At 72.4% G+C, this 57,324-nt stretch carries 49 protein-coding genes (1 of these 49 only partly in view); 18 read left to right on the top strand and 31 right to left on the bottom strand.

All coding sequences use genetic code 11. From position 1 onward, the window contains the following. From V9U70_RS15025 to V9U70_RS14975, 11 genes are all read right to left on the bottom strand, one after another. Positions 1–1,514: the 5' portion of a HelD family protein gene (locus V9U70_RS15025; RefSeq protein ID WP_336675823.1), read on the bottom strand. It extends 700 nt beyond the left edge of the window; 1,514 of the gene's 2,214 nt are visible here — the first part of the coding sequence; the start codon lies at positions 1,512–1,514; its stop codon lies beyond the left edge, outside the window. Between the two features lie 272 nt (positions 1,515–1,786). Next, positions 1,787–1,999 (bottom strand): hypothetical protein, encoded by a 213-nt coding sequence (locus tag V9U70_RS15020; protein WP_336675558.1) that lies wholly within the window; start codon positions 1,997–1,999, stop codon positions 1,787–1,789. Positions 2,000–2,218: 219 nt separating this feature from the next. Next, complete coding sequence (locus tag V9U70_RS15015) at positions 2,219–3,733, bottom strand: AMP-binding protein (protein ID WP_336675557.1); 1,515 nt, start codon at positions 3,731–3,733, stop codon at positions 2,219–2,221. After that, the gene (locus tag V9U70_RS15010) at positions 3,730–4,155 is read right to left on the bottom strand and encodes an acyl-CoA thioesterase (RefSeq protein WP_336675556.1); all 426 of its coding nucleotides are present in this window, start codon (positions 4,153–4,155) and stop codon (positions 3,730–3,732) included. Before V9U70_RS15010 ends, V9U70_RS15015 begins: the two co-directional genes overlap by 4 nt. Continuing rightward, positions 4,152–4,490, bottom strand: a complete 339-nt coding sequence (locus V9U70_RS15005) for a holo-ACP synthase (RefSeq protein WP_336675554.1) — start codon at positions 4,488–4,490, stop codon at positions 4,152–4,154. Before V9U70_RS15005 ends, V9U70_RS15010 begins: the two co-directional genes overlap by 4 nt. After that, positions 4,480–5,445, bottom strand: coding sequence for a ferritin family protein (locus tag V9U70_RS15000; protein WP_336675553.1), 966 nt, complete (start codon positions 5,443–5,445; stop codon positions 4,480–4,482). Before V9U70_RS15000 ends, V9U70_RS15005 begins: the two co-directional genes overlap by 11 nt. A gap of 25 nt (positions 5,446–5,470) precedes the next feature. After that, on the bottom strand, positions 5,471–5,731 hold the full coding sequence (locus V9U70_RS14995; protein WP_336675551.1) for a hypothetical protein: 261 nt from the start codon (positions 5,729–5,731) through the stop codon (positions 5,471–5,473). 117 nt (positions 5,732–5,848) lie between these two features. After that, positions 5,849–6,451, bottom strand: a complete 603-nt coding sequence (locus tag V9U70_RS14990) for a TIGR03086 family metal-binding protein (protein WP_336675549.1) — start codon at positions 6,449–6,451, stop codon at positions 5,849–5,851. A 154-nt stretch (positions 6,452–6,605) separates the two neighbouring features. Then, positions 6,606–7,940, bottom strand: a complete 1,335-nt coding sequence (locus tag V9U70_RS14985) for an aminotransferase-like domain-containing protein (protein ID WP_336675547.1) — start codon at positions 7,938–7,940, stop codon at positions 6,606–6,608. A 4-nt stretch (positions 7,941–7,944) separates the two neighbouring features. Further along, on the bottom strand, positions 7,945–8,895 hold the full coding sequence (locus tag V9U70_RS14980) for an alpha/beta hydrolase (protein WP_336675546.1): 951 nt from the start codon (positions 8,893–8,895) through the stop codon (positions 7,945–7,947). A gap of 51 nt (positions 8,896–8,946) precedes the next feature. Then, complete coding sequence (locus tag V9U70_RS14975) at positions 8,947–9,591, bottom strand: TetR/AcrR family transcriptional regulator (RefSeq protein ID WP_336675543.1); 645 nt, start codon at positions 9,589–9,591, stop codon at positions 8,947–8,949. Between the two features lie 149 nt (positions 9,592–9,740). Between V9U70_RS14975 and V9U70_RS14970 the strand changes: the two genes are divergently transcribed. Together V9U70_RS14970 and V9U70_RS14965 are read left to right on the top strand one after the other, a co-directional pair. After that, a complete protein-coding gene (locus V9U70_RS14970; protein WP_336675541.1) occupies positions 9,741–10,820 on the top strand; it encodes an alpha-hydroxy acid oxidase in 1,080 nt (359 codons plus the stop codon). A gap of 296 nt (positions 10,821–11,116) precedes the next feature. Continuing rightward, entirely contained in the window at positions 11,117–12,553 is a 1,437-nt protein-coding gene (locus V9U70_RS14965) for a class I adenylate-forming enzyme family protein (protein ID WP_336675539.1), read from the top strand. On the opposite strand, the gene V9U70_RS14960 is transcribed toward V9U70_RS14965, so the two are convergent. Beyond that, positions 12,523–13,188, bottom strand: coding sequence for a 4'-phosphopantetheinyl transferase family protein (locus V9U70_RS14960; RefSeq protein WP_336675537.1), 666 nt, complete (start codon positions 13,186–13,188; stop codon positions 12,523–12,525). The genes V9U70_RS14965 and V9U70_RS14960 overlap by 31 nt on opposite strands. 17 nt (positions 13,189–13,205) lie before the next feature. Between V9U70_RS14960 and V9U70_RS14955 the strand changes: the two genes are divergently transcribed. The 7 genes from V9U70_RS14955 (at position 13,206) to V9U70_RS14925 (ending at position 21,355) form a co-directional block, all read left to right on the top strand. Continuing rightward, positions 13,206–13,469 carry an acyl carrier protein gene (locus V9U70_RS14955; protein ID WP_336675535.1) on the top strand — a complete coding sequence of 88 codons (264 nt, stop codon included), beginning with the start codon at positions 13,206–13,208 and terminating at the stop codon, positions 13,467–13,469. 177 nt (positions 13,470–13,646) lie between these two features. Then, positions 13,647–15,293, top strand: a complete 1,647-nt coding sequence (locus tag V9U70_RS14950) for a class I adenylate-forming enzyme family protein (protein ID WP_336675533.1) — start codon at positions 13,647–13,649, stop codon at positions 15,291–15,293. Then, entirely contained in the window at positions 15,290–16,555 is a 1,266-nt protein-coding gene (locus V9U70_RS14945; RefSeq protein ID WP_336675531.1) for a beta-ketoacyl-[acyl-carrier-protein] synthase family protein, read from the top strand. The genes V9U70_RS14950 and V9U70_RS14945 overlap by 4 nt, the downstream gene beginning before the upstream one ends. 17 nt (positions 16,556–16,572) lie before the next feature. Further along, positions 16,573–17,637, top strand: coding sequence for a 4-hydroxyphenylpyruvate dioxygenase (gene hppD / locus V9U70_RS14940; RefSeq protein WP_336675529.1), 1,065 nt, complete (start codon positions 16,573–16,575; stop codon positions 17,635–17,637). Between the two features lie 48 nt (positions 17,638–17,685). Next, entirely contained in the window at positions 17,686–18,603 is a 918-nt protein-coding gene (locus V9U70_RS14935) for a phytanoyl-CoA dioxygenase family protein (protein ID WP_336675528.1), read from the top strand. Continuing rightward, entirely contained in the window at positions 18,603–19,520 is a 918-nt protein-coding gene (locus V9U70_RS14930; protein ID WP_336675526.1) for a prephenate dehydrogenase, read from the top strand. Before V9U70_RS14935 ends, V9U70_RS14930 begins: the two co-directional genes overlap by 1 nt. Positions 19,521–19,903: 383 nt before the next feature. Next, positions 19,904–21,355, top strand: coding sequence for a nitrosuccinate lyase (locus tag V9U70_RS14925; protein ID WP_336675524.1), 1,452 nt, complete (start codon positions 19,904–19,906; stop codon positions 21,353–21,355). A 561-nt stretch (positions 21,356–21,916) separates the two neighbouring features. Here V9U70_RS14925 and V9U70_RS14920 read toward each other — a convergent pair. From V9U70_RS14920 to V9U70_RS14910, 3 genes are read right to left on the bottom strand one after another with little or no spacing between them, the layout of a single operon-like run. Then, positions 21,917–22,267 (bottom strand): ferredoxin family protein, encoded by a 351-nt coding sequence (locus V9U70_RS14920; RefSeq protein WP_336675522.1) that lies wholly within the window; start codon positions 22,265–22,267, stop codon positions 21,917–21,919. Beyond that, positions 22,264–23,214, bottom strand: coding sequence for a hypothetical protein (locus V9U70_RS14915; RefSeq protein WP_336675520.1), 951 nt, complete (start codon positions 23,212–23,214; stop codon positions 22,264–22,266). The genes V9U70_RS14920 and V9U70_RS14915 overlap by 4 nt, the downstream gene beginning before the upstream one ends. Continuing rightward, entirely contained in the window at positions 23,211–23,384 is a 174-nt protein-coding gene (locus V9U70_RS14910; RefSeq protein WP_336675518.1) for a hypothetical protein, read from the bottom strand. Before V9U70_RS14910 ends, V9U70_RS14915 begins: the two co-directional genes overlap by 4 nt. 145 nt (positions 23,385–23,529) lie before the next feature. Between V9U70_RS14910 and V9U70_RS14905 the strand changes: the two genes are divergently transcribed. Together V9U70_RS14905 and fabI are read left to right on the top strand one after the other, a co-directional pair. Next, positions 23,530–24,393 (top strand): alpha/beta hydrolase, encoded by an 864-nt coding sequence (locus tag V9U70_RS14905; RefSeq protein WP_336675517.1) that lies wholly within the window; start codon positions 23,530–23,532, stop codon positions 24,391–24,393. After that, a complete protein-coding gene (fabI, locus tag V9U70_RS14900) occupies positions 24,390–25,169 on the top strand; it encodes an enoyl-ACP reductase FabI (protein ID WP_336675515.1) in 780 nt (259 codons plus the stop codon). The genes V9U70_RS14905 and fabI overlap by 4 nt, the downstream gene beginning before the upstream one ends. Before the next feature lie 71 nt (positions 25,170–25,240). Here fabI and V9U70_RS14895 read toward each other — a convergent pair whose 3' ends face one another. Continuing rightward, on the bottom strand, positions 25,241–25,885 hold the full coding sequence (locus tag V9U70_RS14895; protein ID WP_336675514.1) for a TetR/AcrR family transcriptional regulator: 645 nt from the start codon (positions 25,883–25,885) through the stop codon (positions 25,241–25,243). Between the two features lie 179 nt (positions 25,886–26,064). Here V9U70_RS14895 and V9U70_RS14890 point away from each other — a divergent pair, with 179 nt between their 5' ends. The 4 genes from V9U70_RS14890 to V9U70_RS14875 all read left to right on the top strand — a co-directional run bounded on the left by V9U70_RS14890 (position 26,065) and on the right by V9U70_RS14875 (position 40,139). Further along, positions 26,065–27,798, top strand: coding sequence for a fatty acyl-AMP ligase (locus V9U70_RS14890; protein ID WP_336675512.1), 1,734 nt, complete (start codon positions 26,065–26,067; stop codon positions 27,796–27,798). A gap of 172 nt (positions 27,799–27,970) precedes the next feature. Then, positions 27,971–36,688, top strand: a complete 8,718-nt coding sequence (locus V9U70_RS14885; protein WP_336675510.1) for an HAD-IIIC family phosphatase — start codon at positions 27,971–27,973, stop codon at positions 36,686–36,688. Beyond that, positions 36,688–39,063: a thioester reductase domain-containing protein gene (locus tag V9U70_RS14880; protein ID WP_336675508.1), complete on the top strand. Its 2,376-nt coding sequence runs from the start codon at positions 36,688–36,690 to the stop codon at positions 39,061–39,063. Before V9U70_RS14885 ends, V9U70_RS14880 begins: the two co-directional genes overlap by 1 nt. Continuing rightward, positions 39,060–40,139 carry an alpha/beta hydrolase gene (locus tag V9U70_RS14875; RefSeq protein ID WP_336675506.1) on the top strand — a complete coding sequence of 360 codons (1,080 nt, stop codon included), beginning with the start codon at positions 39,060–39,062 and terminating at the stop codon, positions 40,137–40,139. Before V9U70_RS14880 ends, V9U70_RS14875 begins: the two co-directional genes overlap by 4 nt. 78 nt (positions 40,140–40,217) lie before the next feature. On the opposite strand, the gene V9U70_RS14870 is transcribed toward V9U70_RS14875, so the two are convergent. Next, on the bottom strand, positions 40,218–41,111 hold the full coding sequence (locus tag V9U70_RS14870; protein ID WP_336675503.1) for an alpha/beta fold hydrolase: 894 nt from the start codon (positions 41,109–41,111) through the stop codon (positions 40,218–40,220). A 107-nt stretch (positions 41,112–41,218) separates the two neighbouring features. On the opposite strand from V9U70_RS14870, the gene V9U70_RS14865 reads away from it, so the two are divergent. Further along, entirely contained in the window at positions 41,219–41,653 is a 435-nt protein-coding gene (locus V9U70_RS14865) for a hypothetical protein (RefSeq protein WP_336675501.1), read from the top strand. Between the two features lie 84 nt (positions 41,654–41,737). Here V9U70_RS14865 and V9U70_RS14860 read toward each other — a convergent pair whose 3' ends face one another. After that, the gene (locus tag V9U70_RS14860; protein WP_336675500.1) at positions 41,738–42,148 is read right to left on the bottom strand and encodes an Ohr family peroxiredoxin; all 411 of its coding nucleotides are present in this window, start codon (positions 42,146–42,148) and stop codon (positions 41,738–41,740) included. A gap of 111 nt (positions 42,149–42,259) precedes the next feature. On the opposite strand from V9U70_RS14860, the gene V9U70_RS14855 reads away from it, so the two are divergent. Beyond that, positions 42,260–42,748 carry a MarR family winged helix-turn-helix transcriptional regulator gene (locus tag V9U70_RS14855; protein ID WP_336675498.1) on the top strand — a complete coding sequence of 163 codons (489 nt, stop codon included), beginning with the start codon at positions 42,260–42,262 and terminating at the stop codon, positions 42,746–42,748. A gap of 73 nt (positions 42,749–42,821) precedes the next feature. Here the strand turns inward: V9U70_RS14855 and thpR are convergent, their stop codons facing one another. The 13 genes from thpR to V9U70_RS14790 form a co-directional block, all read right to left on the bottom strand. After that, positions 42,822–43,442 (bottom strand): RNA 2',3'-cyclic phosphodiesterase, encoded by a 621-nt coding sequence (thpR, locus tag V9U70_RS14850; RefSeq protein ID WP_336675496.1) that lies wholly within the window; start codon positions 43,440–43,442, stop codon positions 42,822–42,824. A gap of 346 nt (positions 43,443–43,788) precedes the next feature. Further along, a complete protein-coding gene (locus tag V9U70_RS14845) occupies positions 43,789–44,148 on the bottom strand; it encodes an STAS domain-containing protein (RefSeq protein ID WP_336675494.1) in 360 nt (119 codons plus the stop codon). Continuing rightward, positions 44,145–45,413 carry a PP2C family protein-serine/threonine phosphatase gene (locus tag V9U70_RS14840; protein WP_336675822.1) on the bottom strand — a complete coding sequence of 423 codons (1,269 nt, stop codon included), beginning with the start codon at positions 45,411–45,413 and terminating at the stop codon, positions 44,145–44,147. Before V9U70_RS14840 ends, V9U70_RS14845 begins: the two co-directional genes overlap by 4 nt. Next, the gene (locus V9U70_RS14835) at positions 45,413–46,222 is read right to left on the bottom strand and encodes an alpha/beta fold hydrolase (protein WP_336675492.1); all 810 of its coding nucleotides are present in this window, start codon (positions 46,220–46,222) and stop codon (positions 45,413–45,415) included. Before V9U70_RS14835 ends, V9U70_RS14840 begins: the two co-directional genes overlap by 1 nt. 801 nt (positions 46,223–47,023) lie before the next feature. Then, positions 47,024–47,842 carry an urease accessory protein UreD gene (locus V9U70_RS14830; protein WP_336675490.1) on the bottom strand — a complete coding sequence of 273 codons (819 nt, stop codon included), beginning with the start codon at positions 47,840–47,842 and terminating at the stop codon, positions 47,024–47,026. Then, complete coding sequence (gene ureG / locus V9U70_RS14825) at positions 47,839–48,540, bottom strand: urease accessory protein UreG (protein ID WP_336675488.1); 702 nt, start codon at positions 48,538–48,540, stop codon at positions 47,839–47,841. Before ureG ends, V9U70_RS14830 begins: the two co-directional genes overlap by 4 nt. A 34-nt stretch (positions 48,541–48,574) precedes the next feature. Beyond that, positions 48,575–49,249, bottom strand: coding sequence for an urease accessory protein UreF (locus tag V9U70_RS14820; RefSeq protein ID WP_336675487.1), 675 nt, complete (start codon positions 49,247–49,249; stop codon positions 48,575–48,577). A gap of 73 nt (positions 49,250–49,322) precedes the next feature. Continuing rightward, complete coding sequence (locus V9U70_RS14815) at positions 49,323–51,248, bottom strand: urease subunit alpha (RefSeq protein ID WP_336675485.1); 1,926 nt, start codon at positions 51,246–51,248, stop codon at positions 49,323–49,325. Further along, positions 51,241–52,002, bottom strand: coding sequence for an urease subunit gamma (locus V9U70_RS14810; RefSeq protein WP_336675484.1), 762 nt, complete (start codon positions 52,000–52,002; stop codon positions 51,241–51,243). The genes V9U70_RS14815 and V9U70_RS14810 overlap by 8 nt, the downstream gene beginning before the upstream one ends. A gap of 387 nt (positions 52,003–52,389) precedes the next feature. Beyond that, complete coding sequence (locus V9U70_RS14805) at positions 52,390–53,553, bottom strand: oxygenase MpaB family protein (RefSeq protein ID WP_336675483.1); 1,164 nt, start codon at positions 53,551–53,553, stop codon at positions 52,390–52,392. A gap of 37 nt (positions 53,554–53,590) precedes the next feature. Next, positions 53,591–54,646, bottom strand: a complete 1,056-nt coding sequence (locus tag V9U70_RS14800; RefSeq protein WP_336675482.1) for a polyprenyl synthetase family protein — start codon at positions 54,644–54,646, stop codon at positions 53,591–53,593. Next, positions 54,636–54,917, bottom strand: coding sequence for a polyprenyl synthetase (locus V9U70_RS14795; protein WP_336675481.1), 282 nt, complete (start codon positions 54,915–54,917; stop codon positions 54,636–54,638). The genes V9U70_RS14800 and V9U70_RS14795 overlap by 11 nt, the downstream gene beginning before the upstream one ends. 670 nt (positions 54,918–55,587) lie before the next feature. After that, positions 55,588–55,734: a hypothetical protein gene (locus V9U70_RS14790; protein ID WP_336675479.1), complete on the bottom strand. Its 147-nt coding sequence runs from the start codon at positions 55,732–55,734 to the stop codon at positions 55,588–55,590. A gap of 978 nt (positions 55,735–56,712) precedes the next feature. On the opposite strand from V9U70_RS14790, the gene V9U70_RS14785 reads away from it, so the two are divergent. Then, the gene (locus V9U70_RS14785; protein WP_336675478.1) at positions 56,713–57,228 is read left to right on the top strand and encodes a lytic polysaccharide monooxygenase auxiliary activity family 9 protein; all 516 of its coding nucleotides are present in this window, start codon (positions 56,713–56,715) and stop codon (positions 57,226–57,228) included. Positions 57,229–57,324 lie beyond the last annotated feature (96 nt).

Raw genomic sequence — 57,324 nt, 5'->3', positions numbered from 1 at the left:
TGGCGCTCCGCCATCCGTTCGGCGTCGATGATGTCGTGGGCGGCGAGGACCTCCGACTCCTCGTCCTCGAACTCGTAGCTCTCCGAGCCGCGCGAGAGCTCCAGAACGCCCTGCGCGTAGCCGACCCGCTCCTGGCGGGCGGCCTCGGCGGCGGCCTGCTCCGCACTGTCGTCGAGACCGATCAGCTCGGCCGCCTCGTCGAGCAGCGGGACGTCGGCGGGCGTCCACCCGCCGTCGGTCGGCGCCCGCCGGAGGGCGTCGGCGTCCTCGTCCGGCAGGTACACGGGCGCGGCCAGGTAGTCGGCGAGGAAGCCCTCCGGAGTGAGCGGCGGCCACAGCTCGTCGACGGCGGCGTGCACCTCCTTGCTCCGGGCGACGTCCCGGCCGAGCTGGGCGACGTCGTCCGGGCCGAGGAGATTCGGGCCGCCGTAGGGGTCGGCGCCGATGCGCTCGGTGAGCTGGGCGGTGAGGGCGTCGATGACCCGGAAGACGAAGTGCGGCCGTGCGAGATTGTGCGGCAGCCGGGTGTCGCGCGCCGCCTGCCGTGCCTCGTAGGCGATCTCCCAGTCCAGGACGAGGTCACCGCCGTCCTCGTGCGGGATGATCACCGGGGCGCCGGGCTCGGGCAGCCGCTGCCGGTCGCGCACGGCGAGGGCGAGCGCCTCGGCCATGTGCGCCCCGCCCTTGACGGCGGCGGCGCGGGCCGTGTCCGTGCCGGTGGCGTGGACGCCGGGGAACAGTTCCGCCTGCGTGGCGAGGAGCACCCCGGTCTCGCCCAGCGAGGGCAGTACCTCCGCGATGTAGCGCAGGAACGCCGGATTGGGGCCCACGATGAGCACGGCGCGCCTGGCGAGCAGCTCCCGGTGCTCGTAGAGCAGGAAGGCGGCCCGGTGCAGCGCGACCGCCGTCTTACCGGTCCCGGGGCCGCCCTCGACGACGAGTACCCCGCGGTGCGGGGCGCGGATGATGCCGTCCTGCTCGGCCTGGATGGTCCGCACGATGTCGCCCATGCGGCCGGTACGGGCCGAGTTCAGCGCCGCGAGCAGCACGGCGTCACCGTTCGGGTCCTCGAAACCCGTGCGCTCGTGGTCCGTGAGGTCGAGGATCTCGTCATGCAGCTCGGTGACCGTACGGCCCTCGGTGGCGATGTGCCGGCGGCGGCGCAGCCCCATCGGGGTGTGACCGGTGGCGAGATAGAAGGGGCGGGCCACCGGTGCGCGCCAGTCGATGAGGACCGGCGTGTGATCGGCATCGTCCTCGCGGATTCCGATACGGCCGATGTGGTGTGCGAGGCCGTCGGAGCGATCGACGCGGCCGAAGCACAGCGAGCCGTCCACCGCGTTCAGCGCGGCGAGCAGACCGGAGCGCTCCGCGACCAGGATGTCGCGCTCGAGACGGGCCTGCTGGCCGGTCCCGATCGGCGTCAGCGCGTGCTCGACACCCTGGGCCGCGACACCGCGCAGGGCGTCGACACGGGCATGGACCCGGTCGATGAATTCCTGCTCTTCCCGCAATTCGTCGATTTCCCGGTTTGACAAAATGGCTCCCCGCCAGATATGTTCACTCTCACAAGGCCTCCCTGTGGGGGCCTTTCTGCGTGAGCGCAGAAGAATCCAATATACGTGGGACGATGCCCGGCACGCCATTGCGTGCCGGGCATCGTCCGTGACGCGCTGAGAGAAGATGGAGCCGGGAGCGCCCTCTCCGCCTTTGCCGAGGCGTGGCAGGGAACGCGTATCAACGGAACGTGCGCGCGTCCGGGCCGCCGTGTCGGGAGCGTTGCGGCTCAGTCGACCTGCGGAAGGCGGATGACCGGGTCGAAAGGGCGCTTGTTGAACCCGCTGCGCACGTTGCGGCACGTCGGCGCCGTGCACAGGAAGAACTCCTCGACGCTTCGGCGGCCGGTCCTCTTCCTGAGCCAGTTCTTCTCGTCGGCGGTGAGGCGGCGGTGCTGTTCGTCGGAGTCGCAGGGGCGGCAGTAGAGGGCGCGGGCCGACATGGAACCTCCTGAAGGCGGTGAACAGGCAGGAGGCGCAGCATAGAGGGTTAAAACGGACAATGGCACGTAAGGGCCACCGGGTCGCGGATGCCGGTCGCGACGGCCCCTTCCTCCCGCGCGGATCGCGGCGCGAACCGTGAGCGATGCCGGGGAGACTGCCCCGAGCTGTGGCCCGCGCTGGGCTCCGCGCCCCGGACCGCGCACGGTCCGGGGCGCGGATCACCCGAGCGTTCCCTGTTCCAGCTGCCCCGCCATGTGGCCGCGGGCGGGCTTTCCGCTCGCCGTGCGGGCGACGGCGCTGTGCGCCACCTGCATCACCCGCTCCGGAGCCGCCCCGAAGTCGGCGGCCACCAGGCCGGCGAGCTGAGCCGTGTCGACGGCCTGCCCCCGTTCCGGCACGACGACGACGGCGAAGGACTCGCCGTACGGCAGGACCACACACTCGGCGACGCCGGGAAACGCCGCCGCCACCTGCTCGATGTCCGTGGCGAAGACGTTGACCCCGTTGACGGAGAGGCGGTCTCCCCTGCGGCCGCTGAGATAGAGGCGGTCCGCGCGCAGGCATCCCAGGTCGCCCGTGTCGAACCAGGTAGCGCGGTGGTCGGTGGCCCCGTCGTAGCCGTCGAACAGCGTCGGCCCGCGCAGTTGCACCGCCCCGACCTCTCCGTCCGCGCAGTCGCGGCCCGACTCGTCCACGACGCGCAGATCGAGGCCGGGCATCGTGCCGCCGAGGCACGCGGTGGTGACGGGCCCGTCCGTGCGGAAGCCGGTGCCCGCGTCCACGTACCGGTGGGAGGTGGCCATGAGCGCCGCCTCGGCCAGCCCGTAACAGAACACCAGAGCCGTCGGATCGAACCCCCAGGGCCCGACGGCGTCGAGGAAGGTGCGCACCGACTGCGGGCGGATCGGCTCGGCCCCGCAGAACACGGTGCGCCAGGCGCCCAGCAGCCGGGCGTCGGGCGTTTCCCGGTCCGCCGCCTCCGTCATCCGTGCCGCGAGATAGCGCAGCATGAAGTCGGGGAAGGCGCTGTGCACGCTCTCCGCGTCACGCAGCAGCCGCAGGGCGGCCATCGGCCTGCGCAGGAAGGCGCCCGGCTCCTCCACCACCAGGTCGATGCCCTGGACGAGCGAGGTCAGCACCCCGATGAGCCCCATGTCGTGGTGGAGCGGGAGCGCGATCAGCCCGGCATGGCCCGGCTTCATGCCCGCCACGACGCGGATCGCCTCGATGTTGCCGAGCACGGCCCGGTGGCTGAGGGGGATGGGGCGCGGCATACCGGTGGAGCCGCTCGTGTACTGGACGAACGCGATGCCGTCCCGGTGGCCCGGCGCCGGCTCGGGCGGGGGGCCCGGCCGCAGCACCAGCCGCAGTTCGTCGAGGCCGTGGCCGGAGATGCGGAACGCGTGGCGCACGTCCTGCTGCCGCGTCACCATCGAGAAGTACTGCCCCAGGATCGCCCCGGGGACGCGGGGCTTCACGGAGACGGGGACCGCGCCCAGGTGGATCAGGCCCAGGAGCGCGAGCACCCCCTCGCGGGAGCTGCTGATCCGCAGCATCACCCGGTCCCCGGGACGGACTCCCTGCTGCGCGAAACCGCCGGCCGCCGCCCCGATCTGCTCGGCGAACGCGGGATAGGTCAGGCGCTCCCGCCTGGCGGAGGTTCCGAAGACGACGGCCGCGTCCTGCCGGTGGGCCTGCCCGGCGATGGCCTCCTGCAACGTGCTCACGGTCATCCGGCTCTCCCCGGGGCGCCCACCATCGCCTGGAGATCGGCCCGGTGGATTCGCTTGGTGTCACGGTCGACGAGCCCCAGCCGGACCCGGCCGCGGGCGACCACGGCGCCGTCCGGAAGCTCGATGTCCTGAGTCAGCGTGAAGCTGTACGTGGACTGCTCAGCGAACGCCGTACGGACGACGACACGGCCCACCGGGTCCCAGTCGACCGCTTTGAGGTAGTCCAGCTGGAGCTGGAGGACCACCGCGACCAGGGGGCTGTCCCGCAGGTCGACCCCCAGCGCGAGCCCCCACTGCCAGCGGCCCGACTCCAGGATCTGGACGTGCACGCTGTTGTTCAGATGTCCGGCCCAGTCGAAGTCGTTGGGCCGCAGAGCGACTTCGCACGCATGGGCGAAGTCGTGCGGTGTGCGGACGCTCACGGGGCCTGCCCTCCACTCCTCGTCGGCTCGGCCAGGAGCACGACCACCGCACCGGCCAGATCGCCGGTGTGGCTGATCGACACGTCCATGGCGAGGCATCGCTCCTGCTGCCAGCGGGCGATCGGTCCGTGCAGCCGTATCCGCGGCTGCCCGGCGGGACCGTGGACCACCTCGATGTCGGGGAAGGTGTGGTCCGGTGCGCCGCCCAGGGAGCTGAGCGCCTTGACGAACGCCTCCTTGGCCGAGAAGAGCCCGGTCAAGGAGGCGAACGGGTCCGGCCGGGAACGGCAGTGCGCCCGCTCCCCGGCGGTGAACAGCGCCCCGCTATCGAGCAAGTGCGGCTTCGCGCGCAGCTCCGTCACGGACTGCAGATCGAATCCGGTCGACATCGTTCGTCCGGAGGCTGGCGAAGTAGGCACGCTTGAGATCCTCATAAGACTTCACCTGGACACCGGTCACCTCGCGGACCAGGGCGAACACGCTGGTGAGCTTCTTGGCGTGCACCGAACCCTGGTGCAGCGCTTCGTCGGCGAGGGCGAACTCCTCGTCGCCGGAGCGGGTCCGCTCCCACCAGTTGACGTGCCCCTGGCGCTCGGTCTGGGCCTCGCGGGCCGCGCCGAAGGTCTCGCCCCCGTCGGGCCGGACCCAGGTGTACGCCATCGACAGGGCGTCCTTGATGGGATAGACGCCGGACTCGATCAGGGCCTTGGCGAAGGAGGCGAAGTACTGCCGGTGCTGCACCTCGTCCTTCATGACCGTGTGGAAGACGTCCCGCACGAGGGGGTCCTGCGTGGTGCGGGACTGCCATCCGTACGACACACAGGCCTCGATCTCCACGCAGGCCTGGAGCATGCACACCCGCACGTAGTTGTCGACCGGGAGGGGGCCCCGGCACTCGACGACCTCCTCCTCCTCGATCGGGTCGATGCCCGCCATCTCCATGAGCCGGCCGAAGGCGATCTCGTGGTGCGCCTCCTCCTCCAGCCAGTAGCGGGCGGACCAGGCGGCGGCTATGTGCAGGACGTTGGAGCCCAGGGGGTTGGAGTCGCGGAGTTCGTTGGCGAGCTTCACGCCGTCGACGGCCAGCCTCAGGCCGGCCGGCTGCGTGGTCAGCTCGGCACGGGAGGCGTGCCACAGGGCGGCCTTGTCGCCGGCCTTCGGACGGTCCAGGCGGCGGCCGTCGAAGATGCGGTCCGTGCCCCAGCGGCGCTGCTCGTGGTAGCTGTGCTGGACGCGCAGCACGTCGGTGAGGGTGGCTCCGGCGCGGAGCTCCTTGACGATGTCGGTCATGATCAGCACGGTTCGCGCCTTCCGGTCAGGAGGAGGTGGTGGCGAGCTGCTTGCCGAGAGCCGAGACGACGTCCTCCGCGGTGTGGTCGAGGGTCATCGTCGGCAGTTCGACGTCGTCGTCGAGGCCCCCGTCGGCGAGTGCCCCCGCGAACGCGTCGAGCAGGTCGATGGAGTTGATCGCCGTCGGGGAGGCGACCAGCACGGCCGACAGAGGCTGGCCGGCGAACACCTCTTCCTCGGTCAGGCCGAGACGGCGTGCGACGTTCTTTCTGAGGTCGGCGAGCATGCGTGTCTCCCTGGTGAAGTCGGTACGGGTACGGCCGCGGGCCCACTCCGGTGTGCGGGGCCACGCGGATCGATGAGAGGAGCGGGCGCGGGTCGGACGGACTCGCGCCCGCCACTTCTAAGGGCGAGCCGGGGCGCTCCAGCCGGGCGACCTGCCGAGCGTGGTCAGCACCAGCTCCAGCGTGTCGGCGCGCGGCGGGGCGAGCAGAGCGGGTCGGAACGGCGCCGCCGGGCCGAGCCTGCGCTCGTCGTCCGGCACGCGAAGGGCGAACACCAGAGCGGCTTCGGTGATCTCGTCGTCCAGGTCGGGACTGGTTCCGAGGGCCCGCGCCAGGTCCCAGCCGTGGACCACGTAGTCCAGGAAGTGGAACCCGATCGCGACCGAGGCGGGGAACGTGATGGTGTCGCTGATCTCCGGGAGGGCGAACTCCCGGGTGAGCACGCTCTGCGGGGCGAAGGCGTCGAGGACCGCCTCTGCCGCCGCGCGATAGGACTTCAACGGTTCGTCGCCGAGTGCGCCGGGCTGCCAGACGGAGGCGTCGGCGCCGTTCCCCGCCGCGGCCGCGGCGAAGCCGTGGTGCTGACCCGCCATATGGGACACCAGCTGGCGCAGCGTCCAGTCGGCACACGGAGTGGGGAGGTCCCAGTCCCGGGGGTCCGACTCCTCCAGGAGGCGTACGGTCTCCAGCACGGCGGCTCGGTCCAGCTTCCGGATGTCCATGCGGAACCTTTCGGCGGGTGTGGTCCCACGCAGACGTCTCCTGACGGAGTGCGCGAGCAGAAAAACAATAGCACGATCGTACGTTCAGTTATGGCCATGGCAGGATGCCCGGCCGATCGGGCCGGGCATCCTCGTCGCTCGGGCCGACCGGACGCTACCGGTGCGACCGCGCCGCCCGCTCGTGGACGAACGCGGCCAGCCTGCCCACGCCCTCACTGATCTGCTCTGGCGTCAGGGCGCTGCATGACAGGCGGAGTTGGCGCTCGCCACCGCCCTCCAGGTAGAAGTCGCTCATCGGAGTCCAGAGCACGCCGAAGTTCCGCGCCGAATCCTCGAGGGCCTTCGCGTCGGCGATGAAGGGCACGTTCACCACGAGGAAGAAGCCGCCGTCCGGCTGATTCCAGTCGACCCCGAGCGCCCGCCGCCGTTCGGCGGGGAAGTGCCGGTCCAACTCGCCGAGCAGGGTGTTGAGATTGGCCCGGTAGAAAGCGATGGCCTCGGCGTTGGCCTCGCGGAGCCGGCAGCCGGACTCGATGAGCAGCCCGCCGATGACGGCCTGACTGATGGCCGAGGTGTTGACCGTGGTCATGCTCTTGATCTTGGACAACTGGTCGGCCAGCAGGGTCCGTTCGCCCCTCGCTCCGACCACCTCCTGATCGGCGACCACGTAGCCCACGCGTGCGCCCGGCAGAGCGGTCTTCGCGAACGAACCGAGGTGCAGCACCCGTCGCTCACGGTCCAGGGCCTTGAGGGTGGGCCTGGCGGAGCCTACCCGTACGAAGAACCCGTACGGATCGTCCTCCAGGATCAGCAGGTCCTCCTGGGCGGCGATCTCCAGCAGCCGCTCCCGGGCGGCGAGGGTCATGCTCGCGCCGGACGGATTGGCGAAGTCGGGCACGACGTACAACGCGCGCGGCCGCCCCCCGGCGGCCCGCGTCCGGCGCACGGCCTCCAGGACCGCCTCGGGGTCCGGCCCGTCCCCGCCCTCCCGGACGGGGCGCACCGCGATGTCGAGCAGCCGCGCCGCCCCGGTGACCCCGATGTAGCAGGGCGAGCTGACGAGCAGCGTGTCGTCCGGTCGCGCGAACAGGGCCCGCAGGGTCAAAAGCATCGCCTCCTGGCACCCGGTCGTCACGACCACCGACTCCGCGCTGACGTGGATGTCCTCGTCATGGGCGAGGGTGCGGGCGATGAGGTCGTGGATGATGCCGTTGGTGCGCCCGTACTGGAAGAGCTGGGTGCGCACGCGCTCCTGGGACCAGCCGAGACCGTGCTCCAGGTGATCGGTGTAGGTGCGCAGATGGCGTGCCAGGTCGTCCGTGGCGAAGCCGCCCTCCGACGGCCTGCCGGGGGCGAACGAGAGGGCTTCGGGGAAGCGTGAGACGACCTCGTTGAGGAAGTTCATCGCGTCGAGCACCGGATCGGTGAGGGACGCGTGCAGATCGGCGAGGGCCAGTGTCCGCCCCGCCACGGTGGTGATGTCGCCCATCGGATCAGCCTCTCGTCGCGGCGTCGGCGAAGGCGGCGCGCAGGTACCCCGCGGCCTGGTCGACGGCCCGGCGGCCCGCGTCCAAGGAACCCGCCATGGCGAAGAAGCCGTGGGCCACGCCCTGGTAGCGGGTCGACTCGACCGGGACGCCGGCGGCGCGCAGGAGCTCGGCGTACTGTTCGCCCTCGTCCCGCAGCGGGTCGTACTCCGCGGTGATCACCAGGGCGGGAGGCAGCCCCGAGTGGTCGTGGGCGCGCAGGGGGGAGACGAGGGGGTTGCCGCCGTCCTCGGGCGACGCCAGGTAGTTGTCCCAGTACCACTGCACGGACTTGGCGTTGAAGAGCAGGGGATCGGTGTTGTCGCGGAGCGACGGGGTGTCCGCGAGGTGATCGGTGTTGGGGTAGACGAGCACCTGGGCCAGCAGATCCGGGCCGCCCGACTCCCTGGCCATGAGCGTCACGGCGGCGGCGAGATTGCCTCCCGCGCTGTCGCCTCCGACAGCCACGCTGGTGCTGTCGCCGCCGAACCGTCCGGCGTGCTCGACCGCCCAGCGCACGCCGGCGAAGCAGTCGTCGGGCGCGGCCGGGAACTTGTTCTCCGGCGCGAGCCGGTAGCCCACCGCGACGGTGACGCAGCCGACCGCGTTGGTCAGGCTCCGGCAGATCGCGTCACCGGTCTCGAGGGAGCCCAGCGTCCAGCCACCGCCGAAGAAGTAGACCAGCACGGGCAGCGGGCCCTTGACGTCCGGCCGGTAGATCCGGACCGGGAGGGGCCCGCCGGGCCCGGGCATCGACTCGTCGACGACGCTCCCGACCGGCTCAGGGGTCCCCGAGTCGGCCTGGATCGCGGCGAGGTCGGCGGCCCGCGCCTCGTCGAGCGTCATGGTGTAGAGCGGGCGGACGCCCTGCGCTGCACGCCGGTCGTACAGCTCCTGGAGCTGTGGATCAAAGGGCATGGTGCCTCCGGGCCAGGGGTGCGCGGCAGTCATGACCGCGCACGGACGGTGTCAGGGGGTGAGGGGCAGCAGCGAGGGGTCGGTCGCGACGCCTCGGAGACGGTGCAGAATGCCGTCGGCTGCCTTGCTGTAGCAGGTGAAGTTGTCGTGCAGAACGGATTCGGCGTTGGCCATCTCCAGGAGGGCGACGATCTCGAAGGCGAGTTGGGGAATGTCCGTGTCCTCCCCGACCTCACCCGCGCGCCGGGCCTCGTCGATGGTTCGCTCCAGGAGGGTGAACCAGTTGCCGTGCGCCCCGGCGACCGTATCGTGCACCTTGCCCTCGCGGGCGTCGTATTCGGCCGAGACCGAGTAGAAGAAGCAGCCTCCGGGGAAGACCCGCTGCTCGGAGTAGGTGAGCCAGTTGCGGCAGAGCAGCCACACCTGCCCGAGGCCCGGGGGGAGTTCACGGGCCGGCTGCACGACATACGCGGTGTAGACCTTGATGGCGGCGCGTACGGTGGCGAGCTGCAACTCCACCTTGGAGCCGAAGAGCGCGAACACGCCGCTCTTGCTGAGCCCCAGTTCATTCGCCAGTCGCCCTAAGGACAGGCCTTCGAGACCCTCGACCGATGCGATGCGCACAGCGCGCTGAAGGATCAACCGCCGTGTCTGGTTGCCGCGTTCGACTCGCCCATCGGCGCGCGTCACACTCACGCGACCTCCTCAATCTTCCCTGGGGCCCGTGAGGGCCCGGTCACTGTACTAAGTGGACGACCGTGCTGTCATTGTGCGAGAGTACGGTAAGCGTACGGTCGTGCGGTTATCTGAAGCGCGCGGGTTCGACGGTCGGCGGGGGATGCGGGATGGCGGCGTTGACGCTGGATGAGTACAGGTCGGTGGCGAAGGCGCGGCTGCCCCGCCCGGTGTGGGACTTCCTGGAGGGCGGGAGCGGTACCGAGTCGATGCTGACGGCGGGCCGTGAGGCGCTCGACAGGATCAGGCTGCGCCCGCGCTGCCTGGTCGACGTCTCGGCGTGTGAGCCCGCCGCGTCGCTGCTGGGGGCGGCGCTGGCGGCCCCCCTGGGGGTCGCGCCCATGGCCTACCATCAACTCGCTCACCCGGACGGCGAGGTGGCGACCGCACGTGCGGCGGGCGCCGCGGGCGCGCTGCTGACCGTGAGCATGTTCGCCAGCCGCAGCCTGGAGGACATCGCCGCGGCCGCGACCGGCCCGCTCTGGCTGCAGCTCTACTGGCTCAGACGCCGGGAGCCGATGCTCGAACTGATCCGCCGGGCGGAGGGCGCCGGATACCGGGCGCTGGTTCTGACGGTCGACGCGCCCCGGGTGGCGTACCGGCCGCGGGACGCGCGAAATGGCTTCTCCCTCCCCGAGGGCATCCGGGCCGTCAACGTCGACCCTTCCGTGATGTCCGCCTCTCACGACGGAAAGGCGGGGGAGTCCGCTATCGCGCGGCATTCGAAGGAACAATTTGACCCGTCTATTACCTGGGCGGACCTCGAGTGGCTGCGTGAGCGTACGCCGCTGCCGCTGGTATTGAAGGGCGTGCTCACCGGTGAGGACGCCGAACTTGCCGCCGAACACGGAGTCGAGGGGCTTGTCGTCTCGAATCACGGTGGCCGGCAGCTGGACTTCGCGAGACCTGCGGCGGACGCCCTTCCGGAGGTCGTGAAAGCCGTGGGCGGTCGTTGTGCCGTGATTCTCGACGGAGCGATCCGCCATGGCGCCGACGTCGCGAAGGCTCTGTGCCTGGGCGCGGACGCGGTGCTCGTCGGGCGGCCGGTCCTGTGGGGCCTGGCGCACTCCGGGGCTGACGGCGTCTCGGCCGTCCTGGGGGGACTGCTGGACGAGTTCGCCGAGGTGATGGCGCTGATGGGGGCCCCACGCGTCGCGGATTTCAAGAGTTCAGGAATTGTTCATTCCTGAACTGGTCTTTTAACTGAACCAGTCGGCAGTGCTTCGTCGATTCAACCGTCGACACAGGTTCATTTTGCCATGCCCGGAAAGCGGGCCCGTGCGGCCTGCGGCACGGCTACTCGTAAGTATTAAGTAAGAGAAGGTTTCACTTGATTACCCGGTGGTAGTGCGTGACGATGGATCTGCCGGCGAGGAAATGAGAGCGCGGCGCTGAATGACCGTTACGCCGGGAACAAAGCTGTTCCGGCGGCGTTTCGGATCTTGTTCGAGAACTGGGATAGGTGGGGATTCCTGTGGGGGGAACGGTGCCTGGGAGGCCCGTTTGCGTCGAGGGCGCCTGGGTTGACGATGTATTACTCCAGGGGGGCGGGGACGACATCGCCCTCCATCTGGGCCGGCCGGTGAGCCGGGCCGAGCTGCGACGTCTCGTCGAGGAGCAGCAGGAGCGTCTGGAAGCTTTCGGCCTGGCTGCGGCGGGCACGGTCGCCGTGCGGCTGCCGCCCTCGCTGAGCTGTATCGTTGCGATGCTCGCCGGTTGGCGCAGCGGGGCCCAAGTGGCTCTGCTCGACTATCGACTGACGACCCACGAGGTGGGGCAGGCGGTCGCCCGGCTGGCACCGCAGCTGGTCATCGAACCGGCACTCGACGTCAGCGGCACCCTGCGCGGCTTCTTCGACGTCGACACCCGGATCACCCCGCTGCGCGGCGGCCGTCCGGCCGCCTCCGACCACGTGCTGCTGCAGTTGAGCTCCGGGTCCACGGGGCCCTCCAAGGTCATCGGCCGCACCGCTGAGGGCCTGCTCACGGAGATCGACCGCTACACGCGGCTGGACGGCTTTCCGCGCCGCGGCGAACGCACCGTCGTGCTCGCCTCGATCGTCCACGTCCTCGGCCTCGTGGGAGGCCTCCTCTACGGACTCGCCGCGGGGGTGCAAGTGGTCCTGCCCGCACGGCAGACGGTCGACGGCATCCTCAAGGCCGTCGCGGCGGGGGAGGAGCCCACGACCATCCTCGGAGTCCCCTCCCAGGCCGCGGTGCTCGCCGCGGCGCAGACACCGCCCCGGCTGCCCCAGTTGCGGCGGATGATCACCGGGGGCGAGCTGGTCAAGACGGACGTCTGGGAGCGGTTCACCCGAGGCTACGGCGCCGAGCTGGGAGTCATGTACGGCATGACCGAGGTCGGCGTCATCGCCACCGACCTCACCGGCTCCGAGCGGCCCCGCCTCGCCCCGGCCCCGGGCATCCGGGTGCGGGTCGAGGAGGGAGAGATCCTGCTCGGCCTGCCGGGCAGCCCCTACGTCGGCCTGTCGGACCCGAAGCGCTACGTGGACGGCTGGCTGCACACCAAGGACGCGGGCAGCCTCGACGAAGCGACCGGCCTGCTCACCGTCCACGGCCGGCTCGACTCACAGGTGTCCATCGGCGGACTGAAGGTGGACCTCTCCGAGGTCGAGGCGTCCATCTCCGCCCTGCCGGGCGTGTCCGAGGCGGTCGTCGTGCACGGCACGGGGATCGAGGCCTTCGTGATGGTCGAGGAGCAAGCGGCCTTCGACGGCATCGCCGGCAGCCTCGCGGACCGCCTGGCCCCGTACAAACGGCCCCGCACACTCAACCTCCTGACGGAACTCCCACGGACCGCCACCGGGAAACCGGTGCGCAACGCGGAGATCCTGCGGGCCGCCGTGAAGTCCGCGGCCGCCGCACGAACGGCTCAGCTCCACGCGGCCGGCGAGACCCGGTGAATCCGGACGCGCACCGGTTGGGAGCGCTCCTCGCTCCCCGTCCCGGCACGCTGGGCGACACCGATCAGCAGACGGCCGCAGTCGACGAGGACGGCCCCGGACACCACCTCCCCACCAGCGGGCAGCGGACGTAGGGCCGGCGAGCCCTCCCCGGGGGGCCACTGCTCCGGAAGCGGAACCCTCCGGCTCATGCCGCCCCGGCGCAGGCCCCGGCCGAGCGCCTTGCCCACCGACTCCTTCTGCGTCCACAGCCAGAGGAACCCGGCCGGCCGGTCCTCCACGGCCAGCCCCGCCACCCAGTCGGCCTCGACCGGGTCGAGCCACGCCCGAGCCATCGCCTCGGCGCGCAACCGACGTACGACTTCCACATCCACGCCCACCGCAGCCCCCCAGGTCAGCGCGACAGCCAGCGCACCGCGCCCATGCGTGACGCTGACCCCAAGAGCGTGACCGGCGCCCCGGAGAACCGGGCGACCGCCGTCCTCATGCTCCAACCAGACTTCGGATAGCGGGACATCGAGCACATCGGCCGCGGCCCGCACCAACAAGGTGTGCGCCTTTCGCCGCTCGTCCCCATCCGTGGTGCACCACAGCACCGTCACCGTGTCCGGGTCACGTCCCGGGCGCCTGTCCATGAAGAGGAGTCAATCAAATGTCCACCGAGGTTGAGAAGTTCATCATCGAGGCGCTGAAGAACATGAACTACGACGTCACGGACGTCACCGGCGACACCCCGCTGGGCCCGGCCGGTCTGGACCTGGAGTCCCTCTCCGTCGCCGAGATCGCCATCCAGGTGGAGGACACCTACGGCGTGAAATTCGAGGAGGACGAGATGGAGACCGTCGCGCTGTTCACCGTCGCGGGCCTCGTGAAGGAGATCGTCGAGCGGGCCTCGGCCGCCGCCGCTGCCAAGTGACACCCGGGCCGACGCCGGCCCGTGGAGAACGCCCTCCCTGCCCGCGTGCCTCCGGGCACGGGCGGGCGAGGGCGGCCCGGAACCCCTGAGCCGGGGTGGACCGGGCGCCCCCGCACCGCCCTCTACCGCAGGGCGCCGTACGCACAGAGTTCGATCCAGAGATGGGGACACCGGGGAATGAACCCGAAGAACGAGCGCGCCGAACTCGCGGCAGACCAAAGACTGGGCGTCGGCAACGTCCTGACGGAGCTTCTCGCCCGCGGCACCGCCTTGGACACGCCGACGCTGACCTTCGACACCGAGGTCGACGGGCGCCCTGCCTGGCAGGCCCTGACCCTGGCCGAGCTGGGAGAGCGGGTGGCCGCCCGCGCCGCCGCACTGCACGACCTCGGAGTCAAGCCGAGAGACCCGGTCGCCGTCTTCGTGACGGCCGGCGCGGACCAGGTGCTCAGCTATCTGGCCCTGGTGCGCCTCGGCGCGATCCCGGCCCTCGTCAACGGCAAGGTCCCCGTCGAACAGGTCGGCGAGTACATCAAGCGGCTCGGCGCCGTCGGCGTCATCGCCGACGGCCCGCACTGGTCCCAGCTGACCTCGGTCAACACCGTGACCCCACTGCTCGCGGACCCGGCCGATCTGGGCAAGGGCGACCCGGCCGCCGCGCCCAAGCCCTACCGGCACCACGGCAAGGAGCCCGCGGTCATCACGCACTCCTCCGGGACCACCGGCTTGCCCAAGGCCGTGATCCACTCGCACCACAGCCTGTTCGCGGCCATCCGGCACCGGCTGACGCTCCCCAAGGGGCAGGGCGTCGACCGGATGCTGGGCGCCCTCCCGTCCGCCCACGCGGCCACGGTCATCGCCGTCAACCTGGCGCTCACCAACCGCGCGCAACTGGCCGTGCTCTCCCAGCAGACCGGAGGCCCGGTGCTCGACGCCATCGAGTCCTGGCGCCCGCACAGCGTGCTCGGCTTCGCCACCACCTGGTCCGAGCTGGCCGGCGAAGACCTCTCCCGGCGCGACCTCGACTCCGTCAGCACCTGGTGGAACACCGGTGACTGCGCGCACGAGGCGCACATCCGCAAGCTCATCGCCGTGGGCTCGCGGGAGACCGTCAGCTCCAAGGGGCGGGCCCGGCGCGCCGGTTCGTTCTTCGTGGACGGTCTCGGCTCCTCCGAGATGGGGCACTCCCAGTTCTTCATCACCCACACTCCCGACACCGTTCGCTACGGCCGGTGCATCGGCAAACCGCACGCCTTCTCGGACGTGGCCGTCATCGACGACGACGGTGAGAAGCTCGGCGTAGGGCAGGTGGGCCAGCTCGCCATCGACGCCCCCACGCTGTCCCTCGGTTACTGGAACGACTCCGTGACCACCTACCGCACCCGCCGGGACGGTTACTTCCTCACCGGTGACCTCGTCTACCGCGACGAGGAGGGTTACTACTACCACGTCGACCGCGCGGTGGACGCCGTGGACCTGGGGGAGGGGCAGAAGCTCTTCACCATGCTCTGCGAGGAGCAGGTCCTGGCGCAGTGCGCCGACGTGCTCGAGTGCACGGTGGTCGCCGTGCGGACCGACGACCGCGTCGCCACCTCCGTCCTGCTGTTCCTCGACCCGCAGGCCGACCAGGACGCCGACCGGACCGAGGAGGTCCTGGCCGCCCTCGACCCCCATGTGGCCCGCACCGTGGAACGTGTCGTCGCCGTCAGCCCGGACCGCATCCCGCTCGGGGCCACCGGCAAGGTGCGCAAGATCCTGCTGCGCCAGCGCTTCCTCGACGGCGAGTTGCTCGGCTCCTCTGCCGCTGGGCAGGTGGCGGCATGACCGGGCGCACCGAGCAGTCGAAAGCCGTCATCACGGGACTGGGAACCTTCACCCCGCTCGGCCGCGGCGCGTCCGACACCTTCGACGCGCTCTGCCACGGCAAGTCCGGGCTGCGCAGGCCGCCCGCCGGGCACCTCCTCGAAGGCAGCGTCGACGTGGCCGGCATCGCGCCGGACATCGAGGCGCGCGAGGTGCTGCCGCCCAGCGAGGGCCGCCTCGTCGACCGCTACGCCCTGATGGCCCTGGCCGCGGCGGACGACGCGCTCCTCGACGCCGGCATCGTCGTCGGGCAGAACGCCGACCCGCACCGCGTCGCCGTCGTCGTCTCCAGCGGGGCGGGCGGACTGACGACGTACGAGGCACAGGCCGTCGCGCGCAACCAGCGCGGCCCCACCGCCGTCAGCCCGTACCTCCTCCCGGGCATGCTGCCGAACATGGCGGCCGCCCGCATCGCCATCAAGTACGGCATCCGGGGCTGGAGCTCGGCCATCGCCACCGCGTGTGCCGCCGGCGCCCACGCGGTGGCGGAGGCCGCCCGCCTCATCCGGTACGGCGAGGCCGACGTGGTGGTCTGCGGCGGGGCGGAGGCCCCCCTCAACCCCACCTCCGCGCTTGCCTTCGCCCACGCCAGGGCGCTCGCCCACGGCTGGGACGACCCGGAGGCCGCCAGCCGCCCCTTCGACCGCCGGCGCAACGGATTCGTACTGGCCGAAGGCGCGGGCGTGCTCGTCGTCGAGCGCGCCGAGCACGCGGACGCCCGGGGAGCTTCGGGCTACGCCGACCTCCTCGGCTGGGGCGCCACCACCGACGCCTACCGGCCCACCGCGCCGCGCCCCGACGGCGAGGGCGCCGCGCAGGCCATGCGCGGGGCGCTCGCCACCGGCGGTCTGGCCCCGGGCGACGTCGGCTACGTCAACGCGCACGGCACGTCGACCAAGCTCGGCGACATCGCCGAGACGAAGGCCGTCCACGCCGTCTTCGGCGAGCGCTCGCCGGCCGTCAGCAGCACGAAGTCCATGACCGGCCACCTCCTGGGCGGCTCCGGCGCCGTCGAGGCGGCCATCTGCGCCCTCGCGATCTCGCGGGGCCAGCTGCCGCCCACCCACAACCTCGACGAGGTCGACCCGGCCTGCGACGTGGACCACGTCCGCGGCCAGGCCAGACAGCAGCGGATCGAAGCCGCGATCTCCAACTCCTTCGCCTTCGGCGGCCACAACGTCAGCCTGCTGTTCGGTGCGGCCAGTACGCGCGAGAAGCGCTAGAGAAAGGGAAAACAGACGTGAATATCGGAGCCGTCGACCATGTCGAGTTCTATGTCGGGGACGCACAGCAGTCGGCGTTCTTCCTCTGCACCGCGTTCGGGTTCCGGGTCTGCGGCCAGGCGGGCCCCGAGACCGGGCTGCCCGACCGGCGCTCCCTGTTGCTGCGTCAGGGGGGCATCGAGATCGTCCTGACCTCCGCGCTGACCGCGGAGCACCCGGCGGCCGCGTATGTGGCCCAGCACGGTGACGGGGTGGCCAACATCGCGTTCGAGGTCCCCGACGCCGCCAAGGCGTTCGCCCTGGCGGTGGAGCGGGGGGCCACCGCCGTCGAGCAGCCGCAGGCGCACAGCAAGGACGGTACCGAGGTCGTCACCGCTTCCGTGCTCGGCTTCGGCGACGTGGCCCACCGCTTCGTCCAGCGCGCCGGTGACCGCAAGCAGTTCCTGCCCGGCGTCATGGACATCTTCACCGAGGACCCCGACCGGGGCGAGGACCGGCTGACCACCGTGGACCACGCGGCGATATGCCTGCCCGCCGGCCAGTTGGGCCCCATCGTCGCCTTCTACGAGAAGGTCTTCGGCTTCAGCCAGATCTTCGAGGAGTTCATCGAGGTCGGCGAACAGGCCATGGACTCCAAGGTGGTGCAGAGCCCCTCGGGGCAGGTCACCTTCACCCTCATCGAGCCGGTGGCCGACCGCAAGCCCGGCCAGATCGACCAGTTCCTGGAGCGCCACAACGGCGCCGGCGTCCAGCACCTCGCCCTCCTCGCCGACGACATCGTGGCCACCGTGCCCGCCTTGGAGGCCCGCGGGGTGAAGTTCCTGGAGACCCCCGACGCCTACTACGACGAGCTGGAACAGCGTCTCGGCCGCCCCGAGCTGAAGATCGAGGACCTCAGGCGCACCAACGTCCTGGTCGACCAGGACCACTGGGGCCAGGTCTTCCAGATCTTCACCCAGTCCCTGCACGTGCGGAAGACCTTCTTCTGGGAGGTCATCGACCGGCACGGCGCCCGCACGTTCGGCAGCGGCAACATCAAGGCCCTCTACGAGGCAGTGGCCCGTGAGAAGGCGACCGCCTGACCTCCGGGCCGCCCGTACGCACCGCATCACTCGCACCGAAGGAAGACCGTGACTGTTCAGGAATCCGCACCGTTCACCCTCACAGGGGAGGAGCTAGACCTCCTCCCCACCGACGAGGACGTCACCTTCTACGCCGAGCACGGCTGGTACCTCTCGAAGAAGCTGTTCACCGACGAAGAGGTGGACCTCCTCGAATCGGCCAGCGAACGCTTCTACGCCGGCCACCGCGACCGCACCCTGCCCGCCCGACCGCCCAAGCTCGCCTACTGGGAGCCGGCCGACGGCGACGTGCAGCGCCACAACGACTACATCCACTACGAGGACGACACGATCGGCCGCATCCTGCGCAAGCCGCTGCTCGGCGCGGTGGCCGCCCGGCTGGCAGAGGCCGAGTCGATCCGGGTCTTCCAGTCGACGCTGATCTTCAAGCCGCCGGTCGCGGAAGAGGCGTCGAACATCGTGCCCTGGCACTTCGACCGCCACTACTGGTCCACGTCCACCTCCGAGCGGATGCTGACCGCGTTCATCCCCTTCCACGACTGTGACGAGGAGATGGGCACGATCACCATGGTGGACGGCAGCCACAACTGGAAGGAGACCGCGGACAACGACGCGACCTCCCTCCACTTCGCCGAGCGGGACCGCGGCGAACTGGAGGTCATGCTCCAGGAGAACGCCGAGTACAACGGCGCCGAGGTGCGCAAGATCCCCGTCCGCATCCCGAAGGGCCACGTCAACTTCCACCACTGCCGCACCTACCACGGCAGCGGCCCGAACCGCAGCGACCGGCCGCGCCGCGCCATCTCCTTCCACCTCCAGGACGGTGACAACCGCTACCGCGACTTCTACCGCTCGGACGGCACGAAGGTGGCGTACAACCACGACATGCTGGTGCGCAGGACCGCTGAGGGAACGCCGGACTACAGCGACCCCGAGTATCTGCCGGTGTTGTGGAGCAGCCGCTGATGCGCAGTGCCGCAGTGGTCGGAACCGGCCTCATCGGTACGTCGATCGCCCTGGCCCTGCGGGGCCGGGGTGTGACCACCTATCTGCTCGACCGGGACCCGGAGACGGCCCGCACCGCGGCCGGGCTGGGCGCCGGCCTGGCGGCAGTCCCGCGTACACCGGTGGACCTGGCGATCCTCGCGGTCCCGCCGCAGCATGTGGCCCGGGCCCTGCACGAGCACCAACATCTCAACCTGGCGCACGACTTCACCGACGCGGCGAGCGTCAAGGCCAAACCGCAGGCGGAGGCGGCCGCGCTGGGCTGCGACCTCAGCCGCTACGTGGGAGGCCACCCCATGGCGGGCCGGGAGCAGTCCGGCCCGCTCGCCGCCAGGGGTGACCTCTTCCAGGGCCGCCCCTGGGTGCTCACTCCGGCAGAGGGCGCCGGTCGGCGGGCCCTCGACCGGACCATGGAGCTCGCCGAGCTGTGCGGCGCCCGCCCGGTCGTGATGGGCCACGAACAGCACGACCGGGCGGTGGCCCTCATCTCGCACACCCCGCATGTGGTGGCCAGCCTGCTGGCAGCGCGCCTGCTCCACGGCGACGAGGCCGAACTCCAGCTCGCCGGCCAGGGGTTGCGCGATGTGACCCGCATCGCTGGTGGGGACGCCGAGCTGTGGACCGACATCATCGGCTCCAACGCGAGCGCCGTCGCCGATGTGCTCGCCGAGATCGTCCTGGACCTGCGGGTGGTCGTGGAGGCCCTGGCCGACCTGGGGACGGGAGCGCCGGAGCGCCCCCGCATCAGCAGAGAGCACCTCACCACCGCCCTCGTCCGCGGGGTGCAGGGCCGCGGCCGGATTCCGGCGGGAGTCGTGAGCGGGCCGGCGGCGGCCGTGAGCGGGCTGCGGCTGAGCGGCGCGGCCGTCGGCGGCTGAGGCACGGCGACTGCGGCTTCGGGGCCCGCTTCGTCGCCCCCGGCGGGCGCGCGACAGGCCCAGGCCGTGTCTTCGGGGCGCCCGCACACCACAGGCGTGCGGGCGCCTTCGCCCGTAGGCCGCCCCGAGCATCTCCTTGCCGCCGGGATTCCGCCGACGGCTTCTGGGCCTGCTGGTCCGGGACTTGACGGGCCGTCCGCACGACACCGGGGCGCTTCGCCTCCGGAGCCCCTGCCCGCCCGGTGCGCCGGGGGCGAGGACGGCGGACACCCGCCCCGGAGTAAACTCCGTGACGCTCCAGCCCCGGACGCCGCCGCGGACACCGTGACGAGACCGATCCGGGACCCGCGCCCGGACCACGAGATGATGGGAGAGCTGACGAGGTGGACTCCGCCCCGCCCCCCGCACACCCCGGCACCGCCGCCGACGCCGGGCTGCTCAGCCCGGTACGGGCCGGCACCCCGGCGGAAGCCGCCACGTCCGACGCCGCCTGGCTCCAGGCGATGCTCGACGCGGAGGCCGCCCTGGTGCGCGCCCAGGCGAGCCTCGGCAACGTACCGGCCGATGCGGCCGAGGCGATCACCGCACTGGCCCGTGCCGACCGGCTGGATCTCCGGGAGATCGCCGTGCTCAGCCGGGGCGCGGCCAACCCGGTGGTGGCCGTGGTCCGTTCGTTCACCGCTCTCGTGGCGGACGAGGCCCCGCACGCCGCCGACTACGTACACCGGGGATCGACCAGCCAGGACATCTTCGACACCGCGTCGATGCTCGTCGCCGGCCGTACTCTGGACCTTCTGACAGCGGACCTGGACGCCATCGCCGCGTCCCTGCGGACGCTGGCCGGCGAGCACACGCGCACGCTCATGGCCGGACGCACCCTGGCCCTCCACGCGGTGCCCACCACCTTCGGCCTCAAAGCGGCCGGCTGGCTGGCGGCGGTCGGTGACGCCGCGGACCGGCTGCGCCGACTGAGGGCCGAAGGCCTGTTCCTCCAACTCGGAGGGGCTGCGGGAACCCTGGCCGGATACGTCGAGTACGAACGGCTCCACCGGGAGACGCGGCACGAATCCCTGGCCGAGGGGTACGCGGCACGGCTGACCGAGCGGTTCGCCGCAGAGACCGGCCTCCGCGCCCCCGTACTGCCCTGGCACAGCCACCGCGCCCCCGTCGCCGCGCTCGCCGCCGAACTCTCCCTGACCGCCGGCGTACTGGGCAAGATCGCGGTGGACGTGCAGTCGCTCGCCCGGACGGAGACCGCCGAGGTGGCGGAGCCCGCGGCGGCCGGCCGGGGCGTCTCCTCCGCCATGCCGCAGAAGCGGAACCCCGCACTGGCCACCCTGATCCGCTCGGCCGCCCTGCAGGTGCCCGCCTACGCCGGTGTGCTGGCGCAGGCCATGCTGTCCGAGGACGAACGCTCCGCCGGCGCCTGGCACGCCGAGTGGCAGCCGCTGCGCGAGTGCCTGCGGCTGACCGGAGGGGCCGCGCACACCGCACGCGAGCTGGTGGCCGGCCTGGAGGTCTTCGCCGGACGGATGCGCAGGAACCTGGACCTGACCGGGGGACTGATCGTTACGGAGCGACTGGCGGCCGTGCTGGCCCCGGCGCTGGGCAAGGCCGCGGCGAAGGAGGTCATGAGTCGCGCCGCGCGCACGGCCGCCGCCTCCGGGCGGCCCCTCGCGGAGGTGCTCGCCGACGAGGGGGCCGTCGCCGAACGGTTCGACGCACAGGACCTGGCGCGGTTGCTCGACCCGGCCGGCTACACGGGCGCGGCCGAGGAGCTGACGGCGCACGCACTGCGGCGGTACGCGAAACGCCCCCCGGAGGCCGGGCCGTGAACCGCTGGACGCACCGCACGGGACGGCGAGCCGGCTCCCGGGCGGGCACGCGGGGCAGACGAGCCGCCGGTGGAGCGAGCCGCTGAGGACCCGGCACGCGAGGCCCTGTGCGCTTCGAGCGCGTCGCGACGTGAGCAAGCCGCCCTCTCCGGCGTCGCCTTCCCCCGGCCGCCCCCTCCCCCCTCACGACAGTTCGCCGTCGCGGAGGAAGCCGAGGCCACCGGTGCGCGGAGACGGGCCTCCCCGGCAGGCGTCGTGGGCTCGAACGTCTCGGCGCTCCCCCTTCGGGCGACGTCGACAGCCGGCGGCGCCGGGGGAGCAGCCCCGGATCTCGCCGACCGCGCCCCCCGGCCCGCGCGTGGCCGGAGCTGCGATCAGCAGCCAGACGCCAGGCGCGGGACGCCCGGGCCCCGCCGGCGAGCGGGAACGCTGCGCGGGTCCGGCCGGCCGCACCGTGCCAACCCAGTGGCTCCCGCGCCACCTCCACCGTGGCGGCCCCGGTAGGCGGCGTCGCCGGGCCGCGGCAGCGCGCGCGCGTGGAGCAGGGAGACGAAGCGGGGGTCAGCCGCGGAGGACGCCGGGCGCCTGGTTGGCGGGCAGCGCACTCCACTTGCCGCTCCTGCCCAGCCACCCCTCGCCGTCCGGCAGCGGTTCGACGCGTGTGGTGGCCAGGGGGAGCTCGGCCGACAGCCGGGCGTTCCACTCCAGGGCCGGCACGAGCTCGGGCGGCAGCTCCTCCTCCGGATAGATCGCGTCGGCAGGGCACGCCTCCACGCAGTTCCCGCAGTCGATGCACTCCTCGGGATCGATCACCAGGAAGGTTCCTGCCTCGCGGAAGCAGGCGACCGGGCAGTAGGTGACGCACTCCGCGAACTTGCAGTTGACGCACTGCTCGGTGACCACGTGCGTCACGCCATGGCCTCCCCGGCTCGGCCCCGCAGGCTGTCGCGGCCCGCGGCGGCGGCCTTGAGCAGCTCGGCGTGGCGCTCGGAGAAGCGGCGCCCGTCCTCCAGGCCGCGCTCGTAGGCCTTGACGAGTCCCTCCGGGGACGCCGCCGCGTAGTCGACGCCCAGGTGCTTGAGGTCTTCTTCCGGCTTGACGACCAGGACCTTCGCGCCGTGCAGGGTGGAGCCGTCGGCGATCTCCTCGGAGGCGTAGAGGTCGCGGAAGACCGGGAAGGGGTCGTTGCCGATCGCTATCAGCACGGACACCCCCTTGGCCGCCACCTCACGCGCCGGGCAGGAGCAGGTGTACGAGGCGTCGACGTAGGCCGCCCCGTCCACCTCGGCCGGTGTGGCCCAGGCGTGCAGCATGCGCGTCGAGGCGTAGGAGACCGCGTCGTAGTTGTCCGCCGTCAGCCGCGGCTCGTCGCCGTCCGCCGTGGCGCGGTTGGAGAAGACGGTCGCGGCCAGGTTCTCCGTCACCCAGGTGCGGTCTCCTGAGAAGACGTTGCGCAGCAGCTGCTTGCCGAGCGCTTTGGCCTCCGGGCCCTGGGTGGCCTCCGCGGCCTCCGCGGTGGTGACCTTGCTGGTGGCCAGCAGGAACTCCGGGGCCTCGGGTCCGAAGAGCTCGCCGCGGATCAGCGGGCCGTACTCGGCGATGCTGTCGAGCGCGACGCGGCTCATGCCCTTCTCCGCTACGCCCCCCGCCGCGCCGATCCAGTAGTCGACCCCGATCCGCCGTGCGTGGCCGATCGCGGCGAGACCGCCGGACAGCCCGGAGGAGGAGGCGGCGCCGTACACGTGCGCGCGCAGCCCGCGCTCCTCGAAGGCGGACAGCACTCCGTGGCCGTACACGCCCTTGAGCATGCCCGAGGCGACGGCGATCCCCAGGCCGTGCGTGGTGTCGGCGTCGGTCATGGCAGAGACTTCCCCTCGCGCTGTGCGGGGGAGGCGGTGCCCGACGAGGGGGCGTCCTTCAGCAGGTGCTCATCGATGAGGCCGTCCAGGTGGTCTTTGATCCACTGGTTCGGACCGGGGCTGGTGTCAGCCGCTTCGTCGGCGGGGGAAGCGGAGTGCGGGAGCGTCATGCCGGCCTCCAAGAAAAAGAGTTGACCGCCCATACATTAGCACGACCGTCCGTGCATGTTTCTGATCCGGGCGGGGTCGGCATGAAATATGAGCGAACGGTCGTGCTAATATTTGACCCGTACCGACCGACCTGGAGGGCGTGGAATGGAACCCGCCACAGGGGCCGCCGACGCGGCCCTGAGTGACAAGGGCGAGCAGCTGTTCGACCTCTTCCGCCGACCGCAGGGCCGTAGCAGGCCACGGCCGGACGAGCGGGCGGCCATGGAAAGCGCGCGGACGAGCGAACTGACCGTCAACGGCAAGGTGGCGGTCGTCTACCGCTGGGGGACGGGCGAGCGCCCCGTGCTCCTCGTCCACGGCTGGGAGTCGCGCGCGTCGCGCTACGCGAAGGCCGTCGCCCGCCTCCTCGAACTGGGCTTCAGTCCGGTGTCCTTCGACGCCCCCGGCCACGGCGAGGCCACCGGCGACACCACCACGCTGGTGGAGTACGTCGAGATCATCGCCCGGCTGCATCGTGAGCACGGCACGTTCGAGGCCATAGTGGCGCACTCGTTCGGCGCCACCGCGACCTTCGTCGCCCTGCAGCAGGCGGTGTGCGCCCGGCGGGTCGTCGCGATCAGCACGGTCCCCGACTTCTCCTACCTGGTGGACGCGTTCGCCGTCGGCCTGAGCCTCGAACCGCCCCTCGCGGCGGAGGTTCGCGGCCGCCTCGAACGCCAGGTTTACCCGGCCGAGACGGACATGTGGTCGCGCTTCTCGGTCTTCCACGGCTCCGAGGCCGTGCGGATTCCGCTTCTCTTCATCCACGACGAGGACGACACCATGGTCGACGCCGGCCAGGGCCGGCGCATCGCCGAGTTCTTCGGCGACCGGGCCCGGCTGGTCCTCACGCGCAGATTCGGGCACCTGCGCATACTCGGAGCCCCCCAAGTCGTCGCGGAGATAGCGGACTTCGTCTCCTGCGACACCACAGTGCAGAAGTCCGGGACCGAGGTGGCAGCACGATGAGCGGCATACTCGCAGGCCAGCGCATTCTGGTGACCGGAGTGCTGATGGAGTCCTCCATCGCCTTCCACGCCGCCCGGATCGCCCAGGAACAGGGCGCGGAGGTGGTGCTCACCGGGTACGGACGGCTCAGCCTGGTCGAACGCATCGCCAAGAGGCTGCCGCGGCCGGCCCCGCTGATCGAGCTCGACGTCCAGGACACGGGGCACCTGGAGAGCCTCGCGGACCGGGTCCGCGAGAGCGTCGGCCCGGACGCCCGCCTCGACGGCGTGGTGCACTCCATCGCCTTCGCGCCGCAGGACGCGCTCGGCGGCAACTTCCTGGACACCGGCTGGGACTCCGTCGCGACCGCCGTCGAAGTCTCCGCGTACTCGCTGAAGGCGCTGGCCGTCGCCGCCCTGCCGCTGATGCGGGAGCGCGGCGGTTCCATCGTCGGTCTGGACTTCGACGCCCAGGTCGCCTGGCCCGCGTACGACTGGATGGGCGTGGCCAAGGCCGCGCTCGAATCCACCTCGCGCTACGTCGCCAGGGACCTCGGCCCGCACGGCATCCGCTGCAACCTGGTGGCGGCCGGCCCGATCAAGACGATGGCGGCCAAGTCCATCCCGGGATTCGACACGTTCCGCGAGGTGTGGAGCACGCGCGCTCCCATCGGCTGGGACCTGTCCGACCCGGAACCGGCGGCGCGTGCGGTGGTGGCGCTGCTCTCCGACTGGTTCCCCCGGACGACCGGCGAGATCGTGCACGTCGACGGAGGGGTGCACGCCATCGGGGCGTGAGGCCGCCCCCTTTGCGGTCGGCGAGGCGCTGTGGGCGGCGCGCGCCCCCGCCGACCGCTGCGGGGGCCGGGTCAGGGGGCGTCGGGGAGCAGGGCCGGGTCGGTGGCCACCCCGCGCAGGCGGCTCAGGATGGCCTTGGCCGCCTTGTCGTAGCTGGTGAACTCGTGGTGCAGGACGGACTCCGCGTTGGCCATCTCCATGAGCGCGGTGAGTTCGAAGACGAGCTGCGGCACATCGGCGGCGGGGTCGACCTCGCCCGCCAGCTGCGCGTCGCGCACGGTCTGCTCCAGGAACGTGACCCAGTTGGTGCGGGTCGCGGCGAGCGTGTCGTGGACCTTGCCCTCGCGGGCGTCGTACTCGGCCGAGACCGAGTAGAAGAAGCAGCCGCCGGGGAAGATGCGCTTGCGGGAGTAGTCGAGCCAGCCGCTGCACAGGCGCCACAGGTGGTCCAGACCCGGCGGCAGATCGCGGGCCGGTTGGACGACGTGCTCCAGATAGACCTTGATGGCGGCCCGGACGGTGGCGAGCTGAAGATCCTCCTTGGAGCCGAACAGGGCGAACACCCCGCTCTTGCTGAGCTTCAGTTCGGTCGCGAGCTGCCCCAGCGAGAGCCCTTCGAGGCCATCGACGGAAGCGATCTCCACGGCGCGCTTGAGGATGAGCTGACGCGTCTGGTTCCCGCGCGCGATCCGCCCGTCGGTGTGTGTGGCTGTCATACCTGTCTACCCTCCTGGGCTGGACCTTCGTGGTGCCGTCGGACGTTCAGTGTACTGAGTAAGTAGACGACTGTGCGGTCAGTGTGTGACAGTATAAATGACCGAACGATCGTGCGATCAGTTTCCGTCTCCTGTCGGTTCGCTGCCCGTACGCCGTGCGATGGGGGAGGGGTCAACCGATGGCCGGTGCGGTTCGCTCGATGATCGACGTACTGCTCGCACAGGAGTCGCAGCGGCCCGAGAGGGTCGCCTTCCGCTTCCTGGCCGACGGGGACGGCGACGGCGAGGTCCAGGAATGGACCTACGGCCGACTGGCCCGGCGCTCCCGGGCCATCGGCGGCTATTTGCAGGAGCGGGGCCTCGCCGGCTCCCGGGCGATCCTGCTCCACCCGCCCGGCCTGGAGTTCATCGGCGCCTACCTGGGCTGCCTGTCCGCCGCGGTCGTCGCGGCGCCGGGGCTGCCGCCGCAGGGCAGGACGCAGAGCCACCGGTCCCTCGCACGGATACGGCGCATGATCGCCGACGCGGACGCCACGGTGGTCCTCGGCACCAAGCAGATCATCGCCGGGCTGGACGCGATGGCCGAGCACCTGCCGGAGCTGGACACCGCGCTCTGCGTCGCCACGGAGGACATCCCCGACGAGGCCGAGGCCTCCTGGCACGAGCCCGCTCTCACCCCGGACTCGGTGGCCTTCCTCCAGTACACGTCGGGCTCCACCTCCGCCCCCCGCGGAGTGGTGGTCACCCACGCGAACGTGATGGACAACCAGCACGTCCTGTCCCGCGGCATGGGGCACACCCCGGAGACGGTCGAGGAGTGGGACGGGGAGCTCTATGTCAGCTGGCTCCCGGTCTACCACGACCTCGGGCTCATCGCCCCGGTCCTGAACAACCTCTTCCTCGGCGGGACGTCCACCCTCTTCTCCCCACTGCACTTCCTCCAGAAGCCCGACCGCTGGCTGACCGCGCTCTCCCGCTACCGCGCCCACACCAGTGGAGGGCCCAACTTCGCGTACGAGCTGTGCCTGCGCGATGCCACCCCCGAACTGGTCGACAGCCTCGATCTGAGCCGGTGGCGGGTGGCGCTCAACGCGGCCGAGCCGGTCCGGGCCGCGACGCTGCGCCGGTTCGCCGACACCTTCGCCCCTGCCGGCTTCCGCCGCACGGCGCTGCATCCCGGCTACGGACTCGCCGAAGCGACGCTCATGGTGAGCGGGGGCCCGGTCGACCGGGAGCCGAGAACGGCCCCCAGGCCCGACGCCGCAACGGAGCCGGGCGGAGAACTGGTGAGCTGCGGCCCGCCGGGCGAGGGCCTGACCGTGGTCATCGCCGACACCGAACGGCGGGAGTGCCCCGAGGGCCGGATCGGTGAGGTGTGGGTCGCCGGGACGAGCGTCGCCCAGGGCTACTGGCGCAACGCGCGGGCGACCCGCGAGGTGTTCCGGGCCGCCCTGCTGGACGGCCGGGACGGCTTTCTGCGCACCGGAGACCTGGGGTTCATGCGGGACGGGGAGCTGTACGTCACCGGACGGCTCAAGGACCTGCTGGTGATCGACGGGCGCAACCACTACCCCCAGGACCTCGAACTCACCGCGGAGAGCGCCCACCGCGCGATCCGCCCTGGCTGCACCGCCGCCTTCACGGTCGACGGCGGAACGGAGGGCGAGCTCCCCGTGGTCGTCGCGGAGACGACGGCAGCTCCCGGACCCGAGTGCGCCGAGGCCGCCGCCGCGATCCGCGGCGCACTCGGAGAGGCCCACGGCCTGTCGCTGCGGCAGGCCGTCCTGATCCGCCCCGGGGCCCTCCCCAAGACCTCCAGCGGGAAGATCCAGCGCAAGGCATGCCGGGCGGCGTACCTCGACGGGTCCCTCGCGACCGTCGGGGACACCCCGCCGGCCGGCGAAACGGCCTGACCTGACCGCCCGCCCCGGGCCGGCCCGGAGACCCCCGCGGCCCGGCGCCGGCCCGGGCCCGCCGCGTGCAACGCGGCCCGCCCGCGCCGGAGCACGGACGGCCGGCGGCCCCGGCCGTCCGGCACGGCGCACGAAGAACCCTCGGACCGAGCCTGCGGAGACGGTTGCCCCGATGCCTGCCAAGAAGCCCAGCGAGTCCCCTGTAGCACCGCCCCCGGGCACGCCGCCCGGCACGACCTCGCCCCCTCTCGCCGATGCCGCACCCGAAGAAGTCGAGGCCTGGCTGACGGAGGCCGTCGCCACTGCGGCCGGTCTCGAAGCGGCCCGGATCGGGCGGGACCGGCCGATGGCCGACTACGGGCTCGGGTCACGGGATCTCGTGGCGCTGGGCGCACGCCTCTCCGCCGCACTCGGTCGGCCGCTGGACCCGACGCTGGTCTACGACCACCCCACCGTCGCGTCGATCGCCGAGGCGGCCGCGCTCGACGGACCGCGCCTGTTGCCGCGGGCCGACCCGCGCCCGGCGCCCGGGGCGGCGGCCGCTTTGCGTGAGCCGGCCGCGCGAGCGGCTGGGCAGGCCGATTCGGTGGCGATCATCTCGATGGCCTGCCGCTTCCCCGGCGCGGACGACCCGCAGGAGCTGTGGCGGCTGCTCGCCGCCGGCGAGGACGCCGTCTGCGCCCCGCCGGGCGACCGCTGGGACCCCGCCCTCCACGATCCCGACCCGGACAACCCCGGCACCGCGTACTCGCTGCGCGGCGGCTTCCTCAGGGACATCGACCGCTTCGACGCCGCGTTCTTCTCCATCCCGCCCCAGGAGGCGGCCGCGATGGACCCGCAGCAGCGGCTGCTGCTGCGGACCTGCTGGGAGACGATCGAGCGGGCGGGCATCCTGCCCGCAGCCCTCAACGGCAGCGCCACCGGCGTCTACATCGGCCTGTACCCGAGCGGCTACCTCGGCGCGGCCGGGATGGAACAACTCGACGGGTACGTCGGCACCGGCACGGTCCCCAGCGTCGCCTCCGGCCGGATCGCCTACCAACTCGGCCTCCAGGGCCCGGCGATCACCGTCGACACCGCCTGCTCCTCCTCCCTCGTGGCCCTGCACCTGGCCGCCCGGGCCCTGCGCGAAGGCTCCTGCGACCTGGCCGTGGCCGGCGGCGCGACGCTGATGGTCAGCCCGCGGGGCCACGTCGAGTTCAGCAGGTTGCGCGGACTGTCGGCGTCCGGACAGTGCCGGCCCTTCGCCCAGGACGCCGACGGCGTCGTGTGGGGGGAGGGCTGCGGCCTGGTGCTGCTGAAACGCCTGAGCGACGCCCGGCGCGACGGCGACCGCGTCCTCGCGGTGCTCAAGGGCTCCGCCGTCAACCAGGACGGCCGCAGCCAGGGCCTGACCGCCCCCAGCGGACCGGCCCAGGAACGTGTGGTGCGGGCCGCGCTGGAGGCCGCAGGGCTGCGCCCCGGAGACGTGGACCACATCGAGGCACACGGCACCGGGACCCCGCTGGGCGACCCCATCGAGGGCTCCGCGCTGGCCCGTGTCTTCGGCCCCGGCCGCCCCGCCGGACGACCCCTCGCCGTCGGATCGCTGAAATCCAACCTCGGCCACACCCAGGCAGCGGCCGGCATCGCCGGCGTCATCAAGACGGTGCTGTCGCTGCAGCACGAACGGCTCCCCGCCACACTGCACGCGAAAACCCCCACCGCGCTGGTCGACTGGGCGGGCGGCGGCCTCGAACTGTGCCGCGAGCCGCGTCCCTGGCCGCGCGGCCCCCGGCCCCGCCGCGCCGGGGTGAGCGCCTTCGGCATCAGCGGCACCAACGCCCATGTCGTCCTCGAAGAGGCGCCGGGGGAGCGCCTGGCCGGAGAACGGCCCGACGCCCCGGAGCGGCCCGCCGCCCTGTTCCCCGTGTCGGCCCGCACCCTGCCCGCGCTGCGCGGGCAGGCGCAGCGTCTCCTCGACGCGTTGACGGCCGACCCCCACCTGACGCTGCCCGCCCTCGCCGGCGCCCTCGCCCACCGCCGTACGCACTTCGAACAGCGCGCGGTGCTCGTGGCACGGCGACGGGAGGACCTGCTGAGCGGACTGCGCGCCCTGGCGGCGGGACGGGCGGCCCCGGAGCTGGTCGTGGGGCCCGGCCGGGCGCGCCCCGAGGGCAAGGTGGCCTTCGTCTTCCCCGGGCAGGGGACGCAGTGGGCCGGTATGGCGCGCGACCTGCTCGCCGGGTCCCCGCTCTTCGCCGACGAGATCGACCGCTGCGACGCGGCCCTGCGCCCGCACACCGGGTGGTCGGTCCTCGCGGTGCTCCGCGGCGACGCCGGAGCGCCGCCCCCGGACCGCGTCGACGCCGTCCAGCCGACGTTGTTCGCCGTCATGGTGGCGCTCGCGGCGGTGTGGCGGGCACGGGGCGTACGACCCGACGCCGTGGTGGGCCACAGCCAGGGCGAGGTCGCGGCCGCCTGCGTCGCCGGGGCGCTCAGTCTCAACGACGCGGCCGCCGTGGTCGCCCTGCGCGCCCGGGCGCTCACGGCGATCGCCGGCACGGGCGGGATGGCCGTCGTCGCCCTGGCACAGGCGGACGTCGAGGCACGCCTCGACGCGTGGGGCGGGCGACTGTCCGTCGCCGCGGTGAACAGCGGCGCCTCGACGGTGGTGGCCGGAGACGTGGAGCCGCTGGAAGCTCTGATCGCCGCGCTGGAGGACGAACGGGTCTTCGTCCGGAGGATGGCCATCGACTACGCCTCCCACAGTGCGCAGGTCGAGCCCGTGCGGAACGCGCTCCTCGAAGACCTGGAAGGCATCACCACCCGGCCCACCCGCGTCGCCTGGTACTCCACGGTCCTGGCCGAGCCCGTGTCCGGCACCGCGCTGGACGCCGCGTACTGGTACCGCAATCTGCGTCGGCCCGTCCGCTATGCCGCCACCGTCGAACGCATGGCGGCCGACGGCTACCGCCGCTTCGTGGAGCTGAGCCCGCATCCGGCCCTGATCACCGCCACCCGGGCGGTCGCAGAGGAGAGCGGCCACGACCTCATCGCCATCGGCTCCCTGCGGCGCGACGAGGACGGACCCGGCTGCCTGGACCGGGCCGCGGCCGAACTGCACGTCGCGGGCGGGGACATCGGCTGGACGCGGCTGGCGCCCGACGGGCCCTGGGCCGACCTTCCGACCTACGCGTGGGCCGAACAGCGGCACTGGACCGACGACGCGCGGACCGGGCCGGGCGGTCGGCGCGGTACACCGCTCGTCGACGCACACGTCGAGTCCAGTGACCCGGTGGACCGGCATCTGTTCGACACCCGTGTCGATCTGCGCGACCGGCGCTTCTCCTACCTGACCGACCACCGGGTCGGCGGAGCCGTCCTGCTGCCCGCGGCAGCCTTCCTGGAGATGGTGCTCGAAGCTGTGTCCTCGCTCGGGGAGGCGGCCGACGTCCAGGTGCGGGACATCTGCTTCGAACGGCCGCTCCCTCTGGCGGCGGACCTCCCCGTCCAGCTCCAGCTGGTGCTGCAACCCGCAGACGAGAACGGTGTCCGGCACTTCACCATCGCCTCGCGCCCGGCCGACGACCGGCGCGCGCCCTGGGTCCGGCACGTCCGCGGCCAGGCCGGACCCGCCACGGACGAGCCGCTGATCAATCCGGACACCACCCCGGCCCGCCTGCGGAAACACTGCACCGAGGCGTCGGACATGACCGACGCCTACGCCGGGCTCGCGGCCCTCGGCCTCGACTACGGCCCGGCCTTCCGCATGCTGGAGGAGGGCTGGAGCGGGCCTTCGGCGGCGCTGGGGAGGCTGGGGAGGACGCCCAGGGCCGGGCATCTGCTGCACCCGGTGCTCATCGACGCGGCCCTGCACACCGCCGCCCTGGCGGGGGACGCCCTCCGGGGCCGGGTCCTCGTGCCCCGGAGGGCCGGGCGGCTGCGCCTCACCGGGCTGCGCACCGCGCCGGCCTGGTCGGCCTGCCGGCTGCGCACGGTGGGCGAGGACGCCGTCACCCTGGACGTGCGGCTCTTCGACGAGGACGAACACCTTCTCCTTGACATCGAAGGAGTCGAGCTCGCCACCCTTTCCGCGGTGGACGGAGCGCTCCTCGAGGTGCGCTGGCAGCCCCGGCCGCCCGCCCGGGAACACCCCGCTCCGGGGAGCTGGCTGATTCTCGCCGACGACACGGGCGTGGCCGACGCCGTCTCCCGCCGCCTGGGCACGACCCCGCACGTCGTCGCCCGCAAAGGCGACGCCTACGCCGCCGGGGCGCCCGGGCGCTACACGCTCGACCCCCGGAACCCCGAGCACCTCGCCCGGCTGTTCGACGAGGTCTTCGCCGAGGAACCACCCGAGCGGGTGGTGCACCTGTTCGCACTGGACGCTCCGGCCGTCGATTCGGCCGAGACGGCCGCAGAGGCCGCCCTGCACTGCGCCGTCAGCACCCTGAACCTGGTGCGCGCACTCTCCGAACGCCCCCACGGCCGGCCCCCGCGCCTCTTCCTCGTGACCCGCGGCAGCCAGGCCGCCGGAGGCAGCACCGAGGTGACGCACCCCCAGCAGGCGATCGGCTGGGGCTTCGGCACCGCGGTGGCCCAGGAACATCCCGAACTGCACACCACCCTCGTCGACCTCCCTTCCGAAGGAGGCGAGGACGCGCTGTGGACCCAGCTGCGGCACGCGGACGACGAACGCCTCGTCGCCCTCCGGGACACCGGCCGCCTCGTGCCCCGCCTGGCCCACACCGGCCCGGACCCGGCCCTCCCCGGCGCGGTGCGCCCCGACGGCACGTATCTGGTCACCGGCGGTCTCGGCGGCCTCGGCCGGGTCGTCGCCGACCGCCTCGCGCGCCGGGGCGCCGGCTGCCTCGCCCTGCTGAGCCGCAGCGCGCCCGACGCCGCCGCGACACGATGGATCGAGGGCCTCCGGGAGCGCGGAATTGCCGTGCGGCTCGTACGGGCCGACGTCGCCGACCGCGAAGGCCTGCGGACCGCCCTCGACGCGCTGCGCGCGGACCGCGGGCCTCTCACCGGCGTCGTCCACACCGCCGGCGTGCTCGACGACGCCACTCTGCGCCACCTGACCCCCGACCACATCGCGCGGGTCCTGGCCCCCAAGGTGCTCGGCACCGCGCTGCTCACCGAACTGATCCCCGAAGCGCAGTCGCTGACCTTGTTCTCCTCCGCCGCCGGCCTGCTGGGCTCGGCCGGTCAGAGCCCCTACTCCGCGGCCAACGCCTTCATGGACGCCTGGGCGCACCACCTCTCCCACGCCGGCCGGCCGGCCCTCAGCCTCGACTGGGGGACCTGGGCCGAAGTCGGCCTCGTCGCGGGATCGGCCAGGCGCACCGCAGCCACCGACGACGCGGGTCTCGTCCCCTTCACCCCGCACCAGGGCGGTGAACTGTTCGACCGGGTGCTGTCCAGCACCCGCCGCCAGCTCGTACCCCTCGTGCTCGACAGGGAAGCCCTCGCTCGCGACCCGGACGCGGTGCGGAACCGGCCGCTCCTGCACGGACTCGTCGCCCCCGCCCCCGCGCAGCCCGGCGCCGGGCTGCGCGGGCGGATGCGGGCCGCGCCCACGGACCACGCGCGGATCGCACTCCTCGAAGCCCACATACGGACCGCCGTCGCCGAACTGACCGGTCGTGGCGGCGAGGAGATCCCGGCGGACGAAGGCTTCAAGGAGCTCGGCCTGGACTCCCTGATGATCGTCCGGCTGCGCAACACCCTCGGTCGTGACACCGGCGTCGAACTGTCCGCGTCCGCGGTGTTCTCGGCGGCGGACCCCCGCAGTCTCGCCCAGGAGCTGCACACCGCGCTGTCCCGACGGGACGAGGCGCCCGGGCCCGCCGCCGTCGGCGCCCCCGGCGGCCGGACGCACTCCGCCGGCCAGCCGCCGCCCGACGTCGAGCTGAGGCCCGCCACCCGCGACGTGGTCCGGCTCCTGCGCGCGGCCCAGCACGGCACCCCGAGCGCGGCGCACTCCATAGGTCTTGCCTTCCGGCTCACCGGGCCGACCACCCGCACCCGGCTCGCGGACATCCTCACGCGCCTCGCGGGACGGCACGCCGCACTGCGTACGGCCATCGTCGACGACACCGGCTCCGACCGGCGTATGAGGACCGAACGGGACCCCGGCCTGCCCCTGTTGCGCTGGTCCGACCTGGCTTCCGACGCCGAGTGGGATGCCGGGCGCCGACTGGGCGAACTGCTCGGCGAACCCTTCGACATGACCACCGCGCCCCTGTGGCGGTTCGAGCTGACCGACCGCGACGGCGCCGGGCAGACGCTGCTCATCGGCGCTCACCACACGGTCAGCGACCTGCAGTCGCTGCTGATCGTCGCCGCCGAGATCGACGCCGAACTGTCCGGTGCGCCGCTGGGGGACCAGGTCACCAACCGGGACGTCGACCTGCTGTTGGAGGCTCAGACAGCGCTGCCCCAGCCCCCGTCGCGGGACGCCGCACGCCGGGGGGAGTTCGCCGGAAGCCGCCGCCTGGACCTGACGCTCACCCACCCCCGGCCGGCGAAGCGGTCGTTCCGGACGGGCACGATCACCCGTACCCTCCCCGAAGGGCTCATGGGACGCGTGGCAGCCCGTGCACGCCGACTCAAGATCACCCCGGCCGCCTTCTGCCTCGGCGCGCTGACGGTCCTGCTCGCCCGCAGACAGCGACGCGACCGGTTCGTGCTGGCCGTCCCCGTGGACACCCGCATCCATGTCGACGCCCCCGACGCGGTCGGCTTCTTCGGGGTGCCCGTGCCCTTCCCGGCCCAGGCCGCGCCGGGGGAGCGGATCGAGGAGGTGCTGCGCCGCACCGACAGCCGGCTCGACCGGGTGCTGGCCAAGGGCGCCATGTTCTCCGACACCCTGGCCGCCCTCGCCGCCCAGGGGCTGCAACGGGACAACGCCCCCATGGTCGAGGTCTACTTCAACTACGTCCGGTCCTCGGCGAGACTCGACCGCCTGGAGATCCTGCCGGCCGGAACGGGCCACTCCGACCTCGACCTCATGATCATCATGACGCCGGACGCGGGCCAGATCCGCTTCGACCACAACGTGGACATCATCGACGAGACGGCCTGCGCCGCGTTCGCCGCCGACTTCCTCCGACTCCTCGACGAGGCGGCCGACGACCCGGCGGCCCCGGCTCGACCGGCACACCCGCAACCGGCGGAAGCGGCCCCGACCGGGCCCCCGGGTGAGCCGGAGCCCCGCAAGGCCCACCCGGACGGAACGGGGGAGGCCGACGCCGCCCCTCCCACTCCCACTCCCACTCCCGCCCCCGCGCCGCAGGGGCGGCGGCCCCGAGCGCTCGCCGTCGCGGCCACCTTCGCCCTCGGCGATCTGCCCCTGCTGTGCGCGGCGGCCCTCTCCGCAGGAGAGGGGGACGAGACACGGGCCGCCCCGCCCCGGGTCCTCGAAGCGCCCTACCACCATGTCCTGGCGAGCCTCAAGGACCCGTCCGGAGTCTTCACCGACGCCTCGGCGAAGGCCGGCACCGTCCTGCTGCGGGCGGCCGACCTGGAACGCTTCGGCCCGGTGAGCGACGCGCTGCTCGACGAGCTGCGCGCCCAGTACCCGGCCGCCCTGCGCGCGCTCACCGAGCGCACGGGAACTTTGCTGATCGTCGGGTTCCTGCCGTGCGCGCGCCCCGACCAACGCGGTGAGCGGTGGGAGCGCGACATCGCCGCCGCCCTCGCGGACGCCCCCGGCATCGCGGTCCTGCGCCCCGAGGACTGGACTCGCCACCATGCCGTCGAGAAGCGGTTCGACGACCGGACGGACGAGCTGGCGCACCTGCCCTTCACTCCCGAGTTCCAGGCGGCCGTCGCCCTCACCCTGGCCGAGACCGTGGCAGCGGCGACCCGCACACCGCCGAAGGTGATCGCGGTGGACGGCGACGAGACGCTGTGGAGCCACGTCGCGGGGGAGAGCGGACCGCAGGGCGTCGGCCTCGGCGGCGCTCGTGCGGCCCTGGCCCGCAGACTGCTGCGCTGGCGGGAGGCCGGGACCCTGCTGGTCCTGATCAGCAACAACGACGAGGCCACCGTGCGCGCCGTGCTGGAGCGGCCCGACAGTGTGCTGCGCGCGGAGCACTTCAGCGTGCTGGACGCCGGATGGGGCCGCAAATCGGCTCGGCTGGAGGCGGCGGCGCGGACCCTGCACCTCGGCGTCGACAGCTTCCTCTTCCTCGACGACAACCCGGCCGAGATCGCCGCGATGCGGTCCGCACTGCCCGACGTACTCGCCGTGACCTGCCCGGCAGCCGACGAACTCGAAGGGTTCCTGGCGCGGCTCTGGCCCCTGACGCCCGTCGCGGCCACGGCGGAGGACGGCGCGCGCGCCGCGTACTACCAGCAGGAGCGGGCCCGCGACGCTGCCCGGGAACAGGCCGGATTCGAGGAGTTCCTCGAACGGCTGGAACTGGAGCTGGACATCCGTCCGCTGGCGGAGCCGGACGCCCCGCGGGCCGCCCAACTCGTGCGACGTACCAACCAGTTCACCCTTCGCGCCCGGTCGGCGGACGGTGGCGATCTGGAGCGGTGGCAGGACCTGGGCGAGGTGTGGACCGTTTCGGCCCGCGACCGGTTCGGCGACTACGGCCAGATCGGCCTGCTGGCCCTGCGCCACGACGGCGCCCGCCTGGACGTCCTGGCCTGGCTGCTCAGCTGCCGGGTGCTGGGCCGCGGGGTGGAGGAGCGGCTGCTCCAGTGGCTGGCCGACCGGGCCGAGGCCCTCGGCTGCGCCACCGTACGGCTGACGGCCGAGTACACCCCGCGCAACGTGCCGGCGCGACGCCTGGTCGCCGCACTGGGCGGTGGCGCCCCGAAGGAGGAGAGCGTCGAGACGGAGACGACTGCGGAGCGGCTGCGGGCGTTCAGGTCCTGGCGGCAGTGATGACCGAAGACAGCGCACAGAGTGAGGGGCAGACCATGGGCGAACCGCACGAGGACGGGCCGGCGGACCGCACGCGGGCCGGGCAGCGCCGCGCCGGGGAGGAGGCCGAGCGGGGCGGCGGCCCGCTCAGCGTGTCCGAGCTGCTGGCCAGGGTCCGGTCGGCGGCGGTCCGCCCCGGGGAGCCCGCGGCGGACCGGGGTACCGCCGGGAGCGGGGAGACGGAACGGCTGGCCGGGGCCATCGCCGCCGCAGCGGGCCGTCTGCTGCCGGGGACGCCGATGGGCCCCGACACCGACTTCTTCGACGCCGGCGGAACCTCGGTCGACGCCGTCGCACTCGTCGCCGCACTGTCGCGCGACCTCGGCGTGGAGATCAGCCTCGACGACGTGTTCGCGGACGCCAGGCCCCGTCGTCTCGCCGAGCGCGCCCTGCGCGCCAAACGCGCGGGCCCGGTCGGCCCCGGTCTGCCCACCGCCCCGTCGGCGACGGCCGGGCGGGCGGCCCCGGCGCCCTCGGCCGCAGCGGCCCCGGCCTCCGAGCCGGCCGGAACCGACGACGACCTGGCACTGATCCTCGCCGACCTGGCCCGCGCGGACGCCCTGCCCTGGGTCCGCCGTCCGGAGCCCGCCGTCCCCCGGACGGTGCTTCTGACCGGGGCGACCGGCTTCCTCGGCGGCCACATGCTCCTGGACCTGCTGCGGCACAGCGACGCCCACGTGTACTGCCTGGTCCGCGCGGCCGACGAGGAAGAGGGCACACGGCGCCTCGGCGCGGCCCTCAAGCGCTTCGCCCTTCCATGGTCCGGCGAGATCCGCCGCCGGGTGACGGTCCTGCCGGGCGACATCCGCCGACCGCGCCTCGGGCTGCCGGACGAGCGCTGGGACGCGCTGGCCCACGAACTGGACTCAGTGGTGAGCGTGGCCGCCGCGGTGGACTTCCTGCGCGGCTACCCCTCGCTGCGACAGAGCAACGTGATCGGGCCGCTGACCCTCGCGGAACTGGCGGCCGCCGGCCGCCCGAAACCCCTCCACCACGTCTCCTCCGTCGCGGTCTTCAACGAGATCGGCATCGAGTCCATGGGCGAGGACGACCCCGTCGCCCACATCGACGCCCTGGAGGCCGGGTACGACAAGTCGAAGTGGGCCGCGGAGGCCGCGCTGCGCCGGGCCCGCGAGCACGGACTGGTCGTCACCTTCCTGCGGCCGGGCGGCATCGGCGGGCACACCAGGACCGGCGCGAGCAACCCCCAGGACCTCAGCAGCGGCATGATGGCGGTCTTCAGCCGGTTCCGCACGGTGCCCGCGTTCAGCTACCTCAACGCCGCACCGGTGGACTGGGTGAGCCGGGTGGCGGTGGCCGCGATCCTGGAGCCCGAGGCATGGGGCTCCAACTACCACCTCAGCGGTACGCCGAACTCCCTGGCGGACGTCGTCCACGACATGAGGTTCGGCGGCATGAACGTGCGCGTCCAGGACTGGGAGGAGTGGCGGAGCGACGTCGTGGCCCGCCTCCGGTCCGACCCGGTCCCCGAACTCGACTTCCTGGCCAGGGTCCTGGAGAGCCACACAGCCTCGAAGCTGTGCGAGGCGTCCCTGACCGCCCCGGCGGCCACCGCCGAGCGCACCGACGCCTTCGTGGCCGGGCATAACCTGCCGGCCTCGACCCGCTACGGCATGCAGGAGCAGACGAGGACCTTCCAGCGGCTGGCCCGGGACGGCCTCGCCCGGCTCCCGGAGCGCACCGACCCGCCCTACCTGTGGTTCTCCGAGACCATGGAAGGCGGCCTCGGCCCGGTCGGCGGGCCCGCGGACACCCCCTGCTCGGCGTCCTTCACCCTGTCCATCGCCGGCATGTACCAGTTGGCCGAGGAACGCCGAGTGGACGTCGGCGGCCGGATCTCCTGCCCGCTCCTGCATCCCGACCCGCTCGTGGTCGAGCACGGCGACGTCTGGGTGCGCCCGGAAGAGGGCATTCCGCTGGACCACGGACTGCGCCACCCCCTGCTGCGCTACCGGCTGCGGCTGCGGGACGCCGAGGGCGCGTTGTGGTGGCTGGAGGGCAGGAAGTTCGCCCGCGCGCGCCGCGACCTGTGGCGGCAGGCCCGCGCGTTGTCCGTGGAACTCGGCCGCGAGGGCGAGCCGGGGACGCTGCGGGGCGAGATCGTCGTGCCGACCGACAGCTACCTGCGGGACCAGGTCGACGGCATCCGGGTCGATCCGCGCCTCTCCGGCCAGGAGAAGCGCCTCGCGAAGATGACCTGGCTCGCCTGGTTCGGCCTGGAGATCGGACGCGGGATGATCGGCCCGTTCGCCCGGGTCGGCGCGGACCTGCTGGACCTACGCCGCAACCCGATCCTGAAGGAGCGCAAGCGATGACCCTGCGGCCCCTGTACGCGCGCCTCGACGAGGCGGCCATCGAGGAGATCCCCTTCCGGGCGGGCGACGGCCTCAGGCTGGGACTGACCCGGGTCCGCCCCGCCGGCGCCGCGGACCGGCCCGCGGTGCTGCTGCTGCACGGCCACACGGCGTCCTCCGACATGTTCCTGCTGCCCGAGATCCGCAATCTGGTCGAGGCTCTGCTCGACGGCGGGTACGAGCCCTGGCTGCTCGACTGGCGGGGCAGCTGCCGGCTGCCGTGGAACGAGACCGGTCGCCGGTACACGTACGACGACGTCGCCCTCCACGACATCCCCACGGCGGTCACGCACATCCGCCGGGAGATCGGCGGCCGGCCGCTGTTCGCGGTGGCGCACTGCATCGGCGCGCTCTCGCTGTCGATGAGCATGGCCGCCGGCCTCGTGCCCGGGCTGGCGGGCGTGGTGGCGCAAGGGGTCTTTCTGACGCCGAAGCTGGCCGCCCGGACCTCGCTGAAGATGACGATGGCCGGCGAGCTGTTCCGGTCCCGCTTCGACCACATTCCGGTGGACTTCCGCAAGGTCGGCTTCTGGTCGCGCTACACCCCGCTCTTCGCCCTGGCGTCCAGGGGCGCCGGCTGTACCGACCCGACCTGTCAGATCCTGTGCAACTCGGCCTGGGGCGTGGGTGCTTCGCTCTACGTGCATGACAATCTGTCCGACGCCGTCCACGACCGGCTGGCCCAGCTCCTCGGCCCGGCCCCGCTGTGGATACTGCCGCATCTGAGGCGGGTCGCGCTGGCCCGCAGCGTCGTGCGCTGGAACCACGGCGACGGCCGCTACCGGGCGCTCCCCGAGAACGCCTTGGACCACGCCGACCGGATCGACTGCCCGGTGCTGCTGATATCCGGCAGCGAGAACGGCATGTGGCTGGACTCCCAGAAGCTCTGCCACGAGGTCCTGACGGCCCGTCAGCCACAACTGGACGTGCGGTACACGGAGATCCCCGGTTACGGCCATTTCGACGCGTTCGTGGGGCGGGGAGCCGCCCTGGACGTCTTCGGGCACATCCTGGAGTTCCTCGACGAACTCAGGTGACGGGGCCGCGGCCCGGCAGCCGTGGGCGGCCCCGTCCGCTCCGCCCCGGGGCCGCCGGGCGCCCGGCGGCCCCGGGCCTCACTGGGTCGCGGTGGACCCGGAGCGTGTGTCGGTGATCCTGTCCGGCCCGTGCTCGACGAAGTCCAGGACGGTTCGTACGACGTCGGGGTCGCCCAGGATGCGGCGGTGCCCGAGTGTGTGCGTGACGACCAGCCGCGCCGACTCGCCGAACGCGCCGGCGAGCCTGCGTCCCTGGTCGATCCCGATCCTGGGGTCGTCCTCGTCGTGGACGACCAGGAGCGGGATGTCCATGGCCCCCACCGTGTTCACCGCGGAGAACGGCCGCTCGCCGGCCGGCAGCCCGGAGAAGAGCTTTTCGTCGACGAGGTCGCGCAGGCGTTCTTCGAGCCGGGGGCGCAGGGTGACGACGGAGCAGAACTCCTCGATCAGGTACGCGAAGTCGCAGACCCCGCTGATGGTGGCGAGCCTCTTCGCCCTCACTCCGTGCTGCAACGAGAAGACCGAGCCGAGGGCGCCGAGCGAATGCGCGACCACGGCCTCGAAGTCCCCGTACTGGCCGTGGAGTTCGGTGAGGATGTGGCGGTACTCCTGGATCGTGGTGCTGCGCCCGGTCGCGTCGCCGTGGCCGGGCGCGTCGAAGGTGACGACGGTGTACCCGCGCTCCCGCAGGCCCGGGACGAAGTCGGCGAACCGCGAGCCGCGCGACTGCCAGCCGTGCACCAGGAGGACGGGCCGCTCGCCGTCGCCCCAACGGTAGACCACCGCCTCCTTGCCGCTGACCTTGAGCCGCTGGATGTCCGCCGTGCCGCACAGCTCCCGCTCGGAGGCCCGCATCCTGCTGCGGGCGAGCGGCATGTGGAACAGGGCGTACGCGCCCGCGCCGGCGAGCCGCCCCGAGACCCGGGAGACGATGTTGAGCGCGGTGCTGGCGAGTGCCTCGGTGGGGGCCATGCCCGGTACTCCTCGGTCGGCGTCAGGGTCATGATATGTTAGCACGAACGACCGTGCTTTTATTGGTCCGGCGTAGTGCGCCGCCCGTTCGTGAGGAGGACGCCGACGTGTCGTCATCCATCTGGTTCGCGCCATGGAAGTCCGGGCCGGAGGGCGGCGGGGCCTGCGGGGAGCCGGCGGGCGGTGAGGCTGTTGTGAGCGTCACCGAGTTCACCCATCGCCGGCCGTGGACCGCGCCGGGCGTCACCGTCGCCGGGATCGTGCTGCGGCAGGCCTGGCAGGACGTCGAGGGCGCGGTCGGTCTCTGGCTGTGGGCGGACCCCGGTCCGCTGCGGCCGCGGTCGGGGTCGGTCTCCGTATGGCGCGCGGAGCGGGACCTGCATGCCTTCGTGGCGCGCCACGACCATGTGCGGATCATGCGTTCATACCGGGACCGCGGTCGTATGCGCTCGACCATGTGGCGGACCGGCTGCTTCGATCGGGGCGCCACGCAGGAGGCCGCCCGCTCCCTGATCTCGGGTCGCTCGGCCTGGCCCGCCTGACACGGTCCGGCCCGGGCGGCCGCCGAACCGCCGCCCCGCTCCGCCGTTGTGGGGGGAGCGGGGCGGCGGCGGAGTGAGGGCCGACTACTCGATGACCAGCTCCACGTCGATGTTGCCCCGCGTGGCCTTGGAGTACGGGCAGTACGCGTGGGTGGCCTCGACCAGCTGTCGCCCGGGCTCGCCCGCGAGCGAGTCGGGCAGCTCGACGCGCATGACGACCGCGAGGCCGAAACCGCCGCCGTCCTTGCCGATGGAGACTTCGGCGGTCACGGAGGCGTCCTTGGTGTCGACCTTCATCTCGCGTCCGACCGCGGCCATCGCGCTGGCGAAGCAGGCCGCGTACCCGGCGGCGAAGAGCTGCTCGGGGTTGGTGCCCTCACCGTTGCCGCCGAGCGCCGACGGCATGGCGAGAGGGAGGTCGATCTGTCCGTCCGAGCTCACGGCCCGGCCCTCGCGGCCGTTGGCGGTGGCTGCTGCGGTGTACAACGCGTCCATGGGGTGACCCTCCTCGTCGGGGCGGCGACCGGTGCGGTCGGCCGCCGACATAAGAGTTGCACACAATTAAGTAGCGCACAACTAAGTGTCGTCCGGCGGTACGCTGGTTCCATGACCTCTGCTCCAGGCGCCCCGCCCGACCCCCCTGCCGTGCCCGACGCGGAACTGCTGCGCCTGGACCACCAGGTCTGCTTCTCGCTGCACGCCGCGTCCCGCGCGTTCGGCGGTCTCTACCGGCAGGCGCTGAAGGACCTCGGTCTCACCTACCCGCAATACCTGGTGATGCTGGTCCTGTGGGAGGAGGGCCCGCAGCCCGTCAAGGCCATCGGGGAGCGCCTCCATCTCGACTCCGGGACGCTCTCGCCCCTGCTGAAGCGGATGGAGGCGGCCGGTCTCGTCAGGCGCGAACGCAGCCGCTCGGACGAACGCTCCGTCGTGATCGACCTCACCGATGCCGGCGGACGACTGCGCGACCGCGCGCTGGGCGTGCCCCGCAGTGTGCTCGCCGCGACGGGGCTGTCCCTGGAGGAGGTCATCGGGCTCCAGGACGTGCTCGCTCGCCTCACCGTCGCCCTGGGCGAAGCCGTCGACGGCGGCTGACACGGACGGCGGTCGACCTGGGGCGGCGGCCGGGGCCCCGTCGCCGCACGCGGTGCGAGCGCCGGGCGCTGACTCAGTCACCGCGGCGAAAGCCCCAGGCCTCGATGTCGCGGTAGTGGATCGGCCCCGGGCCGCGGCCGGCATTGCTCGCGACGAGATGGAGCCGTTCGGCCTCCCAGCCGCGGCCCGAGAACGCGGCCAGCCCCGCCGCGGCCTCCACGGCGGCGACCCGGTCGCCGCGGCGGGAGCGAGCCAGGGTGAGATGGGGCCGCAGCGGCCGGTCGGGGAGGGCGACGCCGCCTTCCTCTACCACGGCGCGTACGTCGGCGGCGAGCCGGTGCAGCCCTTCGAGGTCCCCCTCGATCCCGCTCCACAGCACCCGCTCGTCGAAGTGTCCGCCGCCGCGCAGCGCCAGCCGCAGGGGCCGGTGCAGTGCCGCGAGTGCGGCGAGCGGAGGCATCAGGGGCGGCACTGCGGCGACCGGCAGCTCGCCGAGGAACGCCAGGGTGATGTGCCAGTCCTCGACGCGGTTCCACCGCATGCCGGCAAACGCTTCGCGGACCGGGCGCAACGCCCCTACCAGCTCCTCCTTCGCGTCGTCGGGCGGAGCGAGCGCCAGGAACACGCGGGTCGTCCTCGCTCGGACGCCTGCGTCCGCGGGAGGGCCGGTCACGGCTTCGGACGGTTGGTTCACGTGCCGTACCGTACGTGCCGACCGTGGCCCTGCCGCACCGAGGGTGGGGCCGCCACCCGATCACGAGCCGCGTCCGGCACTGCGCGCTGATCCACCCAGGCGGCGCGCCGCGGGCGCCACGGTCCCGCAACAGAGGCCGGGGCGCGCCGGCCGGATCGGGTATGGCCGCTGTCGGGCCCACCGTGGAGCCGTCCGCGTCCAGCAGGACGTCGGGCTGCTGACCGGCCTCCCGGGCGAGTCGGGCCCCGGCGGGGCCGAGCCGGAGTTCGGTGAGGACGATGACGAGGGCCTCGGCCTCGCGTCACGAAGGCCGCCGCGCCCTCGACCGCCTCAAGACCGCGCTGCCTCAGGCCGCTGGAGGCCGCCGGGCGGCTTCGGCGTCCTGGGCGGTGGGACAGGAGGTGAAGACGCGGTCCAGGCCCACGATGCGGAAGACGCGGCTGACGTGGGCGGGGACCGCGGCCAGGACGACGGCCGCCTCCGCGGCTGACGCGCGGTTGCGGGCGGCGACGATCACGGTGATGCCGGTGGAGTCGCAGAAGGCGAGACCGCCGAGGTCCAGGACGAGCTGCTGACCGGCACGCAGATCGAGCCCGGTCAGCGCGGCGCGGACACGCTGTGTGGTGTGGTGGTCGAGATCTCCTGCCAGTTCGATCACCGCTCCAGCGCCGGTGACGCGGGTGTTCAGACGCGGATGCCGGATCACTGCCGCTCTTCACTGGGGGGCCCGGGCACGTGGATGGCGAGGACGGCGGTGTCGTCGTCGACGCCAGAGCCGAAGGAGTCGAGCAGGCCGACCACCGCGCTGATGGTCTCCGAGGCGGTGGTGGGGGCGAGCGCCCGGCCGAAGTCGAGGAAAGCGTCGTCGCCATAGCGCTCTCTCCCGCCGGCGGCGGCGTCGGTGTGGGCTTCGGTGAGGCCGTCGGTGTGCAGGAGGAGAGTGTCGCCGGGGGCGAGGTGGACCGTGATCGTGGCGATCTGAGGGTCGGGCAGGACGCCGATGAGCTGTCCGCCGGGCGTGGGCAGGAAGTCGGCCGTGCCGTCGCCCCGCATGAGCAGGGCGGGTGGGTGGCCGCCGCTGGCCAGGACGATACGAAAGCCCGCCCGGTCGGGGTCGGGGGCGAGCAGGCCGAAGACGACGGTGCAGAAGCGAGGGTCGTCCCCCGAGTACTCGTGGGTGAGGACCGCGTTGAGGTTGCCCAGGACAGCCACCGGGTCGGGGTCGTAGACGGCGGCGGCGCGCAGGGTGTAGCGGGCCAGGGAGGTGATGGCCGCGGCGGCGGCGCCCTTGCCGCACACGTCGCCCAGGAACAGCCCCCAGGTGCCGGCGGCCAGCGGGAAGAGGTCGTAGAAGTCGCCGCCGACCTCGTCGACGGAGGCCACGTGGTAGTGAGCGGCGACGTCCAGCCCCGGCACGCTCACCAGGGCCGGTGGCAGCAGCGTCTTCTGCAGGGTGGCGGTCAGCGCCTGAAGGCGGTCGCGCTCCCGGTCGGCTTCCTGACGGGCGCGCAGCAGCTCGGTCTCGTAGGCGCGGCGGTCGCGGGCGTCGAAGATCGTGGTGCGGATCAACAGGGGCTGCCCGTCGCTGCCCGTCTTGACCGTGGAGGTGACCAGGACGGGCAGGCGGGCGCCGTCGGCGGACTTGAGCTCCAGGGCGATGCCGCTGATCTCGCCCTGCATCCGCAGCAGCGGAGCGAAGTGGGTCTCGTGGTAGAGCCGGCCGCCGACGGTCAGCAGGTCGGAGAAGTGCTTGCGGCCGACCAGGTCGTCGCGCCGGTAGCCGAGCCAGTCCAGCAGGGTGGTGTTGGCCTTCGCGATCCGGCCGTCCAGCAGGGTGGAGAGATAGCCGCAGGGCGCGTGCTCGTACAAGTCCTCGGCACTGTCCTCCAGCAGCGCGGAGAACTGCGCCTGCTCGTCCACCGGCCCCTCGTCCTCACTCCGGCCGCCCCCCTCGTCGTCGGTCCTGGCCATCATCGGCCGGCCCCTGCGAACGCGGAGATCGCCTCGGCGGTCTCCTCAGGAGCGGCGAGCTGGGGGCAGTGGCCTGTGGCGTCCAGCGTGACCAGGCGGCTGCCCGGGATCTGCGCGTGCACGAAGGCGCCCACCTCCGGCGGGGCGATCGCGTCACGGGAACACTGGGCGACCAGCGTGGGCACGCTCACCTGGGCGAGGTCGCCGCGATTGTCGGACAGGAACGTCACGCGGGCGAACACCCGCGCGATCTCCGGATCGGTACGGCAGAAGCTGGTCGTCAGCTCCTCGCCCAGCTCGGGCCGCTCGGGGTTGCCCATGATGACCGGGGCCATCGTGCCCGACCAGCCCAAGTAGTTCGCATCGAGCGACTCCAGCAGCTCCTCGATGTCCGCGGCGCTGAAACCGCCCCGGTAACCGGCCTCCGGATCGTCGACGAAACACGGCGAGGGAGCCAGCAGAACCAGCCCGGCGAACGCCTCCGGCTCACGGACGGCGGCCAGCACGCCCATCATCGCGCTCACCGAGTGCCCCACGAACGTCACCGGGCCCAGCTCCAGCTCCCGGCAGAGCTCCAGCACATCGTCGACGTACCCGTCCATGGTCGAGTACCGCTCCCGGCTCCACGCCGACAGGTCCGAGCTCCCCGCCCCCACGTGGTCGAAGACGACGACGGTGAAGTCGCGTTCCAGCACCGGCGCCACCAGACGCCACATGTTCTGGTCGCACCCGAACCCGTGGGCCAGCACCACCACCGGTCCTCCGGACCGGCCGGACACCCGTACGTGATTCCTGCGACGCACCCTCATGGCACCCATCGTCGCAGACGGGGCCCCCGGTGCTCGGGCGGCTTCCACCTCTTCCCCCGGCCGAAGAGGCCACCACTGACAGGGCCCCGCCGGCCGCAGAGCCCTTCGAGGGACCTCTGCCCTTGCAGACGAGGATGCGGCGCACCCGGTGGAGTCTGCGTGTGCGTCGGACACCGTGCCGCTCCACCGCAAGGATCTGATGCTGTCGCAGCGTCGCCGTGTCCCGCAGGCGTGAGGCAGCCCTGCGGGACAGGCTTGCGCAGACGGCATCTGTCGGAGAAGCCCTCGATGAGGTCGGACATGTCGGCGCGGTCGGTGACCCGGCCGGGCCCGGACGGGTGAGACGACCTCCTCTCTCCCGAAATCTCCGCGGCGGCATCGCCGAAGCAGCTTCCGAACCTGCCCGCCCCTGCCCGCGAATCAGGGGCGCTCCCTAAGAGGTGCCGTGCGTTCCGCACCGGGACTGCGGCTCACACGGCGTGCTCCAGCAGCCCCGGCGCGGCGGCCGTGTCAACGGCGTCGGCCACGAGGCCGGCCGCTGAGGAGCCGATCACTTCGCGGGCGGCCAGGCCCGCCCATGAGCCGGGACAGGAGGCCGGCCCTCGGCGGGGGAGTGCCGGAGACGGAGTGGACCTCCTCGGCGGCCTTCGTGCCGAGACGGGCCACGGCGAAGTCCCGTCCGACGAAGTCAGGCAATGGAGCTGCCGTGCTGTCGGCCGGGGCGAGGCTGCGGCGCCGTGCCGGCGCCCGCCCGCACCGGCCTCCCGCAGGCCGTGCGCGGGCGGCCTGCGGGAGGCCGCCTCAGGGCTTCCCGCCCCCGGCGAGCCCGTGCAGGGTGCGCTCGGCCGTGTCGAGGAGGCGCCGCAGGCAGAGGCCGTCGGCGGCGACGGCGGTGACGAGTACGCCGGGGCCCGCGAGGGGCGTCAGTATCGCCTGGCCGGACTCGGAAGGCGAGCCGATCAGCCGGGCGGCAGGAGGATGCTCCTCGAAGGCGGGATCGACGAGGAGGAGCTGTCCGGTCGCCCGGTGAGCGCCGAGGACGGCCGGGCCGTCCCAGCCCGGCGCGCCGGGGCCGTACCGGGCTTCCTGGTCGAGCAGGACGCGCCCGCCGCGTCGCACGACGAGCCGCGTGGCCACATGGCCAGGCGGCTCGCCCGTACGTCCGAGGACCAGCTCCTCCCGCAGGGCGAGCCGGGCGGTGGGGGCCACGTCGACGGTCCAGGACTGGCGCAGGTCGCTGCCTGCCGCGCAGATCAGCGGCTTGGGCGACCAGTAGAGCTTCGCGTGTTCCCCGACGGACAGCGCCACGTCGTAGGTGGCGGGTTCTCCGCTCGGCCCCTTCAGCGCGAGGGTCGCGGCGGCGGAGGTGATGTGCAGCACCGCGCCGCTTCGGGCCTCGGCCTCGATGCGCAGCCGGTCGCCGCCGAGCGGAGCGCTCATCGCGCCGACGACGCACACCCGCGCTTCGGCGCCCTCAGAACGCAAGCGCCGCAGTTCGAAGGGGCCGTCACCGTCGAGGACGGGCACGATGGTGGTGCGGCCCCGGGCGGCCGCCGCGATACGGGCGGTGGCCCGCACCCCCGTCCCGGTGGCCGCCCCAGCGGGGAGGGCGAGGCTCATGCGGGCCCTGCGGTCCAGGCGGTGAGGCGTTCTCGCACCCAGTCGGCGACCGGTTTGACGCCGCCTTCGCCCTTGAGACTGGTGAAGGCGACGGGGAGGTCGCCGCGCTGGAACCTGGCATCGCGGTCCATCGCTTCCAGGTCGGAGCCGACGTGGGGAGCGAGGTCGGTCTTGTTGACGACGAGGAGGTCGGCGGTCGTCACGCCGGGCCCGCCCTTACGCGGGATGTCGTCGCCGCCCGCCACGTCGATGACGAAGATCTGGGCGTCGACCAGCCCCTTGGAGAAGGTGGCGGTCAGGTTGTCCCCGCCGGACTCGACGAGGATCAGGTCGAGCGGACCGACCGCTTCCTCCAGGTCCTCGACGGCTTCGAGGTTGGCGGAGATGTCGTCGCGGATCGCGGTGTGCGGGCAGGCGCCGGTTTCGACGGCCTGAATCCGTTCGGGCGGCAGGACGGCCTCCCGGAGAAGGAAGTCGGCGTCCTCGCGGGTGTAGATGTCGTTCGTGACGACCGCGATGGACACCTCGTCGCGCAGGGCGCGGCACAGGGCGGCGACGGTGGCCGTCTTCCCCGAGCCCACGGGCCCGCCCAGGCCGATCCGCAGAGCGCGGCGGCGGCCGTCGGAGCGTGTGGGTTCGGCCGCGCTGTAGGTGTGGCGGTGGGGGTGCTTCTCGTCGAGTTCGTGGTCGAGGTGCATGGTGGGTCCTTGGGTGTCGGTAGGTGCCGCGGTGTCAGGACGCGAACAGGCGCACCGGCCAGGCAGCGTGCTGTTGCGCGGAGATGTCCAGCAGGGGGGCGGAGGCGGCCGGGAGGACGTCGACGCCCTCGTCCCGGACGCGCCGGGCCGCCGTGTCGGCTTCTGCGGCCACCCGGTCGAGGTCGGGGGCCAGCCGGGCCAGGACGGCGGTGGCGTCGAAGGGGTCCAGGCTCAGCAGCCGGACCGTCGCCGTGGCCGGCCCGCTGACGCTTTCGTAGGCCGCTGCGTACGCGGCGTCCAGTGGGGCCAGGCCGGCCGACCTGGCGGCGAGGCCGAACACCACCGGCTGGTGGGCGCCGTGGGGCCGGGCCGAGGCCAGGGCGTCGAGCTCGGCGGACGGCCAGGTGGCGCGGGCCGCCCGCATCATCTGGCGGCCCAGTTTGCGCGCGGTGATCCGCAGGGCCTGGGCCGAGGTGCGGGCATCGGCCCCCTCGTCCAAGGCCAAGGGATCGTGCCCGGCCGTGGCTGCGGCGGCCAGGGCCGCCGCGACCAGACCGGTGGTGTGCAGACGCCCCCGGCAGAAGTCCTCCAGCGACGCCGCGTCCTTGACCCGGCCGGCGGCGACGGCCGTCTCGGCTCCTCCTGAGTGTGCGTGCCCCCCGGCCGGGAACCGGCCGTCGGACAGAACGAACAACGCGGCTCGGCTCACCTTCCGTCTCCCCTCTTCCGTCTCTGTCCGCCGCTGCGCGCTTTCGGTTCCACCGGGGGTGCTCCTTGCGGCCTCAGAAGAGGAAATAGCGCTGTGCCATGGGCAGTTCCGTGGCGTAGACCCGTTCGACGACCTGGTCGTCGACCGATGTGGTCACATCCGTCACCTTCGCGCCGCCGACGATGACCTCGAAGGTGTCGGGGTCGATCTCGACCTCGGGAGTGGCGTCGTTCTCCTTCATGTCCGCCTTGCGGACCGCCCGCGCATCGGTGACGGCCCGGAACTGCTTGCGCAGCCCGCACCTTCCGGGGAGACCGTTGTCGATGGCGCGTTGGGTGACGAAGTTGAAGGCGATCGAACCGGGCGCGAGGCCGGTGGACCCCCACATGGGGCGCGGCAGCACGGGCTGGGGGGTGGGGATGGAGGCGTTGGCGTCCCCCACCTGTGCGTACGCGATCTGGCCGCCCTTGATGACCATGTGCGGCTTGACCCCGAAGAACTTCGGCTGCCACAGGACCAGGTCGGCCAGTTTGCCCGTCTCCACCGATCCGACGACGGCGTCGATGCCGTGAGCGAGGGCGGGGTTGATCGTGTACTTCGCGACGTACCGGCGGGCGCGCCTGTTGTCCGCGAGCAGGGGCGGCTCGCCCCCCGGCAGTCCGGCCTCCGGCTTCCTGTCCTCCTCCAGGAAGCCGCGCCGGGTCTTCATCACGTGCGCGGTCTGCCACGTGCGCATGATCATCTCGCCGATGCGTCCCATGGCCTGGGCGTCGGAGGACATGATCGAGATGGCGCCGAGGTCGTGGAGGATGTCCTCGGCGGCCATGGTGGAGGGCCGGATGCGCGAGTCCGCGAAGGCGAGGTCCTCCTCGACCTTCGGGTTGAGGTGGTGGCAGACCATCACCATGTCGAAATGCTCCTTGACCGTGTTGACGGTCAGGGGGCGGGTGGGGTTGGTGGAGGCGGGGAGGACGTTCGGCTCGCTCACCATCTTGATCATGTCGGGTGCGTGGCCTCCGCCGGCTCCCTCGACGTGGAACACGTGGAGGGAGCGGTCGTTGACCGCCTTGATGGTGTCGTCGACGAAACCGGCTTCGTTCAGCGAGTCGGCGTGCAGGGCGAGCTGGACACCGGTCTCGTCGCAGACCTGGAGGCATGCGTCGATGACGGCCGGGGTGGCGCCCCAGTCCTCGTGAACCTTGAAGCCGATGACACCGGCGTCCACCTGGTCGTACATCGACTTCTTCGACATGGTGGCGCCCTTGCCGAGCAGCCCGACGTTGACCGGGAAGCCGTCCAGCGCCTCGAACGTGCGGGCGAGGTGCCAGGCGCCGGGGGTGACGGTGGTGGCGGTACTGCCCTCGGCCGGGCCCGTGCCGCCCCCGATCAGGGTCGTGACGCCCGCTGCCAGCGCCTCGGTCACCTGGTCGGGGCAGACGAAGTGGACGTGTGTGTCGATCCCGCCCGCGGTGAGGATCTTGCCGTTGCCCGCGATGACTTCGGTCTCGGGGCCGATGACGAAGTCCGTGGGAACCGGGCGACCGTCGGCGAGCATGACGCGTCCGTCGTGCAGACGGTCCATGGTCTCGTCGTTGTACGCCTTGCCGAGCGCGACGACATGGCCGTCGCGGAGGGCGATGTCGGCTTTGACGATCCCCCAGTGGTCCAGGACGACGGCCCCGGTGATCACGGTGTCCGGAGGTCCGACGAGGCCGTCCCCGGAGGCGCTGGGCGCCTTGCCGTCGCCCGGTGCGCGCGGAGCGGCGGACTGGCCCATCGACTCGCGGATCACCTTTCCGCCGCCGAAGACCATCTCGTTGCCGCTGCGGCCGGGGCCGCCGGACCAGTCCTCCTCGATCCTGATCCACAGAGCGGTGTCGGCGAGGCGGATGCGGTCGCGGGTCGTCGGGCCGAAGCGGTCCGCGTACGCCGCGCGAGTCAGGGGGTCCGAAGGTTTCGGCGTCGGCGGGCAGCAGGAGCAATCGGGGCACTCAGCCATGGAGCTCACATCCCTCGTCGGCGAACGGGCCTTCGGTGTCGTCGAGCGATCCGCCGATCTTCACGGGCAGTCCCTCGCTCTGGCCGCGCAGACCGTGGACCAGGCGCTTGCCCTCGATCGGGACGAGAGCGACCTCTTCGGTGATGCCGGGCTCGAACCGCACGGAACTGCCGGCGGGCACATGCAGGCGCTTGCCCCACGCGGACGCACGGCAGAACACCAGCCTGGCGTTGGCCTCGGCGAAGTGATAGTGCGAGCCGACCTGTACGGGGCGGTCCGTGGGGTTCTGGACGGTCAGCGTGGTGATCTCACGTCCCTCGTTGAAAGCGATGCGCCGGTCATCGGATCGCGTCGAGAAGTCCACGTCCCCCGGCCGGAGGGGACCGCCGTCGGACGCGTCCGCCTCGGGAAACGGGTCGTGGACGGTGACCAGCTTCGTACCGTCGGGAAACGTGGCCTCCACCTGCACGTACTCGATCATCTCGGGGACGCCCTCCATGACCTCCTCGCGGGACAGCAGCTTGCGTCCCGAGGACATCAGGTCGGCGACGGTCTTTCCGTCGCGGGCTCCTTCGAGCACGTGAACGGTCAACAACGCCATGGTCTCCGGGTAGTTGAGGAGCACCCCCCGGGCCCGCCGCCTCTCGGCGACATCGGCCGCGACATGGATCATCAGGCGTTCTTGTTCATGCGGAGTCAGGTGCACTGCGATTCCCTGCGTTCGCTCCCGCCCAGGGCTGGTGCCCTGAGCCATCCTGTCGGGGCCCCGGTCTTGAAGGACGGGCCGGTCGGGTCGACAGGCCGGGGCGCCTGTGCCGCCCCGCCCCCCCGACTCCGGTCCGATCCCTGCGGCCGCACGGCCCCGGGCCCCTGTCCGTACCTCGTACGTACGGAGTACATGATCGCGCCGTGGAGGCCCCCGCCGGGACGTGGCGCCCGATAGGCACTCGAAGGGGTGAACTCGACGTGAAGCGCCTGACATGGAGCGCGTTGCACGCTTATTCCCGGCGGCGGGCGGGCACACCGGAGCGCGCTCCATGCCCTCCGTCCGCAACGCCGGGCGCTGCCCCTGCTCTCCGAGGTGATGGAGCGCTCGTACCCGGCCTCGACGGAGCGCTGACGAATGGTCGGTGGCGGCCGCTCAGCCGGTGATGGTGGCGCCCGGCGGCGTCCAGCGACGGGTGCGTGAGAGGGCGGACGTGACGCCGTAGTCCTTCTTCAGGTTCTCGGGAATGGCGTAGTGCATGACGCGTCCACGGGTGAGGGAGGACAGTTCGAGAACGGTGGTGAGGTGACCGACGCGGTCCAAGGCCCAGGCGCCGAGCGGGGAGCGGTCCTCGATCGCCTCCAGGACGCCGAGGAGGTGGGGGACGGCCTTGGCGACGGTGTCCCAGGGCGTACGGGGCACCTCGAGCCAGTCGGCACAGGTGTCGCCGACGAGGTGGCGGATGAGGGCGGAGACGATCGGGTCGAAGAAGGCGCCGGGGACGACCTCCTCGTACAGGTCGATGAGCTGCCGGGTCAGGGCGGCCCCCTCCGGGGACGGCCCCATGTGCCGGAGCATGTAGAGGTCGAGGAACCGGCGGGCTTCCTCCAGAGAGGCGGGCACGGCGGCCTGGTCGACGCCGAGCATGGCGCCCACCACGCGCCACGCGTAGAAGTACGCGTCGGCTCCCTCCTCGGTCATGTGGATGCCGAGACGGTGGAGGCTGTCCAGGACGAGCAGGGAGAAGAACATCTGCCCGCCGATCAGGTCCTCCTGACAGATGGGAGTGCCCGACACCGCGGTGTCCCAGCGGTTCTCTCGCGTGAGGTGGTGGCGGATGGAGGCGTGCAGCAGGCGGACCTTCTGCGCGGCGGGGACGAAACGGCCGCCCGCCTCGAAGGCGTCGGGCTGCATGAGGTAGACGGTGAACTGGCCGGTCTCCGCCATCCTCCGGGAGGGATAGTCCAGGCCGTGCGTCGCCGACAGCAGTTTCGCCACGTGCGGGACGAGGTAGCAGGCGGGCATGGAGGCGAACGACAGGGCCGTGGAGATGTGCACGTTGTTGTCGAGGAAGAACAGCCGGGCCTTCTCCATGGCGTCCCAGTCGACCCAGGACGGCGGAGCCGCGGTGGTACGGAGATACTCGCGGGCCACGTCGGGCAGCCCCTCCGGGAGGGGCGCGCCGGCGGTGGAGACGTATCGCATCAGCGTGTTGAACGTCCCCACCTCCCCCCGCTCGAAGAGGGTGGCGACCGTGGCGTCGGCGAGTTCGTCGCCGCAGTGCCGCAGGGCGTTCATGGACGCCTCCGTGTAGGACATGGCGGTGTTCCTTGTCTCCGTGGCTGGGGGAGGCCCGTCAGGAGCGGCGGACCGCGGCCGAGTGCGCGAGGGCGGTGAGGGCGGCCCGGGCGGGGGCCGGCGGGTTCAGCTCAGCCAGTGCGTGCAGGGCCGAGTCGACCCGTTCGGCGATCATGACCTCGACTCGCTCCGGTGCCGTGAGCCGGCGCATCGTCGCGCGTACGGCGTCGAGCCGGTCCTCGTCGGGGTCGCCGTCGGCGAGCAGGGCGCGCAGTCTGCCGCGCTCTTCGTCCCCGGCGAGCCGCCAGGTCTCCGCGAGCAGGGCCGTGGGCCGGTGTCCGCGGATGTCGTCGGCGCCGGCTTTTCCGGTCAGCTCCGGGTCGCCGAACAGGCCGAGCAGATCGTCCCGCAGCTGAAACGCCTCTCCCAACGGCAGGGCGTACGCGGAGCAGCGCTCGTGGAACCGTTCGCCGGCGCCGGCGAGGTGCGCACCGATCAGCAAGGGGTGTTCGACGGTGTACTTGGCGGTTTTGTAGCGGATCACCTTCAGTGACGTCGCGGTGTCGGGCGCGGTGCCGGTGTGCAGGATCTCCAGGCATTCGCCGGCGATCAGGTCGCGCGCCAGGGACGCCCAGAGAGGGCGGGCGCGGGCGAGGTAGGCGGCGGGCAGGCCGCTGGTGACGAACAGCTGGCCGGCCAGGGACATCAGCAGATCGCCGGACAGCATCGCCAGGGAGCGGGCGGCCCCGACCGTGTGCGGGTGGTGCGGCACGGCGTCGCGCAGCGCTGTGTGGGCGGTGGGCCGGCCGTGCCGCAGCGGGCTGTCGTCGATCAGGTCGTCGTGCACGACTGCGGCCGCGTGCACCAGCTCCATGGAGGCGGCCGCTCGCACCGCGGCGTCGTGGTCCGGCTGCCCGGACGCCCGCCAGCCCCAGTAGCAGAACGCGGCCCGGAGCCGCTTGCCCGTGGCGACGGCGGCCTCCACCGCGTCGGCCACGGGCCCCAGGAGGGGATCGACGGCTGTCAGCAGGTGCGCCTCCGTCGCGACGAAGGGGCGCAGCACCTCGTCGACGCGAGTCTTGAAGGCGTCCGGCTCCCATCGTTCAGCCGCCATCGCCGGCTGCCTTTCGGGCCTGTACGTGCCGGGCCAGCACTTCCAGGTGCGCCGGCGGTGCGGCCGCGTACCGGTCGAGCACGAGGCGACCGCGCGCGGCCAGGTCGCGTTCGGCCTCCGCCGCGAGCGCGGCCCCGTCCGAGCGCCTGAGCAGTCCGCTCAGCGCTCCGAAGGCGGAGCCGAGCGTGCCGACGGCCAAATCCGCCAGCCCCGCGGCCAGGAGAACCGCCCGCTCCTGAGGGCTCTGGGCCTCTCGGATGTCCCGCGTCATGTCCGTGCCCCCGTCCGCAGCCCCCTGGGTGGCGTTGTGCCGGGCCGCTCTTGTCAGCGTTGCGCCGGACAGGACGTGGCGGGCGGGAAACTCACCAATGAGTGATGTCTTCGCTTGAACGTACGATTTATGCACCGGACTGGCGGTCGCGTCCCTGTGGAGTCCAACGCCGGCAGGCCTCCCGTCCTCCCCCGTGCGGGGAGGGGCAGCGGCCGGGGGACCGGCGGCGACGGTCGGCGGCGACGCGCCGTACGTGTGTGCGGCCTGTCCGATGCCCTCCACGCAGTTCGCGGGGAGGTGACCGGACCGGTGCGCGGCACTATGAGCGAGGTGATCCGCCCCCACTCACGCCGGGGCTTCTGGTTCGGGGTGTTGCCGGGGCAGCGCCGCAGTCTCGCCTACAGCCTCGAACTCCCTTGCCTGGGCACCCTGTTCCATGATCCTGGGCTGGGCGAACGGTTCGCTCCAGCGGTCGGCGTTTCGAGGTGGCCGGCGCGAACGGGGCCAGCCGCCCCCTGCGGCCGCACGGGGCCCGGAGGCTCCGGTCTCGACTGGGGGAAACCTGGCGCGCCTGCCCGGCCGTCATATCGTCGCGCTCCGCCGCCGAGACGACCGGGCGGACGGGGCCGGTCGGCACTCCCGGACGAGAGCCGTCGCCGAAGCGCCGACGTCACCGGCGTCCGCGCAGCCGCCCGAACAGGCGGCGAGCCTGGGCGCGCTTGCGCGGGTCGGACGCGGCACGTCGGGCCGACGACATGGTCCGTCGGCCTTGGGGGCTGCGGGTGAACTGTGTGAGGCGGGCAATCAGTCCGGACATGGTTCCTCCTTGAGACGGTATGGCGTCCGCCTACCCCGTGGGGGCGCGCGGATGCCCAGGCCGGCGTTCCGCGCCGGTCGCCGCATGTTCTGTGTGCCGGGCCGCGGAGCGGCCTCCCGGGGCCCGTGCCTTTGCGGTGCCTCCGGGACCGGGGCGACCGGCGCCGGCACGTCGCCGGTCCCCCCGCGACGCTGCTCCCCGGCGAGCTCGCCGTGCTCGTGGTCCAGGGCAGCGGCAACTCGGCAGACTCGCTGGTGGGGCCTACCGCTGTGCGCGCGGCCGTCAGACGGGGACAGCTCGTCTCCGCCGCCACCCGTGCGGTGGCGTACGGGCCGGAGGTGGCGGAGGCGGAACCCCGATGGGCCCGGGGCTCGGGCTGCTGGAGGACGAAGCCGCCGGCGCCCCCTCACCCACGGCACGCTCACCTCTACTTTCACCGTCGACAGGTCGACGTGGGACAGGGCGACCAGCGCTGAGCCGGCCGGCTTCAGGTCGAAGGTGAGGGGCTTGACGTGCGTCGCCTTGCTGAGGCCGATGTCCAGCCCGTTGGCTCCGGCGGCGAAGTCCTGATGAGGTCGAGGCCGACCGGGTGGCTCAGGTGCACTCGGCATCGTTCTCCGGGTAGGGGGCGGCTCAGGCGGCCGCCGTGCTCGGGCTCAGCGCGAGCGTGCCATCTCTTCCAGGTGGTCGTCGCGGCACTTCGGAGTGAGGCTGCGGACCTGGGAGCTCAAGGGCCCTGGAGATCGGCAGCGGTCCCGTGGTGGACCGTGAACTGCGCGGCGGGCACGTCGGGATGGAACTGGCGCGCGTCCACCATTCCGGAGCGCGGTCGCATCCGCACTCTAGCTTGGTCTAGACCAAGCGGGGTACGCTTCGAACGTCATCCGTGGCTGCCCGGTCGCCACGCGAGTCGCTACTTGTCATGTGCACGCTCGCTCTATGCGTGCGGGCACGTCCCAACCCCACAGAGGAGTTGTCATGAAGAGCAAGAAGATGCTGGCCGTCGCCATCGGTGCGGGGATCGCACCGCTCCTGGCCGTCAGCCTGCCCGCCGGCAGTGCGAGCGCGCACGGCTACATTTCCTCGCCCCCCAGTCGGCAGGCACAATGCGCCGCCGGCACGGTCTCCTGCGGTTCCATCAAGTACGAGCCGCAGAGCGTCGAAGGCCCCAAGGGGTTAATGAGCTGCAGCGGAGGGAACGCCGCCTTCGCCGAGCTCAACAACGACAGCAAAGGCTGGAGGGTCACCGCGGTCAGCCGGACGACCAGCTTCAACTGGCGGCTGACGGCACGGCACGCCACCAGCACCTGGCAGTACTACGCGGGTGGCCGGAAGATCGCGGAGTTCAACGACGGTGGCGCCCGGCCGGGCGCCACCGTCACCCACCAGGTGAACTTCGGCAACCTGACCGGCAAGCAGAAGGTGCTGGCCGTGTGGAACATCGCCGACACCGCCAACGCCTTCTACGCCTGTGTGGACGTGAACGTGAGCTAACACTCGACCGCACCACCGCACCACCGCACCACCGCACCACCGCACCACCCGGCTCCGCCGGTACGCACCAGAATGCGAACGAACCCGACCGGCCGG

It is taken from the genome of Streptomyces pratensis, from assembly GCF_037137275.1.
Lineage (GTDB): Bacteria > Actinomycetota > Actinomycetes > Streptomycetales > Streptomycetaceae > Streptomyces > Streptomyces pratensis_B.
Note: the sequence above shows the minus strand (reverse complement) of the source record. Positions and strands in the feature narration are given on the sequence as shown.

Coding starts and splice junctions, on each gene's coding strand:
- V9U70_RS15020 (WP_336675558.1), bottom strand. CDS start 1,999: ATGTCGGCCCGCGCCCTCTACTGCCGCCCCTGCGACTCCGACGAACAG.
- V9U70_RS15015 (WP_336675557.1), bottom strand. CDS start 3,733: ATGACCGTGAGCACGTTGCAGGAGGCCATCGCCGGGCAGGCCCACCGG.
- V9U70_RS15000 (WP_336675553.1), bottom strand. CDS start 5,445: ATGACCGACATCGTCAAGGAGCTCCGCGCCGGAGCCACCCTCACCGAC.
- V9U70_RS14995 (WP_336675551.1), bottom strand. CDS start 5,731: ATGCTCGCCGACCTCAGAAAGAACGTCGCACGCCGTCTCGGCCTGACC.
- V9U70_RS14990 (WP_336675549.1), bottom strand. CDS start 6,451: ATGGACATCCGGAAGCTGGACCGAGCCGCCGTGCTGGAGACCGTACGC.
- V9U70_RS14985 (WP_336675547.1), bottom strand. CDS start 7,940: ATGGGCGACATCACCACCGTGGCGGGGCGGACACTGGCCCTCGCCGAT.
- V9U70_RS14980 (WP_336675546.1), bottom strand. CDS start 8,895: ATGCCCTTTGATCCACAGCTCCAGGAGCTGTACGACCGGCGTGCAGCG.
- V9U70_RS14970 (WP_336675541.1), top strand. CDS start 9,741: ATGGCGGCGTTGACGCTGGATGAGTACAGGTCGGTGGCGAAGGCGCGG.
- V9U70_RS14960 (WP_336675537.1), bottom strand. CDS start 13,188: ATGGACAGGCGCCCGGGACGTGACCCGGACACGGTGACGGTGCTGTGG.
- V9U70_RS14955 (WP_336675535.1), top strand. CDS start 13,206: ATGTCCACCGAGGTTGAGAAGTTCATCATCGAGGCGCTGAAGAACATG.
- V9U70_RS14950 (WP_336675533.1), top strand. CDS start 13,647: ATGAACCCGAAGAACGAGCGCGCCGAACTCGCGGCAGACCAAAGACTG.
- V9U70_RS14945 (WP_336675531.1), top strand. CDS start 15,290: ATGACCGGGCGCACCGAGCAGTCGAAAGCCGTCATCACGGGACTGGGA.
- V9U70_RS14930 (WP_336675526.1), top strand. CDS start 18,603: ATGCGCAGTGCCGCAGTGGTCGGAACCGGCCTCATCGGTACGTCGATC.
- V9U70_RS14915 (WP_336675520.1), bottom strand. CDS start 23,214: ATGACCGACGCCGACACCACGCACGGCCTGGGGATCGCCGTCGCCTCG.
- V9U70_RS14910 (WP_336675518.1), bottom strand. CDS start 23,384: ATGACGCTCCCGCACTCCGCTTCCCCCGCCGACGAAGCGGCTGACACC.
- V9U70_RS14905 (WP_336675517.1), top strand. CDS start 23,530: ATGGAACCCGCCACAGGGGCCGCCGACGCGGCCCTGAGTGACAAGGGC.
- fabI (WP_336675515.1), top strand. CDS start 24,390: ATGAGCGGCATACTCGCAGGCCAGCGCATTCTGGTGACCGGAGTGCTG.
- V9U70_RS14895 (WP_336675514.1), bottom strand. CDS start 25,885: ATGACAGCCACACACACCGACGGGCGGATCGCGCGCGGGAACCAGACG.
- V9U70_RS14890 (WP_336675512.1), top strand. CDS start 26,065: ATGGCCGGTGCGGTTCGCTCGATGATCGACGTACTGCTCGCACAGGAG.
- V9U70_RS14885 (WP_336675510.1), top strand. CDS start 27,971: ATGCCTGCCAAGAAGCCCAGCGAGTCCCCTGTAGCACCGCCCCCGGGC.
- V9U70_RS14880 (WP_336675508.1), top strand. CDS start 36,688: ATGACCGAAGACAGCGCACAGAGTGAGGGGCAGACCATGGGCGAACCG.
- V9U70_RS14875 (WP_336675506.1), top strand. CDS start 39,060: ATGACCCTGCGGCCCCTGTACGCGCGCCTCGACGAGGCGGCCATCGAG.
- V9U70_RS14870 (WP_336675503.1), bottom strand. CDS start 41,111: ATGGCCCCCACCGAGGCACTCGCCAGCACCGCGCTCAACATCGTCTCC.
- V9U70_RS14860 (WP_336675500.1), bottom strand. CDS start 42,148: ATGGACGCGTTGTACACCGCAGCAGCCACCGCCAACGGCCGCGAGGGC.
- V9U70_RS14855 (WP_336675498.1), top strand. CDS start 42,260: ATGACCTCTGCTCCAGGCGCCCCGCCCGACCCCCCTGCCGTGCCCGAC.
- V9U70_RS14840 (WP_336675822.1), bottom strand. CDS start 45,413: ATGGCCAGGACCGACGACGAGGGGGGCGGCCGGAGTGAGGACGAGGGG.
- V9U70_RS14835 (WP_336675492.1), bottom strand. CDS start 46,222: ATGAGGGTGCGTCGCAGGAATCACGTACGGGTGTCCGGCCGGTCCGGA.
- V9U70_RS14830 (WP_336675490.1), bottom strand. CDS start 47,842: ATGAGCCTCGCCCTCCCCGCTGGGGCGGCCACCGGGACGGGGGTGCGG.
- ureG (WP_336675488.1), bottom strand. CDS start 48,540: ATGCACCTCGACCACGAACTCGACGAGAAGCACCCCCACCGCCACACC.
- V9U70_RS14815 (WP_336675485.1), bottom strand. CDS start 51,248: ATGGCTGAGTGCCCCGATTGCTCCTGCTGCCCGCCGACGCCGAAACCT.
- V9U70_RS14810 (WP_336675484.1), bottom strand. CDS start 52,002: ATGGCTCAGGGCACCAGCCCTGGGCGGGAGCGAACGCAGGGAATCGCA.
- V9U70_RS14805 (WP_336675483.1), bottom strand. CDS start 53,553: ATGTCCTACACGGAGGCGTCCATGAACGCCCTGCGGCACTGCGGCGAC.
- V9U70_RS14800 (WP_336675482.1), bottom strand. CDS start 54,646: ATGGCGGCTGAACGATGGGAGCCGGACGCCTTCAAGACTCGCGTCGAC.
- V9U70_RS14795 (WP_336675481.1), bottom strand. CDS start 54,917: ATGACGCGGGACATCCGAGAGGCCCAGAGCCCTCAGGAGCGGGCGGTT.
- V9U70_RS14790 (WP_336675479.1), bottom strand. CDS start 55,734: ATGTCCGGACTGATTGCCCGCCTCACACAGTTCACCCGCAGCCCCCAA.
- V9U70_RS14785 (WP_336675478.1), top strand. CDS start 56,713: ATGAAGAGCAAGAAGATGCTGGCCGTCGCCATCGGTGCGGGGATCGCA.